Source organism: beta proteobacterium MWH-UniP1 (assembly GCA_036362785.1).
GTDB lineage: Bacteria > Pseudomonadota > Gammaproteobacteria > Burkholderiales > Burkholderiaceae_A > Lacustribacter.
The window spans coordinates 2004715-2049113 of sequence record CP143625.1; the positions used below are offsets into that span (position 1 = coordinate 2004715).

Here is a 44399-nt window from a genome sequence, read left to right on the forward strand (position 1 = left end):
CCGTGCTTTCCACGCGGCCATCAGAGTAAAGCGATGACTCCAGGTAATAACGATCAAAGGCCACGCCAAAGGCACGCAGATCTAAATCTTGCTCATGGCGCAGATAACTCACGGCAAATCTTCGAATCGCTTCCAGATCATTCACGTCACCATTGGATGTGACTGGATCGCCATCGACTGCCTTAGTAGTGGCCTTCTCGACATAGGCTGCTGCAATTTCAGCAATATAGTCCCCACGATAACCATCAGCGGGAAAGGCAGGATCGTCGGGATTCAATCCCTTGGCGCGAGCCTGCACAGAAATGGCCAGGTTATTAATCTGGGCGCCAGCGTCGTTGTAATAGAACTCTCGCGAAACATTTACGCCAGTGGCTGCGATCATGGCGGCCAGCGTGTCGCCCAATGCGGCCTGTCGGCCATGGCCCACATGCAGGGGGCCAGTGGGATTGGCGGACACAAACTCAATCACCACCCGCGGTGCATTCGGCGCCAATGGGGTGATGCCGAACTGATCAGGCGCCTGGGCGATCTGGGCCAGCACCTGAGCGCGGGCCGCCGCCGTCAAACGGAAATTAATAAAGCCTGGCCCGGCAACCTCGATGTCTTGAATCAAGTCGGCGACTTCAGGCATGGCTTTGAGCGCTGCCGCTAAGGCCTGGCCGATCTTGGCGGGCGGCATGCCCAGGGGCTTAGCAAGGCGCAGTGCAAGATTGCTGGCAATGTCGCCATGTTCGGGCTGGCGGGGCTTTTCAAGGCTTGAAGTGCAGGCCGCAATGTCGGCCGCGGACAGGGTCTTGTCGGCCTGTTGGGCCACGGACTGCAGGGCCGCGGCAAGGAAATGGGCAAGTTGGGAGCGTTGGGAGGCAAGCATTTGGTCCGGATTTTACCGCGGAAACTTTTTACCTTGTAATTTGAATATTTAATGTTCAAAATACGATGATGATTAACCGAAAATCTTTGCCATTGGTTGAGCGTGCGTTACAGCAGCAGCCCGCTGTCGCACTACTTGGGCCTCGCCAATCCGGCAAGACCACCCTTGCCCGGGAAATCGCTCGTCACCGAAAAAACGCCCTGGTTCTTGATTTGGAAAAAAACTCCGATCGAGCCCAGCTCACGAATCCAGAACTCTTTTTTGCCAGGCATCGCAATGAGTTAATTATTCTGGACGAAGTACAGACGATGCCGGACCTATTTCGTCATCTGCGCCCCGAGATTGATGCGCACCGGGTGCCGGGAAGATTCCTGTTGCTAGGCTCAGCTTCCGGTCAGCTGCTTCAACAATCTTCAGAATCCTTAGCGGGGCGAATTCGTTACTTGGAGCTCGCCCCTTTCTCCATATATGAAATGCTAAGACCAGATGAAAAAGCGCCAGAAACGACAGCAAAGCTTTGGCTGCGGGGCGGTTTTCCACCGAGTTTCTTGGCGGACGACGATACGGCGTCTTTTGCTTGGCGGGAAGATTTTATTCAGACATTTTTAGCACGCGATTTACCAAGCTTAGGCATTACAACACCGCAAGAAACCATCCGACGACTTTGGCAGATGTGTGCCCACTTACATGGTCAAATGCTCAATGCTTCTCAGATGGCGCTCGCCCATGGTGGCATATCTCATACATCGATTCGACGTTACATCGACTGGTTGGTAGACGCTTTCATGCTTCGGCGGCTGCCACCTTATCTCACCAACGCTGGTAAACGGCTGGTCAAGTCACCCAAGATTTATATTCGCGATAGCGGTTTGCTACACGCTCTATTGGGTATCAAGAACTTAGACGGTTTAAGCGGCCATCCAATTGCCGGATTCTCGTGGGAAGGCTTTGTGATAGAGCAGCTTCTTGGGCAACGCTCCCCATCTGCCGTGGCCGGTTTCTATCGCACATCGGCAGGTGCGGAACTTGATCTCGTGATTGAAGAGTCTGGCAAAAAAACAGCCTACGAAATAAAGCTCTCGACATCGCCCAAGCCAACGAAAGGGTTTTGGAATGCCTGTGAAGATCTGGGTGTGCATCAGGCGTTTGTAGTTGCGCCTGTTCAGGCCGCCTACCCGATAGCGGCTAATGTAGACGTGGTTCCACCGTTCGAGATTTTCAAGTAGCCTTTTGTTCGCGCAAAAAACTAAGAGCGATCCCCTAATACTCTGGGGCAGTTTACGGGGAATCCTGATTTTTATTGGGGTGGTGGTCTCATCCCGCGGGATAGCGAATTGGGGTTTGGCGCGTCTGGCAGACGCCAAAAACCACGTCGAATCGCAGCATTATAAATCGTGTAAACCTATCTATTAACCTCTCAACCCCTAGAAACACCCTCGAAAGAAATGGCGAGTCAGCTCAAGAGAAGAATTGCCCGGGCTCGTTTGGTTATTGTTAAGGCGAAACAGCATGCATTTTAGGGCCGCATCCAATCGCTATCGTGATTAAATGTAAAAACTCGCCTGGCTAAATAGCTTTCTACAGAAATGGAAATTTGCGGCTCAAAGACTATGGAACTTGATATCTCTAACCTTAAAGACTGGGCTTATTTAATTGGTCTTTTTATATCCGTTTACTTCTTTGCACACAGACTTAAGATCGACACAAAATTTGCAAGTTACCGCGAAACTGTCTCTTACCTTGAAAAGAGAAACGAAAAGCTGGAGAACGCTTGGGAAGCAATCTATAAAAATCTAAATGATGATAAAAAGTTAAAAACCTTTTTCAATGAACTTGATCTAATCGCGCTTTTAGTGCTTAGAAAAGGTTTTGATGAAGAGCTCGTCTATAACTACTGGTGGAAATTTTTTTATCAGCCAATTTACGTACCAGAGATAAAAGTCTTCATCGAAGATCAGCAAGCCAAAGACAAAGCAGCCTATGAAAATTACTTAAAGTTAGTAAAAAAGTGGGAAAAACAGATCAAGAGGGAGCTAGGCTATCGTTAACTAACGTGAGTTCAAATTGGTTCGCCTTACTTCGCCTGGGATTATCCGCAGTAAAAAAGTCTAAATGTGCTGCGTACGTATATTGACTTTTGGCTAAGCATCTGACATCGTGGTGTTCGCAGGAAGCCAGCTAAGGGCTCCTATTCCGAGAAGCCGCAAGGGCTTCTTACTAGCAAACCAGGAAGAGCTGTATCGGTTCTTCGCACCGATCAAAACACGAAACGCCAGTCAACCTTTGGGTTCTGACTGGCCCCTTTGTTTAGCTCTTTCATAGGTGCACGATGAACACTAATAAGTTCGGCCATATTCAAAATGGCGATATTTTGCTTTCCGCAGATGAAGTTCGGTCTGTCCTCGGGATTGGTAAAACGACCTATTTCAAGTGGGTCAAAGAGAAAAGATTTTCTGTAGTTCGCCTTAGCAGAAGATCTGTAAAAGTTTGGGCATCTGAGCTCGAAGCATTTCTAAATAGCATTCAGCATGGGGGTGAAAATTGAGCTCTCCCAGCCTAATTGCCGCCATCGCATACGCCGAGCGCAGCTACTTTGTACTGCCTGTCTGGTCATGCCTGTCCTCCGGAATTTGCCGCTGCCCGGAGGGCAGTTCCTGCGGAAGTCCAGGTAAGCACCCCCAAGGAACATTAGTGCCTCGGGGACACAAGCAAGCCATCACAAATGTCGAAACGATTAAGCGGTGGTACGCGGCCGACCCAGAGGCCGGGGTAGCAATCTACCCCGCCGGCTCGGGGCTTGTGGTGATTGACGTTGACCCGCGAAACGGCGGGGACGAGACCCTGCAAGCTCTGCGCGCCGCAAATCAAAGTTTTAGCCAAGCACTCGATTCCACTGTCCAAGCTCGTACCCAGAGCGGCGGTTCGCACTATTTTTTCAAAGCGCCAACCGGGGCTAGCTATCCAGCAACACTCGGCAAAGGCGTCGATATTAAGTACAACGGGTATGTCTGCGTTGAGCCCACTATCGGCCCCTCGGGGCCGTACAAGTGGGTTGAGGGCAAATCTCCACTAGAACTAGGCCCGGTTTCAATCGGGGATCTAATTCCGCAAAGGGCCGAATCTCAGCCGGCGGTGTCAGAAAATCTTACTGACGAACCTGATGCCGCGGCTCTCACTGATCTAAGAGATGCGCTTTATCTGCTCGACCATGACGACTATCGCATTTGGATTAATGTCGGTCACGCGCTGAGGACTGCTGGTGAAGCGGGGTATCACCTTTGGACAGAGTGGTCAAAACGCAGTCTCAAATACGATCAAAAGTCGGCAGATGAGGCGTGGCGATCATTTCGCCCCATCCGCACCCATTGGAAGGCGGTTTTCACCTACAAAACGCAGGCAGTTGAATCCCGGCTGTCCGGCTTCAAGGTCGGCGGAAAACAGGTTATCGGTTCTGCGGCGCTCAAGGCCTACAGATCCGAGAAATCAGTGAATGTTTTGGATTCCCCAATCAGAAAACTGACTGCTGAGGAGGTCGCTGCTGCAAAACCTCATCCGCGAATGCTTATTGAAAAGTATCTTTACGCCGACCTACGGAATCTGATTGCGCCAGGGGGTGTCGGCAAAACAACCCTACTGCTTTACGAGGCCGTAATGGCGGCATTGGGGAAACCTATTTGGGGTCGGGCAGTATCAGAACCTTTCACCACGATCATCGTAACCAAGGAAGATTCTCGGGAGCTTTTAGCGAACCGCATCGGTAAGATTTGCGAGGCGGAAAGTCTTGTCGATACAGAAAAAGACTTGGTCTTTGATCGCGTTTATGTGATTGATCTGTGCGGGGAACCTTTCCGGTTGGCAGAACAGGTTGACCGAACAATTAGACCCGACCGCGAGAATATCGAAAAACTCGTGAATCGTTGCATTCCTCTGAATCCAGGCAGGTTGATTTTTGACCCGCTAGTGTCCTTTGGAGCGGGAGAAGCTCAAGTAAACGATTCCGAACAAGCAATTGTCGAAGCTGCACGACTCATGATGCTGCATCTGCCGGGCTGTGCGATTGATGTTGTTCATCACACCGGAAAACAGAATGCTCGCGCTAACTCAGTAGATCAATACGCTGGTAGAAACGGTACCGCTCTTCCGGATGGGTCGCGCATGGTGGCGGTTCTTAACGAACTTGGGGCTGACACCTTTCGAGATGAGACCGGAGTCATGCTTGCAGAGGATGAACGCGGCTTTCGATTGGTGTTGCCAAAACTGAGTTTTTGCGAACGGCAGGGTGAAATATTCATTATTCGATGCGGCTATTTGTTTCGCTCAGTGGCGCCGTTGAACGCTTCAGAACGGGCAAAAAACGCCGAACTAACCAAGCAAGCAAAAACGGAGGCTAAGGATCAACGTATAGCAGAGTCCCTGATTGCAGCCCTGAAAGCCTGCCAATCCGATACCGACCCTCTTATTAAGTATCCAAGTCGAAAAACTCTACTTGATAGGCCAGAAATAGCAGGTAAGACTGCATCCGTAACGAAAATTCTTAAAGAATTGCTTGAATACGGCGTGATCGAGGAACGACCACTCTCTGCTGATCAGATTGCTGAATTCGGGTCTAAAAGTCTGCTCGGCGGGCGAACGACATGCCTCGCTTTAGCTGAGGACCAAGAGTAACTGGTTGGGGCCGCCTTCTTGTTTTCTTAGAGAGATATCAGCGGCCCCAACCACCATAACCAACTGCGGTAGGTGGCAATGGTTTTTATTTATCAAGATGCCACCGAAAATTTTAGTTACCGGCATGACCGCAAGAACTCCGCCGGATAACTAATAACTCTGAGGTACGCATGCTTACAGAAACTCTGCTCCGTCAAATAAAACCTGGCCCCACTCCGAAAAAACTCTTCGATGGAAATGGGACTGGCCTACACGTCATTCTTCACCCCTCGGGCCGTAAGACATTTGCGCTCAAGTACTACCACCCGATTACAAAGAAAGAGCTGACTTACACGATAGGCTCATTTCCGTTGGTTAGCCTAAGAGAGGCCCGGAACCGTGTACATGAACTACGAAAGCAAATCGCGACCGGACTAGATCCTCGGGAGCAAGGTCAAAAACGTAAAAACCAGGCCTCTTTTGATGGTGATACGTTTCGTCTCGTTGCGACTGACTGGATGAATGTCCGTGGAGCAAGATGGTCGGTGGGCTATCGACACAAGGTCGAATCAATGCTTGGTAAGCACCTCTATCCCCGGATTGGCGATGCCCAAATTTCTGCTATCACCGCGAAAGAGCTTCTAGGCCTTTTGAGAGCGATTGAAACCAATCAACGGGGTTGCATAGCCCATACGCTGTTACAACATTGCTCTGCCGTTTTTCGCTATGCGATTGCCACTGAACGGGGCACCAATGACCCCGCTGCTGCTCTGCGTGGCGCGCTTACCCCCCATAAAACTAAGAATCATGCAGCAATTACGGATCCCTCAGGGTTTGGTGAATTGCTCTGGATGATAGATAGCTATCAAGGCGACTTTGTAACCCGGATGGGTCTAAGGTTTACAGCACTCACCTTCCAGCGGTCTAGAAACGTTCGATTCGCTAGGTGGGCCCATATCGACTGGGCATCGAAGTTATGGCGGATTCCCGCCGAGGAAATGAAGATGAGAGAGGCCCATCTTGTTCCCTTGTCTGCTCAGTCGCTTGAGATATTGAGAGAACTCCTTCCGCTGACAGGTCATAGCGAATTTATATTCCCAAGCGGAATTAGCTCTCGAAAACCACTTAGCGAAAATACAATGCTCTATGCTCTTAAACGACTTGGTTACGTAGGGCGTATGACTGTGCATGGGTTTAGAACATCAGCCTCAACCCTCCTAAATGAAAATGGCCGACATCCTGATGTTATTGAGGCAGCGCTGGCTCACACCAACGGCGATGTCAGAGCCGTTTATAACAAGGCAAAATACCTCTCTGAACGCATTGAGATGTGTCAATGGTGGGCTGACTATTGTGATTCGCTGAGGGCCAGAGCAGAGCGATCTCGTAATGCTTTAGACCAATTTACGGGGAATCAATACCAAGAAAGCGATCAAGCACTGGCCCAACATAGTCTTTCCCAAGCATATGCCCCGCCTCAGGAACTATTTTTACAGGAATATCAAGTAGGGCGCCAAAACGAAGAGCGCAGTGTGGAGGGCTTTGCCAATCATCGCTTCCTACATGAACAGAGCACCGTCTAGGCCGATTAAGTTTTGACGACTGAGCTAAATCAAAGAGCCGGTTAGCAAACGGTGGCGCAAAGTGAATACTCTGCTCTAAGTTCTCGAAAGCCCCCAAGATTGGCGATAGCAATAAGACCTCTCCGGGATACGGCGGCATCAAACTTTGAGCATGTAGAAACAAGTATGCCCCGTATGAATTCGCGATGACCTTGTCACTCTCGTCCCAGTGCCTTGTTTGCAGATCTAATGCGATTGTTTCAATCTGTTCTCGAAACGATAACTCTCTAAACTCGCCTATAGTCTCGCGACCGACTGGCATCAAACCGCGATCTATAAGGCCTTGCCCCAGCCCAGTAATTAATCTACCCCCTCTGCCCGGTAGGTAGTAGACGGTTCTGGTTGGTGTCATTAATTCACTGTTATTAAAGCAGGAATTGATACTTCAAATCTTTTGGAAAACAACAAGAGGTAGACGTAGTTGTTTATTCAGCGTTGTCATCAACCAAGATCAGCTCTTCAATAAATGCGGCATAAGACGCTTGCAAAGACTTCTCAATAGCGCTCTCGACAAATGTCTCGACATTTGGCGTTCGAAAATCCAAAAGAATCTTCTTGGCCCTAATTACAGTTGCATTAATTTGGTAGAAGTCTACGAGACCTAGGCATAGCGCTTGCGCATCCTGCTGTTCGCGAATTAAAACGCGCGGGACCGCACTCACCTTAGCTTTTGGGTACAAGGAACCTGGGTGGTTCACACGATTAACAGTTTCCGCAAAGGCAACAAGCTCTTTTTTGGTAATTCCTGTGTCTTTCGTGTGCTCGTTCAAAGGTGCAAAGCCCTCTTCTGCGTATGTCAAAACATGAAATTCATGTCGGTGCAGCCAGAGGTTTTTGTAATTAGATTTTTTGAAACGCACTGTTATTTAATCCTTGGCGCGGTTTTGTTTCGTCAGATGCGCCGCTTTTCTTATCGCTCGTCGTTCTTGCGCGTCTCTTTCTTGCTCTTGTTGGCGTTTTTGATGCTCTGCCAGTCGTACCTTTTCCCGGTCACAAAAATTCAGGTAATTTGAATAACTTCCTAGATCACCATACTTCCGCTCGCCAAATGGCAAATAAGAATCTTTTGGATTTTTATTTTTATAGATCCAATCTATTAGTTCACCGAAATTTTGGTAGTTGCGCCTCTCTAGCTCTCGCACAAATTCCGGGACCAATGTGCTGCTTCCTCGATTTTGGTAGGGCCGCACCTCAAGTTTCTGCAATTCCGTCATTACTTTTGACAAGTAGTCCAATAACTCCGAAGGTATCGTCTCCAATGCAAGACGCCTTAAATCTTTTTCTGCGCTATTAGATAAGATCGCGATCTTTTGGAGAGCATGTTTGAAGTAATTAGAATTTTCGAGGTTAATCGTGGGTTGCATGTTTGGTAGTTTCAGGTTTACAGATTTTCGAGTCGACGGTTCGTGTTTAAGTGAACTATAGCCCCTTGAACTTTTCGGCCTCAGCCATTTCATCACTCGTTTGGCGGTTTCCTGAGGAATCACGCCACCACGCTCTCGACCACGAACGATTTCAATATGTCCAGGGAACCCTTCTGTCACGCCCCAGAGTTGGTGTTTCCTAAGGAAAATTAGATACACATCATCTGATTGGCCAGTTTGCTGAGCGCGCGGAATGAGCACATCGCGCAGATAATTTTGTGCGGCCCAGGTGCTTGGCAATCCTGCCGCGTGCGCTACCTCCGGCCCGTTCATATTTTCGGAGGCATAGGCGCAGATATTAAAAATGGCAAACTTGCTCTTGAGTTCCTCCTCTCCCAGCCCCTCCTTTAGGAAGCTATTAAACGTCTTCTTGTAAAAAGGCATCCAATCGTCTGGGAGTGGAGATCGTCCGTCTCGCATACCCGCAATGATTCGATTTTTGTGCTCTTCGCTACCCGGCAGGTCTGAATACTTCGGATTGGCGAGGCAAAGAATTACTTTTGCACTCTCTAGAGGCCCATCAAATGGGCACGGGTGATAGCTGAAATCGAACTTTGCAGCGGTTCGATACTGCCCTCGTGGCCCTGTCTGATTAAAAAATGCCTCATCGCGCGGATGCTGACGCGACTGAGAGGGCTGGTTCCAGTATTGCTGCCAAAAATGTGCAAATGCGCTGAATCCCGAGGACATGAATTCATTCTGCCGCATATATACGGCAATTTCTAGCTGATTCTGATCGAACCTTATCCACGCAAAAAAGGTGTTTAGGTGGATATAGATCAGGCGCTTGGATTGACAGTTCGAAGCCTCCGAACCGAGAAGGGTTGGAGTCAGACTGAACTCGCACTCAGGGCGGATATAGACCGTAACTATCTATCACTTATCGAACTGGGTAAGAACAGTCCGAGCGTGCGGTTGCTTTCTCGTCTTTGCGCCGCCCTTGGCGTAAGCACCTCTACACTTCTGAGCGAGGTTGAAGCGCGCTTAGCAGTGCAACCCCGGCCGAAGCGCGCGACTCGCTAAAAAAGCCCTGCCCCTAGCGGATATAAACGCTTAACCCATCAGTACGCGCGCGCCCGCGCGCGAGCTGATCGATTCGTCGAGAGTGTCCGAGAATTTCTCTACAACCGTTCGAGGTGGGTTTAAACGGTTTGAGGCACCTCCTCAAACCCCCAAGCCTAACCAAACCCCCATTAAACCCCTAGAAACCCGGCGCTGAACCACGCAAGAAGGCGACTCCAAACGAACCAATCCCAGTAACCTCTGGGGCTAGAGTCTTGGTTTTTATGAGGGTGCCGGGCTCATCCGGCAGGTTGGCGAACTGGGGTTTGGCGCGTCTGGCAGGAATTGAACCTGCGACCCTTGCCTTCGGAGGGCAATACTCTATCCACTGAGCTACAGACGCCTGTGATGCGGCAGCGCAAAATCTAACGCCCGCACCGGGAAAGCCCGTGATTTTACTCTGTCAGGGGGCTTTGACCCGATTATCGCCGAGCTTTTCCCATAAAACCGAGAAATCCAGACCGTGGGATTGTTGCGGCGCAGTAAAATTGGGTTTTCTGTTTATCCCCCCACCAACCTTTGTGGCGACCGGCCCAAAGGGAATTACATTTCGCACTTATGAGCCGACTCGTCCAGCCCGCCGCCGTTATTTTGTCCGTCAACATCGGCTCGTCTTCTCTGAAGTTTTCGGCCCACCCGGTCGTGTCCTTGTCAGGGGAGCGGACTGCGCTTGCTTCGATCTTTAGTGGCACGGTCCAGGGGCTTGAGCCTGGGGGTACCCCAAGCGTGACCTGGACCAACCAGGGGCACCCACAGACCGAGGTCCTGCATGCCAACGGCCACGCCAGCATGATGGATGTGGCCCTGCATTTCTTAAAACGACTGATTCAAGAAGAACTCGCCGACGTGCAGCTGCTTGCGATTGCCCACCGGGTGGTGCACGGCGGGGATCAATTCACAAAAAGTGTGGTGGCAACACCGGAAATCGTGCAGGCCCTGCGGGCCTATGAGCCGCTTGCGCCGCTGCATCAGGCCCACAACTTAAACGGCATTGTGTCGTTTATGGAGGCCTTTCCATCGCTGCCGCATGTGGCCTGTTTTGATACAGCGTTTCATAGCGATCTGCCGATCACGGAAAAAATGTTTCCGTTGAATCAATCCATCTTTCAACAAGGCATGCATCGCTACGGCTTTCATGGCCTCTCTTACCAGTACATTGCAAGCCGACTTGCCCGAACCACGCCCGCTTCGACAGGAAAAATGTTGATGGCCCATCTGGGCAACGGCTCAAGCCTGTGCGCCTGTATTAACGGAAAAAGCGTGGCCACCACCATGGGCTTTTCCACGGTTGGCGGTCTGATGATGGGCACACGAAGCGGCGATCTCGATCCGGGGCTTATTTTGCATCTGGTCCAACACGGCATGGATGCCAAGGCGCTTGAGGCACTGCTCTATAAAGAGTCGGGGCTACTCGGCATTTCTGGACTCTCGGCCGATATGCGGCATCTGCGCAGCCAGGATTCTGAAAACGCCAAACTCGCCATTGATCTTTATACCCACCGCATCATTAAAGAGTCTGGTGCCCTGACTGCCGCCATGAACGGCATTGACCTGCTGGCATTTGCCGGCGGCATTGGTGAAAACGACCAGGTGTTACGCGAAGAGGTCTGCGCAGGCCTGGCATTTCTTGGCATCAAGATTGATACAGAGAAAAACCGTAGTCTTACTGGCCGCCAACCCGCCGCAATTCAGACGAGTGATAGCCGCGTCGAAGTCTGGGTAGTGCCCACAGGCGAAGGCCTGATTGCTGCAGAAGAGGCCCTGGGCCTGACCTCGAGCTAAATGGCGCTGATTGTTTTATCCAACGCTAGCCTTGCCTTTGGCCATGTGGACCTGTTGCATCACGCGGATTTTTCACTGCAGGCCAACGAACGGGTGGGGCTGATTGGCCGAAACGGAACAGGCAAGTCTTCTCTTTTAAAAATTCTGGCAGGTACCCAGGCGCCCGACGACGGCACGCTGCAATATCAGCAGGGCTTACGGATTGCCACCGTGGCCCAAGAGCCATTATTAGACCCAAAGAAAACCGTCTTCGAACAAGTTGCGCAAGGGGTGAGCAACGCCGTGGAGTTACGCCAAGCGTTTGAACGGCTCAGTCACCTTGACGACAGCAAAGAGCAAGATGCCAACCATGATGCGCTGGAAAAGATTCAATCACAGTTAGACGCCATATCTGGTTGGAATTGGGAACAACGGGTTGATGAGTTACTGCACCGGCTTGATCTTTTGCCAGAGGTGTTGGTCAGCACACTGTCTGGCGGCAACAAAAAGCGTGTGGCCTTGGCGCAGGCCTTGGTTGCAATGCCAGATGTGTTGCTGCTTGATGAGCCCACCAACCACTTGGATATTGACTCCATTCTGTGGTTAGAAGAACTGCTGAAAAACTTTCGCGGGGCCGTGGTGTTTGTCACCCATGATCGTGCGTTTCTGAATAATGTCTGCACCGCGATTGTGGAGCTTGACCGTGGTGTGTTGCGGCGTTATCCCGGTAATTTCTCGGCTTATCAAAAACAAAAAGAAGATGAGCTCTCAGCAGAGATGCTGGCCAATGCTCGGGCTGACAAACTCTTGGCCCAAGAAGAAGTGTGGATTCGTAAAGGGGTTGAGGCCCGCCGAACCCGCAGTGTGAGCCGAATCGCGCGGCTAGAAAAGTTACGCGAAACACGAGCCGCGCGCCGTGAAGTAGCCGGAAAAATTAAGCTTGCCGTCGCAGCAGGTGAGCGCAGCGGCAAGATCGTGGCTGAGCTTGACGGTGTGAGCAAGGCATTTGATCGGCCTGTGGTAAAGAATTTCTCTGCCACGATTCTGCGCGGTGACAAGGTGGGACTGATTGGCCCCAATGGAGCCGGTAAAAGCACCCTGCTGAAAATTATTCTTGGCGAGCTTGCGCCGGATAGCGGCACAGTAAAACTTGGCACCAAGATTGAGATTGCCTATTTTGATCAGATGCGTGAGCAGCTTAATCTGGATGCCAGCCTGGAAGACTTCATCAGCCCAGGTAGCGAGTGGATTGAAATCAATGGCGAACGCAAACATGTAAAAAGCTATTTGGGGGATTTTCTGTTTTCCCCACAGCGGGCCGCCTCGCCCGTGCGCAGCCTGTCGGGTGGTGAGCGCAACCGTCTGCTACTTGCGCGACTGTTTGCTCGGCCCGCCAATGTGCTGGTGTTGGATGAGCCCACCAATGATCTGGATGTAGAAACGCTCGATCTATTGGAAGAGTTACTGCAAGACTATTCCGGCACCGTGTTTCTGGTGAGCCACGATCGCTATTTCTTGGATCAAGTCGTGACCAGTGTGATCGCCTATGAGGGGGATGCGACTTGGCGGGAGTATGTAGGTGGTTATGAAGATTGGGTAAGGCAGCGCTCTCGCGCCCTTCCCACGCTGCCCGCAGCGACGGATACGCCAAAGCGTACGGATGGCCCTGCAAACAAATCGGCTTCTGACAAAAAGTTAGATGCTGCAGGCGGCGAAGTCGCTGCTGTGAAGCCAGCCAAAGTACTCAAGCTCAACTCAAAAGAAAAACAAGAGCTTGTTGCTATTCCTGATCAGATCTCAGCCCTTGAAAAAGAGCAGTCAGAGATCAGCGCCCAATTGTCTGACCCTGAGACTTATAAGTCCGACGGCGCCCGCGTGGCCCAGCTTCAGGCCCGGTTTGATGAAATTGATTCGCTTAATGAAAAGCTATTGGTGCGTTGGGAAGAATTGCTGGCGCGGGATGAAGCTGCTTCAAGCCAGTAGAAACACTTGCGCGCCGTGTGTTCTGCGGCCAATCAGTCCGAAGCAGCACTTCGGGCGTAGGGCTTAGTGCAGTGTTGTTGCAGCGGAGACCTCAGGGCCCTCGGCCCGCAATGAGAACGCCGGTATCTGGGTTTCAAAAAACGTGGTGTCATCCGCAATACAAAAGTAGGTGCCGTGCATGCTGCCCACCGGGCTCTCAATCTGAGTCCCGCTGTTATAGGTAAAGGTCTCACCGGGTTTCAATAAGGGCTGCTCCCCCACCACGCCCAGACCTTTTACCTCTTGGTGGTTGCCTTTCGCGTCTTCAATTACCCAATGCCGGCCGATCACTTGGGCTGGAATATCCCCAACATTTTTAATGGTGACAAAGTAGGCAAAGCTGTAGATGCCTGCTGCAGCGTCTGACTGCTCGGGCAAGAATTGAGGGGTGACAGATACTTTAAATTTGGGTGAGGGCATTTTTAATTAAGCAGAAAAACAAAGTCGAACGATAAACCATTGGCAGCACGCCCGGTCGCGCCAGGCAACAGGATTAGACTAGACTGCGGGAAGCGTCCAGATAGTGCGCGACACTCACCAACCCCTCTGCCCGAGGAATCAAATCGATCGGTCGACCATTGAGACCCCGGTTGTCACTTTTCAGCCATTTACGCGCTGTCTGCTCATCCCCCACGATCGAATCCAGAGACCGAGACACCCGCACAAAAAGCAACGCCAGTTCCCATTCCTTCTGATGCTCGTCCAGGGAGTAACCACCGCTTCGCATTCGGGTGACGGTAGCCGGGCTGACCCCTAGAACTTTGGCGAGCAAAGCCCTGGAGATAGCCAGCCGATCGGCCGCCCGGATTACTGCCTTGGCTAGAACCTGAGCTGAGTCTGTTTTTTCCATCAGATTTTTTGGGGCAGCTGAAATTTACCTTTTCCCAAGTAGCCCAACTTGGCAAAGCTTATCGCCGCTACATCTACAGCACACATGCTCAGAGGGTAATCACTATTGCCCAATTTTTAAAGCTCGTGATCAATATAAGTCGTTGATTTTTTTGAGAAATATTAGTTTATTACCGGCTGTCTATTGTCCACTTAAGAAGAATATCTCGAAAAATGTCCGATAGGCTCTTCATGTCACTGCCCGGTACCTTCGCCAACGTTTGTCACCATTAACTCCGAATCAAACCTCATGCCTTTGGCGAGCAACGCCCCGGAGATATCCAGCCGATCAGCCGCTCGGATTACTGCCTTGGCTAAAACCTGAGTTGCGTCTGGTCTTCCCATCAGATTTTTTGCAGCGCCACACATGGGAGATCCCCTCGTCTGAAGGAATTTTAAAACTTTTAAATTTCTATGGAAATATTTGATTCCCTATCCCTCTGAATTTTTCAAGCTGTGACAAGTTGTCACGGTTTGTTTTCCTAGGAGGTGGTTTGATCATGCATATGCGCTGCCTGATATCAAATGGAGGCTTCAGAATTATTCAACGACCGACAAAAACTCTGCGACAACTCTCACATCACCCTCCAGATCCGGGAGAAGAATTATTTCCTTGTGACTTGCGTCACTCGAATCGGGGCGAAGCACAATCTTAGTTTGTCGAAACCCAGCAAGACTCGATTCTGTGTTTGCTTTCTCACTGAAGTAACGCTTGACCGTATAACGCCCCCCAGTTTCAGGATCATCTATCGCCCGAGACTCCACCACAACAATCTTGCCATTTCTCGAACCCTGAGGGTTTATCCGAAACAAACACCATGCCCCGTCTGGAATCACACGATTCATTGAACTACCAAAAACTTGTGCAACAAAATAGCCTTCCCGGATTTTTAGATGGTCAGGTAGTGATACCCACTCTGCCTCTTGCGCATTTTGAGGTAACCCAAAGCCACCAGCTGCAAATTTAAGATCAAATATAGGTACTGCGTTTACATAGGGCCGAACTTGCTTAGCAGGGAGGAGTTCAAGATGTAACCCAGAAAAAGTTGTGGGCAAAATAATTGGACTGTCTTCCAAGGGCTTCGATAAACGTGACTGAAAATAATCTCTTGTTTCTTGGTCAGGAGAAAACACATAACACCCCTTCTGACCACGTGTCATCAACGTTCGATAGGTATTTTTTATGATCAAGCCGCCAAGAGCTTGAGCGCGTAACGAATCACTTCGTAACAATTTTTTATAACCCCGAACAGATTTGTCATAACGAGACCTCTTGTCTGGATTAGTGATAATCACGCCGTCTCTCACTAAGAGATCAGGGCCTATGATCACACCCACATAATCAAGCTCTAAACCCTGACAAGTATGAATACAACCAATTTCTTTCACTGAAGTTGGATCTATTAGCCAAGTCATTCCATATCGCTGGAGATTCCATTGAGCTTGAAAGTCATATTCTGGAAAAACAATATCCATCGCTTCTGGGTCGCGCTTACTTACCCAGTCCCAACAATAGCCGGCAACAAGTCGAGCCTTATTATTACCTCGATTTAGCCGCTCAATTTCCTGCCGTAAAACATTCGGATCCTCAAACACTCGAAAATCATACTCAGCGCTCTCAAGTGTTTGGTTCGCCGTCTCACGCACTCCAAGAACATCATCAATCCACGCGAGATAGCCATCAGACCCATTACAACGAAACTGGGAAGCCAATGACATCTCAGTGACTTCAGCTTTTTCCCCCAAGGCCCACTTGCGAATCTCTTCCTTATCACCAATGTCAAGAAAAGTAACACGCTGATCTTCATCAAGAAAGAACACGGAGAATCTGGCAGCTTTTATAAGCTCTTTAATTTGATTTTCACCGAGGTTTGCATAAAGCCCCGATTTCTCGTTAAGGCGATGTGCCTCATCAATGATCAGCGCCCCGAAAACATCAGCCTCAGAGTCTATAAATTGTCCAGAGCCTCGAAATAGATTTCGAATTCGACTCGATCGAAAGTGTCCTGATAACTTTGCAGCATAAACATCCCTCACCGCTTGATTCTTGGATACGTAGTGCGCAGCAATTTCCCGTGCTGTTAATTCCACTAGTAAATTTATAGCAACCACTGTCTTCCCGGTTCCCGGTCCGCCTTGAACAATGAGTACTTGCTTTTTCCCCTCCGATGCCCTGTGAGCCAAATCCAATGCAGCTTCATAAACAAGTTTTTGATCATCAATCATCAAAAACTCCTTATTTCCATTCAGCATACTGACTAAGACATCAGCCAGGGCTTTAGAGGGTTTTATTTTTCCGTGCTCGATGCGATACATCACATCTTTAGAGTCACCATATCGAATATGTTTTTTTATAAACCTCGCAAGCGCTCGGGCATCGTGGGAAATAAATACTGGGGCTCGTTGTACGTATGCAGCGTAAAAAGGATCATTGATCGCTTCACGCGAGTCTAGGTTGTGAAGATAGGCACAAGGGACCAGACGAATTGAGTCCTGTCGAACCTTCTCATTAAAATCCTCAATCAATGTGGCATAGCTCCAGGCCTGATAAGAGGGATGATTCGTCTCAACAGAGCTCCCGCCCAGGCGAGTTATCACAACACCATCTTTTTGAGTTACCGACACTTCACTCCACTGCTTGAGCTCTACAATTACAGCGGCGTCGAGTCGCTCTTCGGTCTGACCAGAAACGATAAAGTCAATGCGTTTGCTTGTTAAGGGAATTGCATACTCAATTGATACGCAAGAATCAAGTGGGATATCCTGGTCTAGAAGAATATTCCCCATGAACTGCATAGAGTTACGCCAGGAATTGATTTCACTTTCACTAACTCTTCTAGCGAGTTTTCGAATAACTTCTCTGTAGATGCAATCATGAATTCGATTTTCCCGAACATCTTCGAGAAAACGTTTTTTGGATTCTGAATAGACAATCACGCCGAGATGTTAGAACTAGAGCTCTGTATACTTTTTTGACGAACCGCGTGCTTTATCTGCTGGATATTTTTTGACATTGTCCGCCAACTTATTAAACGCTATTTCTTCGAGATCAAATCCTAGCTTTTTGCACAACAACAAAAGATACAAGTAAACATCTGCGATTTCATCTCCGGCTCGTTTTATTTGGTTTGCAGTCAAGTTCTCACTCTCGATAGGTGTGAGCCATTGGAACACCTCGAGTAGTTCTGCTGCCTCGATACTCACAGAAGTTGCCAAGTTTTTGGGCGTATGAAACTGCTCCCAGTCACGTTCTTTTACGAAGTTCGTAAGAGCCTTTTGAAGATTTGCAGTAGATCGAGATGCCATCGTTCTCTCAAAAAATTGTTGTTACAAAAACCCGGCGAATCTTAAAAAACTTGACTGACATCTTGCTTCCTAAGACTGGAGAAGCAACATCCATCGCGCCCCAAGAATACTCTTACACCTCATATGGATCCACATCCACATGGGCATCAATACTGCGGTGTTGCTGCATCCAATCTTCCGCATGGGCCAGCAGTTGGTGCAGCATTGGCCGGCTGCCCGATTCAATCAGAATTTGTCCGCGCCACTTGCCGGCCTGCATCTCAGGATAGCGAGCGACTGGCCCATAGACCGATACATTCCAGGAATGTTCTTGGGCAATTTGCTGCAGCAAATCCCGCAAACCGCGCAACGCCGACTGGGCGGTCTTTGGGTCTTTGTGCGCGCCGCGCACCGCCGCCATATGGGCATAGGGCGGTAGCCCCGCCGCCTCCCGGTCGGCCATCTCGGCGCGGGCAAAGCCTTCGGCGTCTTGCGCCATCAAGTATTGGTAAAGCCGATGCTGCGGGTAGCGGGTCTGTATCAACACCTGGGCAGGGGCGCCACTTTGCTCATGCCGGCCTGCGCGGCCGGCCACCTGCAGCAATGTTGCAAAAAGCCGCTCTGGTGCGCGGAAGTCTGGGTTGAGCAATTGAGTGTCGGCATCGGCCACCACCACCAAGCGCATGCGGGCAAAGTCATGGCCCTTGGCCAGCATCTGGGTGCCCACCACAATATCCACTTCCCCGCGCTGAATCCGCTCGAGCTCGCAAGCCAAGTGCTTTGCCTGCTTCACGCTGTCGCGATCAATTCGGGCGATTCTGGCCTGGGGAAATTCAGTGGCCAGAGTCTGCTCTAGCCGTTGTACTCCGCGGCCAATGGGCTGTAGATCAGTATCCCCGCAATCGGGGCACTGCCTTGGCACTGCCGCGGACAGTCCGCAGTGGTGGCACTGGAGCCGCCACAGGCCAGATGATTTTGCTGCAGCATTTTTTGGGTCTGTAATTTTGTGCAACACGGTTGCCACACTGCAATCTGCACAAACCGATGACCAACCACAGCTGCCACAACTCAAAACCGGGGCATAACCACGTCGATTTAGAAACACCAGCACCTGGCCACCGTCGGCCAGCACCTGAGCAATGGCCTCACGGCTTTGTGCACACAGGCCCTCTTTCGCGGGATCCTTCAGGGTGTCAACGATTCGAATGGGTGCATGCGGCTCGCCTGTGGCCCGCTTGGGCAGGCTGAGCCGTGAATATTTGTTGCGGTCAATCTGGGCCCAGGTCTCAACGGATGGCGTGGCGCTGCCCAGTACCAGGCCAATGCCAAGCTGCTGTGCGCGCCACACGGCCAAGTCGCGGGCGCTATAGCGCATGCCCTCTTGCTGCTTATATGAGTGGTCATGCTCTTCATCGATCATGATCAGGTTCAAATTCGGCATGGGGGTCATGATCGATAACCGTGTGCCAATCACCAAGCGCGCAACCCCCGTTGCTGCGCTAAGCCAGAGCCTGGCCCGCTCGCGTTCAGAGATCTCACTGTGCAGCACGGCGATCTCGGTGCCCGGTAGCGCGTTGCGAAAACGCTCGACCAGCTGGGGGGTTAGCCCAATTTCGGGCACCATCATTAAAACTTGTGCACTTGGGTTTTGCTGCAACAAATTCTTTGCGGCCTCGGTGTAGACGCGGGTCTTGCCAGAGCCAGTGACACCGTGGAGTACATGAACGCCCGGCGTTTGAATGGCCAAAAGCGCCTTGGCTTGGTCCTGGTTTAGGGGCGACTCGGCCCCTTTTGCTGCGGCACCCGCTTCTTCGGATGCAATTTGTTGCGCTGAATGTGCAGCATTTTTGACTGCAGCAATTTTTGGAGCGCTTGTGCTTAAGAGTTCAGCCATGAGCCGACCAAAGTTGGTCTTGCCGCCTTCTTTTTTGGCTGTGAAGTTTTTTAGGTCCCGAAGCCACTTGGGCAGCAGGCCCACCGCAACAGTGCCGAAAGGCCTGCGATAGTAACGCGCCGCAAACGCCATAAACGCGATCCAGCCAGGGTCAGCAGGCGGGAATTCGTTTAGGACCCCATCAATTGCCTTAATTTTTTCTGCCGGCAAATCCGGATCCGTCTCGCCAAGGCCCGCAGCATTTTTATCCAGCTGGGTCGCATCAATCACCAACCCCAGCATGGTTTTTTTTCCAAACGGCACACTTACCCAGGCGCCATGCCTAGGCTTTTCGGCAGAGCCCATGTAATCAAGGGTTCCCGGCATGGGGGCGTCAACAGCCACTGAAATCAAGGGTTTCAAGCCTGTGGATAACTCTGTGGGCAATTTGGCGTTCCGGCGATCAAAATAGATTTTCCCTGAGTCTACTGGAGTTCAGGAAACCTGATAAAACCTTAAAAATATTGAAAAATCAATGAGTTATAAGGTTATATTGAACCGTATATATAAAACAACACTGCAAGCCATGAGAAATTCTTGCTGTGCATAAGCAGGCACTCGCCTACCCCAAAAAACGAAAATACACCGGGGCTTAAGGCTGCCCCAGTATTCCGATTAGCGAAGCTTTTTTGAGTAGTTAGCGACCGCTTCCACCAAGCAGGCAACGTTATCGGGTGGAGTGAACTGCGAGATGCCGTGGCCCAGGTTAAAGACATGGCCAACCCCGGCGTTGACCCGGCCAAAGCTCTCCAGCGTTCGGGCAACTTCGGCCTGAATATGGGCGGGCGTACCCAGAAGTGATGCGGGGTCCAGGTTGCCCTGAAGGGCGCAACGATCACCAATCAGGTTGCGGGCCTGGCCAAGATTGGTCGCCCAATCCAGCCCAACAGCATCGGCACCAGTAGCCGCAATCGATTCCAACCATTGGCCGCCACCTTTGACGAACACAATAGTGGGCGTTGGCTGACCATCGGTCTCACCACGGGCCTTTCGAATGCCGACACTGGCGGCCTGCACCTTTTGAACGATCGACTTGATGTGCTTTTGTGAGAAACGCTCAAAGTGGGCTTCCGGCAAAAAGCCGCCCCAGCTATCAAACACCATGACGGCATCCGCACCCGCTTCAATCTGCATGATCAGATAGTCAGTGACCGCCTGAGAAATTTTTTCAAGCAATTGCTGCAGGGCATCTGGGCGGCTATACATCCATTTGCGGACATCCAGAAAATCATCGCCACTCGAGCCGCCATTGATCATGTAGCAGGCCAGCGTCCAGGGGCTACCCGAAAAACCAATCAGGGGCACACGCTGATTCAAAGACTTCTTGATGGTCGACACGGCGTCTGCAACATAACGCAACTCCACCGTGGGGTCGAGATGGCCAAGTGCAGCAATATCCGCATCATTTTCAATGCGTTTTTTAAACCGAGGGCCCTCACCCTGCACAAAATACAGGCCCAAGCCCATGGCATCAGGGATGGTCAAAATGTCTGAAAAGAGAATTGCCGCATCAAGCCCGTAACGATCGATCGGCTGCAGCGTGACTTCGCAGGCAAGCTCGGGGTTTTTGCACAAGGACATGAAGTCGCCAGCAACCTTACGCGTGGCGTTGTACTCGGGAAGATAGCGGCCGGCCTGGCGCATTAACCACACGGGGGTGCGTTCGGTGGGTTGGCGGCGCAATGCCCGCAGAAAAAGATCGTTTTGAAAGACTTCGGGCATAGGAATGAGGGAACGCTTAATGAAAGAGGTGTCAGGCACGTGCCTGACACCTTGGGGGTTTATTTGCGGCGGATCTTTTGAATGGCGCGCAGCTGGGCAATGGCTTCCATCAGCTCGGCCTGGGCCTTGGCATAGTCCACGTCGGCTGCTTTCTTCGCCAAGGCTTCTTCAGCAAGACGCTTGGCTTCCATGGCTTTGGCTTCATCCAGGTCTTTGCCGCGAATGGCCGTGTCGGCCAATACGGTCACAGCGCGAGGCTGCACCTCAAGGATGCCGCCAGCAACGAAGACCAACTCTTCTTCTTTGCCATCGTTCTGAATCCGCACGGCACCCGCGCGAATGCGTGAGATCAGCGGGGTGTGGCCCGGCAGAATACCCAACTCACCCGACTCGCCAGGAAGCGCAACAAAACTTGCCTCGCCGGAGTAAATGTTTTCCTCGGCGCTGACAACATCTACCTGAAACGTTTTTGACATAGCAATTCCTGGGTGATCAATCGAGTCTATCTGGGTCCGGCTTACTGCAGGGTCTTGGCTTTCTCAAACGCTTCGTCAATGCCGCCAACCATGTAGAAGGCCTGCTCGGGCAGTGCATCACACTCACCATCTACGATCATCTTGAAACCACGGATGGTTTCTTTCAGGGTCACGTATTTGCCAGGCGAACCGGTAAACACTTCAGCAACGTGGAAAGGCTGCGACAAGAAACGCTGGATCTTACGCGCACGGGCCACCATCTGCTTATCTTCAGGCGAGAGCTCGTCCATACCCAGAATCGCAATAATGTCGCGCAATTCTTTGTAACGCTGCAGCGTTGCCTGAACACGACGAGTCACCGAGTAATGCTCTTCACCCACCACGTTGGGGTCCACCTGACGCGAAGTTGAATCGAGCGGGTCCACAGCGGGGTAAATACCCAGCGATGCGATGTCACGCGACAACACCACGGTAGCGTCCAAGTGGGCGAAGGTGGTGGCAGGCGAGGGATCGGTCAAGTCGTCGGCAGGAACGTACACGGCCTGGATCGAGGTAATCGAGCCCACCTTGGTCGACACGATCCGCTCTTGCAAGCGGCCCATTTCTTCGGCCAGCGTTGGCTGATAACCCACAGCGGAAGGCATACGGCCAAGCAGCGCAGACACTTCGGTACCGGCCAGGGTGTAACGGTAAATGTTGTCAACGAAGAACAGAATGTCACGGCCGTCATCACGGAAACGCTCGGCCATGGTCAGACCAGTCAGGGCCACACGCAGACGGTTGCCAGGTGGCTCGTTCATCTGACCGAAGACCATGCCGACTTTATCCAACACGTTGGAGTCCTTCATCTCGTGATAGAAGTCGTTTCCTTCACGAGTACGCTCGCCCACGCCAGCAAACACAGAAAGACCCGAGTGCTGCTTGGCAATGTTGTTAATCAATTCCATCATGTTCACGGTCTTGCCCACACCGGCACCACCGAAGAGGCCCACCTTACCGCCCTTGGCAAACGGGCAGATCAGGTCGATCACCTTGATGCCGGTTTCCAGCAGTTCCACCGAGGGCGACAGGTCTGCAAACTTTGGCGCAGGCTGGTGAATTTCACGATATTCGTTGGTCTGCACAGGACCAGCTTCGTCAATGGGGCGGCCCAGCACGTCCATGATGCGACCCAAAGTGCCCTCACCCACGGGAACCGAAATGCCCTTGCCGGTGCCGTTAACCAGCATGCCGCGACGCAGGCCGTCAGAGGAACCCATGGCAATCGTGCGGACCACGCCGTCGCCGATCTGCTGCTGCACCTCGAAGGTCAGGCCTTTTTCAACGAGCGGATGCTCGGCGCTGGCATCGAGCACGAGTGCATCGTAAACCTTGGGCATGGCATTGGCGGGGAACTGAATGTCCACCACAGCGCCGATACACTGAACAATCTTGCCTTGTGCCGCATTTGCTTGTGCAGTACTCATGATTCTGTCCTTAAATTAATTCAATCAACTTAAACGTCACTGTCTGTTTCACATACGGCCCAGCGTTATACCGCTGCTGCGCCACCCACAATCTCTGAAAGCTCTTTGGTAATTGCTGCCTGACGTGCCTTGTTATAAGTCAGCTGCAAGTCATCGATCAGTTTCTTGGCGTTGTCCGATGCGGCCTTCATGGCCACCATGCGGGCGCTCTGCTCGCATGACATGTTTTCGGCAACGGCCTGGTAAATCACGGACTCGACATAACGCACCAACAAGTCATCGAGCACCGAGGGAGCATCTGGCTCATACAGATAATCCCAGTCGTGGGACGCATCGGTACGGTCAAGATGGTCATCTGCCAGGGGCAGCAACTGCAAGACTTTGGGGTCTTGCTTCATGGTGTTCACAAACTGGTTGTAGCAGATATAAACCGCATCAATCTTGCCCTCGACATAGGCATCCAGCTGAACCTTTAGCGGCCCGATCAAGGCCTCTAACTGTGCCTTGTCGCCCAGCTGTACCGCATGCGACACCACTTCGGCACCCATACGGCTAAAAAAGCCCAGGCCCTTGTTGCCAATGGCCGTGACCTGCATGCCAATTTTTTGAGACTCCCACTCACGCATCTGGTTGAGCACCAGTCGCAGCAAGTTGGTATTCAAGCCACCGCAAAGGCCCTTGTCGGTCGTGACCACCACCAAACCCAAACGCTTGATGCCGTTGCGCTTGACCATAAAAGGATGGCGATATTCTGGGTTCGCATGGCTAAGATTGGCGCAGATGGCACGAATCTTTTCGCTATAGGGACGGCCAGAACGCATGCGTTCTTGTGCTTTACGCATTTTCGACGCTGCAACCATCTCCATGGCCTTGGTGATCTTGCGCGTGTTTTGCACGCTCTTGATCTTGCTGCGAATTTCTTTTGAGCCGGGCATTGGATGTCCTTAATCGAGCAGCAGGTTCGCCTTAGAAAGAGCCGGTTTTCTTGAAGTCTGCGATTGCAGCACGCAAGGCAGCCTCGTCGTCTTTCGACAAATCTTTTGCTGCTTCAATGCGGGCCACCAGATCGGCGTACTTGGACTTCATGAAATCACGCAGCGCACGCTCAAAAGCACCTGCCTGGCGAACATCGACGTCTTCCATGTAATCATTGTTCACAGCAAACAGTGTCAGTGCCATTTCCCAAACGGCCATTGGCTGGTATTGGGCCTGCTTCATGAGCTCGGTCACCATACGGCCACGCTCCAGCTGTTTGCGGGTGGCTTCATCCAGGTCAGAAGCAAACTGGGCAAAGGCGGCCAGTTCACGATACTGGGCCAGGGCCAAACGCACACCAGCACCGGTGTCTTTACGTTTCATGATCTTGGTCTGTGCGGCACCGCCCACGCGTGACACTGACACACCGGCGTTAATCGCAGGGCGAATACCGGCGTTAAACAAGTCGGTTTCCAAGAAGATCTGGCCGTCGGTAATCGAAATCACGTTGGTCGGAACGAAGGCCGACACGTCACCAGCCTGGGTTTCAATAATTGGCAGTGCGGTCAGAGAACCCGTTTTACCCTTGACAGCGCCATTAGTGAATTTCTCAACCCACTCTTCACTCACGCGAGCAGCACGCTCCAACAAACGCGAGTGGAGATAGAACACGTCGCCAGGGAAGGCTTCACGGCCCGGGGGGCGGCGCAGCAGCAAGGAGACCTGACGATAAGCAACGGCCTGCTTTGACAAGTCGTCATAAATAATCAGCGCATCTTCACCACGGTCACGGAAGTACTCGCCCATGGTGCAGCCGGCATAAGCCGACAGGTACTGCATCGCGGCGGAGTCAGAGGCGGTTGCGGCCACAACAATCGTGTAGGCCATGGCACCAGTCTCTTCGAGCTTACGCACCACGTTGGCAATGGTGGAAGCCTTTTGGCCAATCGCAACGTAGACGCAATAAACGTTTTGGCCCTTTTGGTTGATGATGGTGTCAACGGCAACAGCGGTCTTACCCGTCTGACGGTCACCAATGATCAACTCACGCTGGCCACGGCCAACCGGCACCATGGCGTCAATGGCCTTCAGACCAGTCTGCACTGGCTGAGACACCGACTTACGCCAAATCACGCCTGGAGCAACTTTTTCAATCACGTCGGTCAGCTTGGCATTAATCGGGCCCTTGCCGTCAATGGGCTGACCCAGGGCGTTGACCACACGGCCAATCAGTTCGGGGCCAACGGGCACGTCCAGAATTCGGCCAGTGGCTTTCACCACGTCGCCCTCGGTGATCTCTTCGTATTCACCGAGAATCACCGCGCCAACAGAATCACGCTCAAGGTTGAGCGCCAGGCCAACGGTGTTGTTGGGAAACTCGAGCATCTCGCCCTGCATCACATTGGATAGGCCATGAATACGGCAAATACCGTCAGTCACGGTCACCACAGTTCCCTGATTGCGGGAGTCGGTGGAGAGGTCAAGACCCTGGATTTTGGTCTTCAGCAATTCGCTGATTTCGGAAGGGTTGAGTTGCATTCAATAAACTCCTAGTTCATCAGGGCAGTGGCCATGCGGGACAGTTTGCCGCGCACGGATGCATCAAAAACTTCATCGCCAATGGCAACGGACACGCCACCAATCAGCGCTGGATCAACAGTTACAGCGACCTTTACTTTTTTGCCATGCTTGGCTTCTAACAACTTGGTGATGTCTGCCACCTGGGCATCGGTCATTGGAAAGGCCGATGTCACATCTGCCGCAATCACACTCTCGGCGTCGTTGCGCAACGATTCAAACATCCGGCTGATTTCAGGCAAGACCTGCAGGCGGTCGTTATCGGCCAGCACCGACAGCATCTGCCGCTCGCTTTTCGATAGCGACGGTACCGCTGCAGCAATGACCTCGACCAGCTTTGCCGTTGGCAATGCAGGGTTGCCGATGAGCTCGACCAATTCCGGTGCGCTCACCGCCTGTGCCAAAGCCGCCAGAGACTCCGACCAGTGGGCCAAGGCCTTTTCAGACTGTGCCAGCCCAAACGCAGCTTCTGCATATGGCCGGGCGATCGTGCGCAATTCCGCCATGACTTAGAGCTCTTTCTTCAGGTTGGCCAGCAAATCAGCATGGACTTGCGGGTTGATTTCCCGAGACAGAATCTGCTGGGCACCTTTCACGGCAAGTGCTGCAACCTGATCCCGCAATTCGTCGCGGGCACGTTGCATGGCGGCACCAGCTTCGGCCTCAGCAGCCTCGCGGGCCTGGGCCACCAAGCGGGCAGCCTCAGCACGGGCCTGTTCAATCAGAGCAGCCGCCTGCTTTTCAGCAGAACCCCGAACATCAGAGGCAAGATTCTTGGCCTTGGACAGTTCATCTTGGACACGACGCTCAACAGCCACCAGGTCGGTCTTTGCCTTGTCTGCGGCAGCCAAGCCGTCAGCGATTTTCTTAGCCCGCTCGTCAAGCGCCTTCATCACGGGTGGCCACACAAACTTCATGGTGAACCAGCCCAAAATAAAGAACACCACCAGCTGGGCGATGAGTGTTGCATTCAGATTCACGTTGGAACCCTTTTTCTATGTTGGTCAAACGACCGGCGACGGTTTAATGCCGCCGGAACAAAACACGAATCGTTCGATCTGCCTTCGCGCTTAGCCGGCAAACGGGTTTGCAAACGCAAACATCATGGCAATACCAACACCGATCAGGAAGGCTGCGTCAATCAGACCTGCCAACAAGAACATTTTGGTTTGCAATGCATTCATCAACTCGGGCTGGCGGGCAGATGCCTCAATAAACTTGCCGCCCATGATGCCAATACCAATACAAGCACCAATAGCGCCAAGACCGATGATCAGACCACAAGCAAGAGCTACAAAAGCAACGTTCGTCATAACAACTCCTCAATGGGATAAATAAAAAACAAACTTCAAAAAAACCAGGCTCTGATTAAGTGTCAGTGCCCCTCATGAGCCTGGCCGATATACACCAAGGTCAACATCATGAAGATGAAGCCTTGCAGTAAAACGATCAGGATGTGGAAGATCGCCCAGATCGAACCGGCAAGCACGTGTCCAACAAAGCCAAACAACGTTGCTGTACCGCCCAACAAGGCAATCAAACAAAACACCAACTCACCGGCATACATGTTTCCAAACAGTCGCATGCCGAGCGAAACAGTCTTCGCAACAAATTCAATGATGTTGATCGCCAGGTTCGGGATCCAGAGTGCGGGGTGCGCGCCAAAGGGGGCACAGAAAAGCTCATGCACAAAGCCGCCAACACCTTTGATCTTGAAGTTGTAATAGAGCATGAGCGCCAACACGCCAAGGGACATCCCCATGGCGCCGTTTAAGTCGGCGGTTGGAACAATTCGGTGGTAGTGAATCACGCTATCAAGGCCAGTGAGCGCGAAGATAAAGTGGGGAAGGTCGACCGGTAATAAGTCCAGGGTGTTCATGAAAATCACCCACAGGAACACGGTCAGCGCGAGCGGCGCAATAAATTGACGGTTGCCATGCACGATGGATTTGGACTGCTCTTCCACCATTTCAACCACGATCTCTACTGCGGCCTGCAGTCGGCCGGGCACGCCCGAGGTGGCCTTTTTGGCCACCGACCACAAAATGAAAATCAGAAGCAGGCCCATCGACAAAGACCAGAACATGGTGTCGATGTTCAAGATTGAAAAATCAATGATGTCTTTCTGGGGCTTTCCAGTGGTCGTCAGATGCCCCAGGTGGTGAATGATGTATTCCGCAGAGGTGGGGGCAGTGTTTGAAGCCATGTCTTGTTTGCTCGCAGTTAGAACTTTTTATTTTTTCTAAATTTTTACTTACTTAACAACATCACTCTAAATGTTCGGCACGCGGCGGCGATCCAGTTGGCCCTGAACCCAGGGAGTGATCCAGACAATTTTTAGAGCAAGGATCACACCAACGATCAACGCGCCCCACGACAGATCAGAAATCCACCGGTAGGCCGACCACAACATCAACACCGACAAACCAATCTTTACAAACTCGCCAATCAGCAGCACCACGGGCGCAAAACGGGGCTGGCTCGTGGAAAGTCGAAGAGCCAACAAAGCATTTGGAACTGCTATGGAACCCCCCCCTGCAACCAGCGACACTGCATGCGCCGTGCCCCAGCCGAGCCACGTTGCCATTCCCGCCAACAGCGTTATCGCAACCTGAAGAAAAACAGCGATCCACACCTTTTTTATCGTTCCTTTTGTGGGTGGATTCGCCCGTTGCAGACGCACCTAGCGAAAACCCTGAAATGATATCGTCCGAATGGACGATGCGTCAATTCAGAAAACCGGCAAGACATCAGCGATCAGGCAGTCCCTGTGGCACCAGGCGGCCAATCACACCATCCAATTCATCAAGGCTTGAAAACCGGATCACCAACTCGCCTTTACTGCCCCGCCCTTGCTTTAGCACCACCGGCAAGCCGATCGCATCAGACAATTGCTCTTCTACCCGATCCCAATCCCGCTGGTGACTGGCGGCTGCTTTTTTCGCGCCGGCCTTTGGCTTAATTGAGGCCACCGTTGCGCCCGCGATTACCTTGGCCACAGCGCGCTCGGTATCACGAACCGAGAGCTGATCGTGGACGATCCGCTCTGCCAAAGCACGCTGCTGCGCCGGCGGCAAAGACAACATGGCCCGCGCATGGCCCGCATCAATTTTCTGATCGCGCAACATGTCCTGGACTGCAGCCGGTAGCTGCAACAGCCGCAACAAATTCGAAGTCGCACTTCTTGAGCGGCCAACCGCCTGGGCTGCTTGCTCGTGGGTCAGACCAAATTCACGAATCAACCGGTCAATGCCCTGCGCCTCTTCCAAAGCCGATAAGTCTTCCCGCTGCAGGTTTTCAATCAGGGCCATGGCCAAGGCGGCCTGGTCATCCACATCCCGAACAATGACAGGCACTTCTTTTAGGCCCGCCATCTGAGCCGCACGGAACCGGCGCTCGCCCGCAATAATTTCAAAGGCCGGCCCCGAAGCCCGCGAGATCGAACGGACCAGCAGTGGCTGCATGATGCCCTGCGACCGAATCGATTCGGCCAACTCCTCAAGGCTGGCCTGGTCCATACCCTGACGGGGTTGATACTTGCCCGCTTGTAGCTGGGAGATGGATAGCGTCTTTTGATTCGATCCCGACTCAATCGCTGGGGATACACCTCCCAATAATGCGTCTAGGCCCCGGCCGAGCCCTTTTTTCTTCACTGTGTTCATCTGGTCTCCGACACTTGGGACGCAAGCCTGCCAATGAGCTCTGCGCCAAAATCAATATAGGCCCGGGAACCCCGTGAGCCGGGGTCATAGACGATCCCTGGCTGTCCATAGCTGGGTGCCTCGGCAAGCCGCACGTTACGCGGAATAATGGATTCAAATACCTTGTCCCCGAAGTGGGTGACAAGCTGCTCAGAGACTTGCTGCGACAGGGTCATGCGCGGATCGAACATGACCCGCAGCAGGCCAATAATTTTGAGCTTGGGGTTTAAATTGGCGTGCACACGCTTGATCGAATTCACCAGGTCCGACAGACCCTCGAGCGCAAAGTATTCACACTGCATGGGAATAATCACGCCATGCGCGGAACACAAGCCATTAAGTGTCAACAGCGACAATGATGGTGGGCAATCCAGGAAAACGAAGTCGTATCGCTCCGATACCTCGGCCAAGGCGTTGGCCAGGCGATGCTCGCGATCTTTCATGTCGACCAACTCGATTTCAGCGCCAGCCAGGTCGCGATTGGCCGCTAACACGTCGTAACCGCCCGGGTCCGAATGAATAGTCGCTTCAGCAACAGGCATTTCACCCAAAAGCACCTGATAGACAGACTGCTCAAGCTCATGCTTGTTGATCCCGCTGCCCATCGTGGCGTTGCCCTGGGGGTCTAAGTCCACCAATAGAACCCGCTGGCCTAGCCGTGCCAGGGCTGCTGAGACATTCACCGACGTTGTGGTTTTACCAACGCCGCCCTTTTGATTGGCCACGGCAAAGATCTGCGCACTCATGCGGCACCCTTTGCCCAAATCAAATGCCGGTCTGCATCCAGCCCCGGTACCGTGATCGGAATAATCTGGTCGACCACAAACCCCCCGTTTTTATTGTTTATTTTAATAAGTTTTCGCTCACTAACTTCTGCTTTCAGCCTGCCTGTCATGGCCGCCCACTGGGTCGATGGCCCGGCAATTGACTGCGTTACCGTTAAAAAATCCGGTAGTGCTGCAAACGCACGTGACGTAATCAGATCATAACGGGGTTCTGCATGATGGGCCCGCACATCCTGGGCCACCACGCGAACGCGGGGGGAGAGCCCCAGCCGGCCTGCAACATGGCGCAAAAAAGCCGCCTTTTTCTGCTGCCGCTCAATGAGATCAAACCTGGATTTCGGCATGACAATGGCCCAGACCACCCCCGGCACGCCCATGCCAGAGCCCACATCGGCCACCCTGATTTCCGGGTCTTGGCCGAATTTTTTGATGATTTCAGGCCAGACACTTAAGCCATCAATCAAATGGCGCCGAATCTGCTGATCAACTTCTTCAATGGCAGTCAGGCTGTGCACCCGATTCCAGTGATTCAAAAGCAGCAAATAGTTCGCTAAATCCTGGCACTGGGCTTCGGTCAACGCGAATTCCGGCGACGGGGGCTGCCAGGCCCCATGGATTTTGGCGGCTAGGTCTTGCGTCGACAGTTCCACACTCGGCAAATCAAGCCGCCCTTTCTTGGCCCTCAAGGCCCTTACCGGCCCGAAGGCGTTTCAAATGAATCCATAACAGAGAAATTGCGGCAGGCGTCACCCCAGAAATACGGCTGGCCTGCCCCAGAGTCTTGGGCATCACGGCCTGAAGTTTTTGTCGGACTTCAATCGACAGGCCACGGACCTGGGCGTAATCAATATCTGCAGGTAGCTCAGCCTTTTCCTGGTTGGCATGCCGGGCGACTTCGTCCCGCTGGCGGGAGATGTAGCCTGCATATTTGGCCTGGATTTCCACCTGTTCTTGGACCTGTGGCGATAAAGGCTTTTCGGCGGCAAGCGAGTGCTGGCCCTCTCGGTCGACCAGAGAAATAAGGCCCGAGTAGTTGACCTGGGGCCGCTTTAACAAGTCGAGCGCCGGGGTCTCATGATCCAAGGGGCCCGCGATAACTCGATTGATCTCAGACTCTGGAAAGCGCTTCGGGCCAACCAGCGCCGCCGCAAGCCGGCTGGTCTCCCGCTCAATCGCCTCGCGTTTTTCGCAAAACGCCTGCCAACGGGTATCGTCCACCAGCCCCAGTCTTCGACCGGCCTCTGTCAACCGAAGGTCGGCATTGTCTTCACGCAGACTAAGGCGATACTCTGCGCGGCTTGTAAACATGCGGTAGGGCTCGGTCACCCCCCGGGTGACCAGGTCGTCGGCCAGTACGCCAAGATAGGCCTCGTCACGGGCAGGCACCCAAGGTTCTTTCCCCTGAACCTGCAAAGCAGCGTTCGCCCCGGCCAACAAGCCCTGAGCAGCCGCTTCTTCATAGCCCGTGGTGCCATTGATCTGGCCGGCAAAGAATAGACCAGCAATCGCCTTGGTCTCAAACCAGGGCGTCAAACCACGCGGATCGTAGTAGTCGTACTCGATCGCGTAGCCAGGGCGCAGAATATGGGCGTTCTCCAAGCCCCGCATGGAATGGACCAGGGCCAGCTGAATATCAAACGGCAGGCTTGTCGAAATACCGTTCGGATAGACCTCGTGGGTCGTTAAGCCCTCTGGCTCTAGATAAATCTGGTGGGCATCCTTATCGGCAAAGCGATGGACCTTGTCTTCAATCGACGGACAGTAACGGGGCCCAACGCCCTCGATCACCCCAGTAAACATGGGCGAGCGATCCAACCCACCACGAATAATCTCATGGGTCTTGGCATTGGTATGGGTCACCCAGCAAGGAATCTGTTGGGGGTGCATGGCCGCATCCCCAATAAAGGAAAAAACCGGTACCGGATCAAGATCACCAGGTTGTTCAGCCAGAACCGAATAATCGATGGTCCGGCCATCGATTCGGGGTGGGGTACCAGTTTTAAGCCGGCCCTGGGGCAGCTTTAACTCTTTTAGTCGAGCCGAGAGCCGGATTGATGGCGGATCCCCCGCCCTGCCCCCCGGATGGTTGTCCAGACCAATGTGAATCTTGCCGTCCAGAAAGGTGCCTGCCGTGAGCACCACGGTTTTGCCATGAAATACCAGGCCAGTGTTGGTCTGAACCCCGGTCACCCGGTCGCCCGACACCAACAAATCGTCCACGGCCTGCTGAAAAAGCCACAGATTTGGCTGGTTCTCCAGTCGAGTTCGAATCGCCTTGCGATATAAGACCCGATCTGCCTGGGCCCGGGTCGCACGGACCGCCGGGCCCTTGGAGCTATTCAGAATCCGAAATTGAATGCCCGCCTCGTCTGTTGCCAGGGCCATGGCTCCGCCCAGAGCGTCAATCTCTTTGACCAAGTGACCTTTTCCAATGCCCCCGATCGAGGGGTTACACGACATCTGGCCAAGGGTTTCCAAGCTATGAGTCAGCAAAAGCGTCTGGCAGCCCATTCGGGCCGAAGCTAAAGCTGCCTCGGTCCCTGCGTGGCCGCCACCAACAACGATGACATCAAAGGCCTTGGGATAGATCATTTTGTTTCACGTGAAACAATCAGAGGCCTGCCAGGGTGACAAACTTGATTTCCAAGTAGTCCTCAATGCCGTACTTAGAGCCCTCGCGACCCAGGCCAGACTGCTTCACACCGCCAAAGGGTGCTACCTCATTGGAAAACGCCCCAGTATTCACTGCAACCATGCCGGCCTCCAGGGCCTCGGCAACGCGGAAAATTCGGCCAACATCTCGGGAATAAAAATAGGCGGCGAGGCCAAAATCTGTGTCGTTGGCCATGGCAATCACGTCTTCCTCAGTTTTGAAACGGAACAGGGGCGCCACAGGACCAAAGGTCTCTTCACGGGAGATCAGCATGCCTGGGGTCACTTCCGTCATCACCGTTGGCTCGTAGAACAGGCCCCCAAGGGCGTGGGCCTTGCCGCCCACTACTACCTTTGCGCCCCCCTTTACCGCATCGTCCACATGAGACTGAACCTTGGCCAGAGCCGCAGGCTCAATCAGCGGCCCGATCTGAACCCCCGACTGAGTACCCGGGCCAACCCGCAGCAGGGCCACTTTTTCCGCCAATTTCTTCGCAAACTGATCGTAGACCCCATCTTGCACATAGATCCGATTGGCACAGACGCAAGTCTGGCCGGCGTTGCGATATTTCGAAACCATGGCGCCTTCGACCGCCTCATCCACATCCGCATCGTCAAAAACAATAAAGGGCGCATTGCCGCCAAGCTCAAGCGACAGCTTTTTCACCGTGTCCGCCGACTGGCGTAACAAAATCCGGCCAACTTCAGTCGACCCAGTAAACGAGACCTTCCGTACCCGCTTGTCTTCGCACAGCACCTTGCCAATCTCTGGGGCAGAGGCTGCGTCCCCCACCACCACGTTGAAAACCCCAGGAGAAATACCGGCCTGTTGGGCCAAATCGGCCAAAGCCAGGGCCGTTAATGGTGTGGCTTCAGCTGGCTTAACAACGACTGTACAGCCTGCTGCGATAGCTGGCGCACACTTACGTGTAATCATGGCCAGAGGAAAATTCCAGGGCGTGATGGCCGCCGCCACACCAATGGGCTCCTTCATGACCAGAAGTTTGCGGCCAGGAACTGGTGACGGGATGACATCGCCATAGACCCGCTTGGCTTCTTCCGCGAACCACTCAACAAAAGACGCACCGTAAATCACCTCGCCTTTTGCCTCGGCCAGGGGCTTGCCCTGCTCGGCCGTCATGAGTGCCGCTAAGGCATCTGAATTTTTCAAAATCAGATCGAACCAAGCCTTCAAACGCAGACTGCGCTCTTTGGCCGTCAAGGCCCGCCATTTCGGCAGGGCCTGATAGGCAGCACTCACCGCCGCCAGTGCGTCGTCTCGGCCCATATCCGAAACCATTGCAATGGTCTCGCCAGTTGCCGGATTGGTGACAGCAAAGGTGCGGCCAGACATCGCGTCTACCCACTGTCCGTTAATAAAGCCCTTGGTCTTTAATTCCACCTGATTTCCGATCGCCACTAAAAAACGTAAAGGATTCTTATTCGATTACTTCATGGTTGGCATGACAAATTCAGCGCCCGAGCGAATGCCCTGCGGCCAACGCTGTGTAATGGCCTTGTAGCGGGTATAAAAACGCACACCTTCGGGGCCATGGATGTGATGGTCACCAAACAGCGAGTCTTTCCAGCCGCCAAACGAATGAAAGGCCATCGGTACAGGAATCGGCACATTGATGCCCACCATGCCCACCTGAATACGAGAAGCAAATTCGCGTGCGCTATCGCCGTCACGGGTAAACAAAGCAACCCCGTTGGCAAAGCTATGGCCATGAATTAACGACAAGGCCTCTTCAAAATCTTTCACACGCACCACGCTTAATACCGGACCAAAGATTTCTTCTTGATAAATCTTCATGCTGGGTTTGACGTTGTCAAACAAGCAGGGGCCAATGTAAAAGCCTTTTTCAAATCCAGCGACTTGCAGGCCACGGCCATCGACCACCAGCTTGGCCCCCTCGGCAACGCCCTGGCCGACATAACCGCGGACCTTTTCCAAATGCGCCGCAGTCACCAATGGGCCCATCTCGGCACCCTTGGCATCCCCCGGCGCAACACGAATGGCTTTCGCTTTCTCAGCAATCTTGGCCACCAATGCATCGGCCACATTACCAACGGCCACCGCAACCGAAATGGCCATGCAACGTTCACCGGCCGAGCCGTAGGCGGCACCGATCAAGGCGTCAACGGCTTGATCCAGATCTGCATCGGGCATCACGACCAAATGATTCTTCGCGCCACCCAAAGCCTGAACCCGCTTGCCGTTTTTCGCGGCGGTCTCATGAATGTATTTCGCAATCGGAGTTGAACCCACAAAACTAATGGCGGCCACCTTGGGGTGAGACATCAGCGCATCAACGGCCTCTTTGTCCCCCTGAACCACGTTGAATACACCATCGGGCAGGCCACACTCTTTTAAGCCCTGGGCCATCATCAATGAGGCCGATGGATCACGCTCCGAAGGTTTCAACACAAACGTATTGCCGCAAGCAATGGCTACTGGATACATCCAGCAGGGCACCATCACCGGGAAGTTAAATGGCGTGATACCAACGCAAACGCCGATCGCTTGACGCATGCTCCATGCATCAATGCCGCCACCCACCTGCTCGGTGTACTCGCCTTTTAAAAGATGTGGAATGCCACAGGCAAACTCCACCACTTCCAATCCGCGCTGGACTTCCCCTTTGGCATCGTCAAAGGTCTTGCCATGCTCTTTGGTAATCGCCATGGCAAGCGCATCCATATTGCGCTCCATCCAGTCTTTGAATGCAAACAACACGCGAGCCCGTTTAACGGCAGGTGTGGCCGACCAAGCAGGAAAGGCCTTGGCAGCAGCGTCAACAGCCTGCGCCACCTCTGCGGCGGTCGATAGCGACACCTGTCGGGCAATCTCGCCGGTTGCAGGGTTAAACACTGGTGCTGTTCGACTCGACTGGCTCGCCGCTGTCCTACCTTGAATCCAATTGCCCACCAACGACTGGCCCAACTCAAACTGAGGTGCATTCATCACAACATCTCCAAAGTGGCATACCCCATCCGCAGAATAAGGACGACCAAAAGAATTAAGAAAAATTTTCGAACAAATTGACTGCCTTTTTTTACTGCGAGATGGGCCCCAATCCAGGCCCCCGCAATATTACAAATGGCCATCACCACCGCAGCAACCAACAGGTATTGGCCGGCAGGCAGAAAAAACGCCAGCGCTGCAAAATTGGTCATGAGATTCACGACTTTGCTTGAGGCAGACGCGTGCAGGAAATCATACCCAAAGAAGCGCACAAACACGAAGATTAAAAACGCGCCGGTACCTGGCCCAAAAAATCCATCATAAAAACCCAGCGCCGCACCCATCAAAAAACCGAAGATCCGCTGTTGAGGAAGGCTTAAACGGGGCGCATGAACGCTGCCCATCTCTTTTTTCCGAAAAGTGACAATCGCCACCACAATCAGCAGCACCAGCACCAGTGGCTGGGCCAGCGCCCGGGGTAAAAGGCTCACCGCTGCTGCGCCCAGCCAGCCGAAAATTCCCGCCCCCACCAATGCGGGCAATACCGCATTCCATGGCAGCTGAACGGCCTTCAGGTAACGGCTTGCCGCGAAAAACGTCCCGGCAATCGAGGAAATCTTGTTGGTGCCAAAGAGCGTGGCAGCTGAAGCGTTCGGCACAAAAGAGAACAGGGCTGGGACCGCCACCAGGCCACCCCCACCGACTACCGCATCGACAAATCCGGCCAACATCGCAAACATGGCCAGAAGCAACAACACGCCCATCTCGGGCCCACCCGGCTGGCCCAAGCTCAGAATCTCAGAAATCATGAATCGTCCAAATAGAGTTGCCGCTCACAGCAACAACCCTGGTTTGTTAGCATCGCGGCATGAAACCGCTCATTGTGACATCTGGCGATCCCGCAGGAATTGGCCCAGAAATCGTGCTCAAGGCCATCGCCCAGTGGCACGACTCTGGAACAGGCCAACGGCCCCTGCTGATTTCCGGAGACCCAGACTGGTTTAAGGAAGAGGGAAAAAGGCTTTCAATTCCCACCGAAAATATGGTTTTTGTTCCTAACAAATGGGAAAAAGACAAAATTAATGTTGGTCATGTGGGAAAAGAATCAGGTCAGGCGGCATTTGAATCAATTCGTGCTGCGGTCGCCCAGTGCACCCGTGGCGAGGCGGCCGGAATCGTGACCGCCCCAATTCACAAAGAAGCCCTCTCTCTTGCCGGCCACCCCTGGCCCGGCCACACAGAAATGCTCGCTGATCTTGCAAGTCCGTCGGCACCGCCCCCCGTTCGCATGATGCTGGTCAATCCAGATCTGCGCGTGGTTTTAAATAGCGTCCATGTCTCACTCAAAGACATGATTGATGCCATCAATGTCGAGGATCTCGTTCAGACCATTATGCTCACCGAACAAGGCTGCCAGCAGCTCGGGGTGACCAAACCACGGATCGCAGTCGCTGGCCTAAACCCCCACGCTGGCGAGTCGGGCCTTTTTGGCCGTGAAGAGATCGATGTGATCGGCCCGGCCATTGCCAAAGCAAAAGGCTTTGGTGTGAATGTGTCCGGGCCCTGGCCAGGCGACACGATTTTTATGCGGGCACGCCACCACCGAGATTTTGACGTTGTGATTGCCCAATATCACGACCAGGGGTTAATTCCGATCAAATACTTAGGTCTTGATCAAGGCGTCAACATTACACTCGGCCTGCCCTTTATTCGGACCAGTGTGGATCACGGCACGGCCTTTGATATTGCAGGGAAAAATTGTGCTGATCCTGGCTCCTTGCTTGCCGCAATCGCACTTGCTGATCGGTTGGCCAGTCAAAACGAACACCCCAATCAGCCCCGAATCAACCACTAAAACATCACAGGCTCAAGGCCACTGATGGCAATAAAAAACCCCAGGCAAGCGGCTGCTCACCCAGGGTTTTAAATCAACTCACCGCTCATTAAGCGGCAAGCCGCTCCTGTAGTTTTTGCTCCAAGGCCGCCTTGGTTTTCGGAAGGGTATCCGGCAACCCATGGGCAAGCTTTGTAAACAACTCTGCATGCAGTGTGAACTCTTGTTTCCAAGAATCACGATCAATCGATGTGATCTTGGCAAACTGCTCGGCAGAAAAATTCAATCCCGACCAATCCAGGTCTTCATAACGTGGAGTAACACCAAAGACATGCTCCACACCGCTGGCATTGCCCTCAATCCGCTGCAACATCCACTTCAACACGCGCGCGTTTTCGCCAAAGCCAGGCCAGACAAACTTGCCGTTTTCATCGGTTCTAAACCAATTCACACAAAAGATCTTTGGAAGTTTTGCACCGCTGGCCGATAACTTTTCGCCAAGGTCAAGCCAATGGCCAAAATATTCAGCCATGTTGTAGCCACAAAATGGCAGCATGGCGAATGGGTCACGCCGAACAACACCCTGCTGGCCAGCGGCCGCTGCGGTGGTTTCCGAACCCATGGTCGCCGCCATGTAAACACCCTCTTCCCAGTTGCGCGCCTCGGTGACCAAGGGCACCGTGGTGGATCGCCGGCCACCGAAAATAAAGGCATCAATGGCCACACCATCGGGGTTGTCCCACTCAGAGTCGATCACAGGGTTTTGAACCGATGCCACCGTGAAGCGTGCGTTGGGGTGGGCGGCCTTTCGGCCCTCGGCTTTGCCGATCTCCGGTGTCCAATCTTTGCCTTGCCAATCAATGCAATGGGCCGGTGGTGTGTCGGTCATGCCCTCCCACCAGACATCGCCATCATCCGTTAAGGCCACGTTAGTAAAGATCACGTTTTCTTTAAGCGAGGCCATGCAGTTGTAATTGGTCTTCTCGTTAGTTCCCGGGGCTACGCCAAAGTAACCATTTTCAGGGTTAATGGCCCGCAGCCTGCCGTGGGCATCGGGCTTAATCCAGGCAATATCATCGCCAATGGTCGTGATCTTCCAGCCGCCGTTATCCAGCCCTTTGGGTGGAATCAACATCGCGAAATTGGTCTTGCCACAGGCCGAAGGAAACGCTGCCGCCACGTGATATTTCTTGCCCCAGGGTGCCTGCACCCCCAGGATCAACATGTGCTCGGCAAACCAGCCAGGGTTGGCGCCGTGGGCCTGTTTTTTACCCATGGCCGAAGCAATCCTGAGCGCAAAGCACTTCTTACCCAAGAGCGCATTGCCGCCGTAGCCCGAGCCATACGACCAGATTTCCTGGGTCTCGGGGAAATGAACAATGTATTTGGTGTCATTGCAGGGCCAGGCCACATCTTTTTGGCCAGCCAGCAATGGCATGCCCACCGTATGCACACAGGGCACGAAAGACCCGTGATGCCCCAATACATTAAAGACTGCCTTACCCATACGGGTCATCAGGCGCATGTTGACCACCACATAGGGGGAGTCAGAAATTTCAACGCCAATGTGGGCAATCGGCGACCCGATCGGGCCCATTGAAAATGGGATGACATACATGGTGCGGCCCTGCATACAGCCATCAAACAGACCATCCAGGGTCTTGCGCATCTCTGCGGGATCAATCCAGTTATTGGTGGGGCCGGCATCTTCTTTGCGGTCGCTACAAATAAAGGTGCGGTCTTCCACGCGGGCCACATCCGACGGCGACGAACAGGCAAGATAGGAATTGGGCCGCTTGGCGGGGTTTAATTTTTTCAGTGTGCCACTGGCCACCATTTCAGCAAGCAGCCGATTGGCCTCTTCCTCTGACCCATCACACCAGACCACATTGGCTGGCTTTGTTTTTTGTGCGATCGAGGTTACCCAGTCGATCAGGCCCTGGTGTTGGACATAGCTTGGAGTGTTGATATTCATGGTCTGCTGGTCGTAAGAATTAAAGTTTGATGCTTCTTGTTCTTGTCTAAAAAGACATACGCGCCTAGACGGCATGCCGACGGCGCGTTTGTGACAAACTCATGTCATCTTAACATTTGACCCATGCTCATGAACCCGACAACTCCACTGCTCTTTCTAAGCTGCGGCGGCACAATTGAAAAAATCTACCTGGCAGATAGCGGACAAATGGGGTTTGGCCAGTCCCACATTTCAGATTGGGCAAAGACAAGTCGCATTGCGCAAAATTATCGGGTTGAAACCCTGATGCTGATCGATAGTCTCGACATGACCGAGCAAGACCGTGACATCTTGGCCAACCGCATCGCCGAAGTGCCAGAGCCCCAGATTGTTGTGCTTCACGGGACAGACACCATGGTGGAAAGCGCAAAACGGGTTATGTTGCAGCGCAAAGAAAATCAGGTGGTGGTCTTTACCGGGGCCATGGTACCGGCCAGTCAAAAAGATTCAGACGCGCTATTTAATCTTGGCATGGCGACTGCTGCCGTTCAGACCCTTACCCCCGGTGTCTATATCGCCATGAGTGGGCAAATTTTTGCAGCCGATCAGGTGCGCAAAAACAAAACGTTGGGGGTTTTCGAGTCCACCGAGAAAAGCACCGACTCAGATGGATCCGAGCCTGAAAATGGCACGCTCAGAATTACCAAGCGCAAAATGACTGGATTTTTCAGATAACCCAGAGATATCCAAGCAAGGTCATTTACCGATACAGAAACGACCAAAGATTTCGCCCAGTAAATCATCTGGGGAAAACTCACCGGTAATTTCAGACAAGGCTGTTTGCGCCTGGCGCAAACACTCCGCCAAGAGTTCAAGTTCTTGGCCACGAAGATGATCTGTCGCCGCAGACATCTGGGCCTGGGCCCTGGTAAGTGCATCTAAGTGCCGCGCGCGGGCCGAAAACACGCCCGATGCGCCGTCACCACTCCACCCCGCAAGCGACAACAACAATTGCCGCAGGCTATCTAAGCCCAGGCCCGTCTTGGCGGATATCCAGACCTGATGCTCAAGCTGCCCGGATGGCAATCCTTGGGGTGACGGTGTTGATAACAAATCTGCCTTGTTAAAAACCCGTATCACCGAGCGGCGTGATGCTGCTTTGGCCAGGACCAATCTTTCCAAATCGCCCTGGGCAGAAATTTTTCCGCTGGCATCTTGTAACAACAGCACCACCTGTGCCTGCTCAATCTCTTGCCAGGTTCTCTCAATACCGAGTCGCTCCACCACATCCTGGGTTTCCCGAAGGCCTGCGGTATCAATGATGTGGATTGGCACGCCATCAATCACAATCTCTTGAACAATACGATCACGGGTAGTCCCCGCGATATCGGTCACCAGGGCAACATCTTGTTCAGCAAGTGCATTCAATAAAGACGACTTTCCAACATTGGGAGCGCCGACCAAGACCACGCGCAGGCCTTCACGAAGAACCGCACCCCGATGGGCACTGGTCTGAATATTGGAAAGCAGTTGACTGATGTCAGATAACTTTTGAGCCACACCCTCACGCGCAATGAACTCAATATCCTCTTCCGGAAAATCAAGACAGGCCTCGACCCGCATACGCAAGTCAATCAGTCGGCCTTCCAGCTCACGGATTAGCTGACTGAAGCGGCCTTGTAGTGATGCCAGCGCACTTTTCGCAGCACGCTCGGATCCTGCATCGATCAAATCCGCAACGGCCTCGGCCTGGGCCAAATCAAGTTTGTCATTTAAAAATGCCCGCTGCGTGAACTCCCCCGGCGCGGCGAGCCGAATCCGGGATGCCTGGCCGTGAATCGTAGAAGTCCCGTCGATAGCAAGACAGCGCTGTAACACCAAAGACAAAACACCGGGGCCCCCGTGGCCCTGAAGCTCTAAAACATCTTCGCCAGTGTAGGAGTGCGGCCCAGGAAAAAAGATGGCAAGGCCATCGTCGATGGCCTGCTGCTGTTGATCTAAAAAACTAAGATGCGTGGCAACCCGTGGCGCCAAGGCCTTGCCACAGACCGCCAGCATGACCGCCCGGACAGCCGGCCCGGAAACACGAATGACCCCAATGGCGCCGCGCCCTGGGGCCGTAGCAATCGCAACAATGGTGTCCGATGTCATGCGGCGCCATTATTTAACGATGGGCAGCCGAAGCCTTTTCAATCTGTTTCATCACGTAATACTGCTGCGCAATCGACAAGATATTGTTCACCAACCAGTACAGCACCAGGCCGGCCGGGAAGAAGAAGAAAAAGATTGAAAAAATGATGGGCATGAACATCATGACCTTGGCCTGAATCGGGTCCGGTGGGGGGGGATTCAGCTTGGTCTGAATGAACATGGTGATCGCCATGATCACGGGCAAGATGTAATACGGATCCGGCACTGACAAGTCCGTCACCCAGCCCAGCCATGGCGCATTACGCATCTCCACACTGGCCAACAAGACCCAATAAAGTGCAATGAACACAGGGATTTGAATCAAGATAGGTAGACAGCCACCGAGCGGATTGATTTTCTCTGTCTTATAGAGTTCCATCATGGCCTGATTGAGCTTGGCCTTGTCGTTGGCATAGAGCTCACGAAGCTTCATCAGACGCGGCGTAACAGCCTTCATCTTGGCCATCGACTTATAGCTTGCGGCCGACAGCGGATAGAAAATCAGCTTAATGATGATGGTCAACAGAACAATCGCCCAACCCCAGTTCGCCACCACACCATAGAGTTGATCCAACAACCAATAGATGGGTTTAGCCAAGAAAGTTAACCAGCCGTAGTCCACTACCAGATCAAGACCAGGGGCAAGCTTTTCCAAAACATCTTGCAGTTGTGGGCCAGAAAAAAGAACGGCCTCGTGGGTCTGTTGTGCACCGGGTGCCAGGGCTGGCAGTGCCTGAATCAAACCGACGCTATAAAGATTGTTTTCTACACGGCGTGTGTAGAACTCGCGTGCGGCTTCATTTTGGGGAATCCACGCGCTAACAAAGTAATGCTGCACGATACCGAACCAGCCATCGCTTGCCGATTTCACATGGGAAGCTTTGTTCTTTTCAATGTCGCCAAAATCGATTTTTTGGAATTTACCCTCTTGGGTAAACACGGCAGGACCAATAAAGGTTTGATAAAACTGACTCTCCCCAGGTGGACGATCCCCGTTGCGCATTAATTGCAGATAGATCATTGGCGTTGCCGTATCTGCACCCGTATTTTGAACAGTGTGGGAGACCTTCACAGCAAAACCTTTCTCATCTAGAGAATAGGTTTTGGTTAATTTCATGCCGCCAGACTCGGCCATCAAAGCAACATGGCGATTGGGGTCCAGACCTTCGCGCACCGGAACCCGCTTAAACACGGAGGTGTGATTAGGATAAGAGGCCTGAGCAGCAGATTGCCCAATCAGACCAGAATGGGCTTCGTATCGGCGGGCAGGGTTTTGATCAAAAAGAATGACACGTTTACCCTCATAAGCGTCAGAAAACTGGTTTAACAAGACAGCCCGAGTGATCCGGCTACCTTGGGTATCAATCTCTAATTCAATTTCACCGTTTTTTAATGTGATTTTCTCGCCCACAGCCGCTGTTGCGGCAATGGGTGTTGCAGCGGCTTTTGCAGCCTCTTTATTGACCTGAGTGGGGGTGGGAATGGCAGCACTATCGGGCTTTGCGGCCGCTGGAACGGCAGATGGGCCAGAGCTTGTTCCTGTTGCCCCGTCAGCGCCAACCACCTTTTCAACCTTGGGGGTGGGTGATCCAAACATCGATCCTTGGCCCGTGTGACGCATGTACGCATCCCAGAGCATCAACAAAGACATCGAGAAAATTACCCACAAAATGGCACGACGAGTATCCATAGGATTCAATCAGTAATAGATGGTTGAGATGAAATACGTTGTGTGTTGAATGACTTGGCAGGAACGGGGTCAAGGCCACCCGTGGCCCAGGGATGACAGCGGCAAAGCCGCTTGGTGGTCAGCCAGCCGCCCGAAAACAAACCATGCTCTTGAAACGACTCAATAGCATAGTCTGAACAGTGGGGAAGATAACGGCATCTGGGGCCAATGATTGGCCGAATGGTCCACTGGTAAAGCCGAACCAGTAAAACGGCAATAGCGCGGGGAACCACACCAAGGCGCACAAGAGTTTGTTTCATTGTTGCGTCTCTATTGCCTTTTCCATTGCCTGTAATAGGTGTTGCCTTGTGTCGTTTCGGCCAACTAAGTTCCAGTGAAGCTTTGGTATCAGGGCCCGAACCCGAACCACCAAGGCAAAGCCCGAGGGAACAGGAGCATCTGGCTTTCGAAACCAATCCCGCGCCCAGCGCTTGATTTGATTTCTTTGAACTGCTGTCCGAACGAGCTTTTTTGGAAGAACAAACCCAAGCCGAGGACCATCTTGAGAAGGGATCCGATACACCAAAAATGACCCACTTCGCCCTAACGGACGGGTCATTAGCGCTTGCTGAAACGCTTTTGGATCATGCAAGCGATCATCACGCTTGCCCATGTTCAAACGTTACAGCTCAGACAGCAAGACGCTTACGACCCTTGGCACGGCGGGCACGAATAACGGCGCGGCCACTACGGGTCTTCATGCGAACCCGGAAACCGTGAGTTCTTTTGCGTCGAACAACCGACGGCTGAAAAGTGCGTTTCATAATAAATGTCCTAAAACTTAAGGGTTAGACTTTGAGGAACCCGACAGTATACGGTTTTTTAGCCCATTAGCGCCTAATCAGGGCAAACCAGGC

Annotated in this window: 40 protein-coding genes and 1 tRNA gene (1 of these 41 running past the window's edge); 9 read left to right on the forward strand and 32 right to left on the reverse strand. The window is 52.7% G+C overall.

The genetic code is table 11. The features are described from left to right. Window positions 1–871 carry the 5' end (the start) of an arginine--tRNA ligase gene (argS, locus tag AOB54_09935; GenBank protein ID WVN41771.1) on the reverse strand. 917 nt of this gene lie to the left of the window's left edge, so 871 of the gene's 1788 nt are visible here — the first part of the coding sequence; it begins with the start codon at window positions 869–871; the stop codon falls past the left edge of the window. Window positions 872–936: 65 nt separating this feature from the next. Here argS and AOB54_09940 point away from each other — a divergent pair, with 65 nt between their 5' ends. The 4 genes from AOB54_09940 (at window position 937) to AOB54_09955 (ending at window position 7098) form a co-directional block, all read left to right on the forward strand. Next, complete coding sequence (locus tag AOB54_09940) at window positions 937–2097, forward strand: ATP-binding protein (protein ID WVN41772.1); 1161 nt, start codon at window positions 937–939, stop codon at window positions 2095–2097. 384 nt (window positions 2098–2481) lie between these two features. Next, a complete protein-coding gene (locus tag AOB54_09945) occupies window positions 2482–2919 on the forward strand; it encodes a hypothetical protein (protein WVN41773.1) in 438 nt (145 codons plus the stop codon). Window positions 2920–3412: 493 nt separating this feature from the next. Next, entirely contained in the window at window positions 3413–5536 is a 2124-nt protein-coding gene (locus AOB54_09950) for a bifunctional DNA primase/polymerase (protein WVN41774.1), read from the forward strand. 170 nt (window positions 5537–5706) lie between these two features. Further along, window positions 5707–7098 carry a tyrosine-type recombinase/integrase gene (locus AOB54_09955; GenBank protein ID WVN41775.1) on the forward strand — a complete coding sequence of 464 codons (1392 nt, stop codon included), beginning with the start codon at window positions 5707–5709 and terminating at the stop codon, window positions 7096–7098. A gap of 464 nt (window positions 7099–7562) precedes the next feature. Here AOB54_09955 and AOB54_09960 read toward each other — a convergent pair whose 3' ends face one another. Both AOB54_09960 and AOB54_09965 read right to left on the reverse strand, forming a co-directional pair. Next, window positions 7563–7997, reverse strand: a complete 435-nt coding sequence (locus AOB54_09960) for a hypothetical protein (protein ID WVN41776.1) — start codon at window positions 7995–7997, stop codon at window positions 7563–7565. 6 nt (window positions 7998–8003) lie between these two features. Continuing rightward, on the reverse strand, window positions 8004–9251 hold the full coding sequence (locus AOB54_09965) for a hypothetical protein (protein ID WVN41777.1): 1248 nt from the start codon (window positions 9249–9251) through the stop codon (window positions 8004–8006). A gap of 78 nt (window positions 9252–9329) precedes the next feature. Between AOB54_09965 and AOB54_09970 the strand changes: the two genes are divergently transcribed. Further along, the gene (locus AOB54_09970; GenBank protein WVN41778.1) at window positions 9330–9584 is read left to right on the forward strand and encodes a helix-turn-helix transcriptional regulator; all 255 of its coding nucleotides are present in this window, start codon (window positions 9330–9332) and stop codon (window positions 9582–9584) included. Window positions 9585–9890: 306 nt separating this feature from the next. Here the strand turns inward: AOB54_09970 and AOB54_09975 are convergent. Beyond that, window positions 9891–9966: transfer RNA gene (locus tag AOB54_09975), tRNA-Arg, on the reverse strand. 215 nt (window positions 9967–10181) lie between these two features. Here AOB54_09975 and AOB54_09980 point away from each other — a divergent pair. Beyond that, window positions 10182–11405 (forward strand): acetate/propionate family kinase, encoded by a 1224-nt coding sequence (locus AOB54_09980; GenBank protein ID WVN41779.1) that lies wholly within the window; start codon window positions 10182–10184, stop codon window positions 11403–11405. After that, the gene (locus tag AOB54_09985) at window positions 11406–13367 is read left to right on the forward strand and encodes an ATP-binding cassette domain-containing protein (GenBank protein ID WVN41780.1); all 1962 of its coding nucleotides are present in this window, start codon (window positions 11406–11408) and stop codon (window positions 13365–13367) included. It begins immediately after the preceding gene. A 63-nt stretch (window positions 13368–13430) separates the two neighbouring features. Here AOB54_09985 and apaG read toward each other — a convergent pair whose 3' ends face one another. The 22 genes from apaG to AOB54_10095 all read right to left on the reverse strand — a co-directional run bounded on the left by apaG (window position 13431) and on the right by AOB54_10095 (window position 36644). After that, the gene (gene apaG, locus AOB54_09990) at window positions 13431–13826 is read right to left on the reverse strand and encodes a Co2+/Mg2+ efflux protein ApaG (protein ID WVN41781.1); all 396 of its coding nucleotides are present in this window, start codon (window positions 13824–13826) and stop codon (window positions 13431–13433) included. A 73-nt stretch (window positions 13827–13899) separates the two neighbouring features. Further along, window positions 13900–14256, reverse strand: coding sequence for an antitoxin Xre-like helix-turn-helix domain-containing protein (locus AOB54_09995; protein ID WVN41782.1), 357 nt, complete (start codon window positions 14254–14256; stop codon window positions 13900–13902). 578 nt (window positions 14257–14834) lie between these two features. Then, entirely contained in the window at window positions 14835–17231 is a 2397-nt protein-coding gene (locus AOB54_10000) for a DNA/RNA helicase domain-containing protein (protein WVN41783.1), read from the reverse strand. A gap of 15 nt (window positions 17232–17246) precedes the next feature. Further along, window positions 17247–17600, reverse strand: coding sequence for a nucleotide pyrophosphohydrolase (locus tag AOB54_10005; protein ID WVN41784.1), 354 nt, complete (start codon window positions 17598–17600; stop codon window positions 17247–17249). Between the two features lie 112 nt (window positions 17601–17712). Next, on the reverse strand, window positions 17713–19875 hold the full coding sequence (gene priA, locus AOB54_10010) for a primosomal protein N' (GenBank protein WVN41785.1): 2163 nt from the start codon (window positions 19873–19875) through the stop codon (window positions 17713–17715). Window positions 19876–20127: 252 nt separating this feature from the next. Beyond that, window positions 20128–21234: a uroporphyrinogen decarboxylase gene (gene hemE / locus AOB54_10015; GenBank protein WVN42830.1), complete on the reverse strand. Its 1107-nt coding sequence runs from the start codon at window positions 21232–21234 to the stop codon at window positions 20128–20130. 59 nt (window positions 21235–21293) lie between these two features. Next, window positions 21294–21710: a F0F1 ATP synthase subunit epsilon gene (locus AOB54_10020; GenBank protein ID WVN41786.1), complete on the reverse strand. Its 417-nt coding sequence runs from the start codon at window positions 21708–21710 to the stop codon at window positions 21294–21296. A gap of 41 nt (window positions 21711–21751) precedes the next feature. Beyond that, entirely contained in the window at window positions 21752–23176 is a 1425-nt protein-coding gene (gene atpD / locus AOB54_10025) for a F0F1 ATP synthase subunit beta (protein ID WVN41787.1), read from the reverse strand. Window positions 23177–23241: 65 nt separating this feature from the next. Continuing rightward, complete coding sequence (atpG, locus tag AOB54_10030) at window positions 23242–24111, reverse strand: F0F1 ATP synthase subunit gamma (GenBank protein ID WVN41788.1); 870 nt, start codon at window positions 24109–24111, stop codon at window positions 23242–23244. 31 nt (window positions 24112–24142) lie between these two features. After that, window positions 24143–25690 carry a F0F1 ATP synthase subunit alpha gene (gene atpA / locus AOB54_10035; protein ID WVN41789.1) on the reverse strand — a complete coding sequence of 516 codons (1548 nt, stop codon included), beginning with the start codon at window positions 25688–25690 and terminating at the stop codon, window positions 24143–24145. An 11-nt stretch (window positions 25691–25701) separates the two neighbouring features. After that, a complete protein-coding gene (locus tag AOB54_10040; GenBank protein ID WVN41790.1) occupies window positions 25702–26235 on the reverse strand; it encodes a F0F1 ATP synthase subunit delta in 534 nt (177 codons plus the stop codon). 3 nt (window positions 26236–26238) lie between these two features. Beyond that, window positions 26239–26709, reverse strand: a complete 471-nt coding sequence (locus AOB54_10045) for a F0F1 ATP synthase subunit B (GenBank protein ID WVN41791.1) — start codon at window positions 26707–26709, stop codon at window positions 26239–26241. A 90-nt stretch (window positions 26710–26799) separates the two neighbouring features. Further along, window positions 26800–27042, reverse strand: a complete 243-nt coding sequence (atpE, locus tag AOB54_10050) for a F0F1 ATP synthase subunit C (protein ID WVN41792.1) — start codon at window positions 27040–27042, stop codon at window positions 26800–26802. Window positions 27043–27104: 62 nt separating this feature from the next. Further along, window positions 27105–27935 carry a F0F1 ATP synthase subunit A gene (gene atpB, locus AOB54_10055; protein WVN41793.1) on the reverse strand — a complete coding sequence of 277 codons (831 nt, stop codon included), beginning with the start codon at window positions 27933–27935 and terminating at the stop codon, window positions 27105–27107. Between the two features lie 66 nt (window positions 27936–28001). Further along, on the reverse strand, window positions 28002–28412 hold the full coding sequence (locus tag AOB54_10060; GenBank protein ID WVN41794.1) for an ATP synthase subunit I: 411 nt from the start codon (window positions 28410–28412) through the stop codon (window positions 28002–28004). A gap of 67 nt (window positions 28413–28479) precedes the next feature. Next, on the reverse strand, window positions 28480–29391 hold the full coding sequence (locus AOB54_10065; GenBank protein ID WVN41795.1) for a ParB/RepB/Spo0J family partition protein: 912 nt from the start codon (window positions 29389–29391) through the stop codon (window positions 28480–28482). Further along, window positions 29388–30176, reverse strand: coding sequence for an AAA family ATPase (locus AOB54_10070; protein ID WVN41796.1), 789 nt, complete (start codon window positions 30174–30176; stop codon window positions 29388–29390). The genes AOB54_10065 and AOB54_10070 overlap by 4 nt, the downstream gene beginning before the upstream one ends. After that, window positions 30173–30865 (reverse strand): 16S rRNA (guanine(527)-N(7))-methyltransferase RsmG, encoded by a 693-nt coding sequence (rsmG, locus tag AOB54_10075; GenBank protein WVN42831.1) that lies wholly within the window; start codon window positions 30863–30865, stop codon window positions 30173–30175. The genes AOB54_10070 and rsmG overlap by 4 nt, the downstream gene beginning before the upstream one ends. Before the next feature lie 10 nt (window positions 30866–30875). Then, complete coding sequence (mnmG, locus tag AOB54_10080) at window positions 30876–32807, reverse strand: tRNA uridine-5-carboxymethylaminomethyl(34) synthesis enzyme MnmG (protein ID WVN41797.1); 1932 nt, start codon at window positions 32805–32807, stop codon at window positions 30876–30878. A gap of 19 nt (window positions 32808–32826) precedes the next feature. Beyond that, window positions 32827–34221, reverse strand: a complete 1395-nt coding sequence (locus AOB54_10085; GenBank protein ID WVN42832.1) for an NAD-dependent succinate-semialdehyde dehydrogenase — start codon at window positions 34219–34221, stop codon at window positions 32827–32829. 93 nt (window positions 34222–34314) lie between these two features. Then, a complete protein-coding gene (locus AOB54_10090) occupies window positions 34315–35835 on the reverse strand; it encodes a CoA-acylating methylmalonate-semialdehyde dehydrogenase (protein ID WVN41798.1) in 1521 nt (506 codons plus the stop codon). After that, entirely contained in the window at window positions 35835–36644 is an 810-nt protein-coding gene (locus tag AOB54_10095) for a sulfite exporter TauE/SafE family protein (GenBank protein WVN41799.1), read from the reverse strand. Before AOB54_10095 ends, AOB54_10090 begins: the two co-directional genes overlap by 1 nt. Window positions 36645–36703: 59 nt before the next feature. Here AOB54_10095 and pdxA point away from each other — a divergent pair, with 59 nt between their 5' ends. Beyond that, complete coding sequence (pdxA, locus tag AOB54_10100) at window positions 36704–37690, forward strand: 4-hydroxythreonine-4-phosphate dehydrogenase PdxA (GenBank protein WVN41800.1); 987 nt, start codon at window positions 36704–36706, stop codon at window positions 37688–37690. An 88-nt stretch (window positions 37691–37778) separates the two neighbouring features. On the opposite strand, the gene AOB54_10105 is transcribed toward pdxA, so the two are convergent. Further along, complete coding sequence (locus tag AOB54_10105; GenBank protein ID WVN41801.1) at window positions 37779–39644, reverse strand: phosphoenolpyruvate carboxykinase (GTP); 1866 nt, start codon at window positions 39642–39644, stop codon at window positions 37779–37781. Between the two features lie 129 nt (window positions 39645–39773). Between AOB54_10105 and AOB54_10110 the strand changes: the two genes are divergently transcribed. Further along, window positions 39774–40358, forward strand: coding sequence for an asparaginase domain-containing protein (locus tag AOB54_10110; GenBank protein WVN41802.1), 585 nt, complete (start codon window positions 39774–39776; stop codon window positions 40356–40358). A 21-nt stretch (window positions 40359–40379) separates the two neighbouring features. Here AOB54_10110 and mnmE read toward each other — a convergent pair whose 3' ends face one another. Genes mnmE through rpmH form a run of 5 tightly spaced genes read right to left on the reverse strand, consistent with a single transcriptional unit; the run spans window position 40380 to window position 44306 of the window. Further along, entirely contained in the window at window positions 40380–41774 is a 1395-nt protein-coding gene (mnmE, locus tag AOB54_10115; protein ID WVN41803.1) for a tRNA uridine-5-carboxymethylaminomethyl(34) synthesis GTPase MnmE, read from the reverse strand. 13 nt (window positions 41775–41787) lie between these two features. Beyond that, window positions 41788–43503, reverse strand: a complete 1716-nt coding sequence (gene yidC / locus AOB54_10120) for a membrane protein insertase YidC (GenBank protein WVN41804.1) — start codon at window positions 43501–43503, stop codon at window positions 41788–41790. Between the two features lie 5 nt (window positions 43504–43508). After that, window positions 43509–43802: a membrane protein insertion efficiency factor YidD gene (gene yidD, locus AOB54_10125; protein ID WVN41805.1), complete on the reverse strand. Its 294-nt coding sequence runs from the start codon at window positions 43800–43802 to the stop codon at window positions 43509–43511. Beyond that, on the reverse strand, window positions 43799–44155 hold the full coding sequence (locus AOB54_10130) for a ribonuclease P protein component (GenBank protein WVN41806.1): 357 nt from the start codon (window positions 44153–44155) through the stop codon (window positions 43799–43801). Before AOB54_10130 ends, yidD begins: the two co-directional genes overlap by 4 nt. A gap of 16 nt (window positions 44156–44171) precedes the next feature. Continuing rightward, window positions 44172–44306, reverse strand: a complete 135-nt coding sequence (gene rpmH / locus AOB54_10135) for a 50S ribosomal protein L34 (GenBank protein ID WVN41807.1) — start codon at window positions 44304–44306, stop codon at window positions 44172–44174. Between the last annotated feature and the right edge of the window lie 93 nt (window positions 44307–44399).

What these genes read in the sequence shown, in the direction of transcription:
- AOB54_09940 (WVN41772.1), top strand. Translation starts at nt 937, where the DNA reads ATGATGATTAACCGAAAATCTTTGCCATTGGTTGAGCGTGCGTTACAG.
- AOB54_09945 (WVN41773.1), top strand. Translation starts at nt 2,482, where the DNA reads ATGGAACTTGATATCTCTAACCTTAAAGACTGGGCTTATTTAATTGGT.
- AOB54_09955 (WVN41775.1), top strand. Translation starts at nt 5,707, where the DNA reads ATGCTTACAGAAACTCTGCTCCGTCAAATAAAACCTGGCCCCACTCCG.
- AOB54_09965 (WVN41777.1), bottom strand. Translation starts at nt 9,251, where the DNA reads ATGTCCTCGGGATTCAGCGCATTTGCACATTTTTGGCAGCAATACTGG.
- AOB54_09980 (WVN41779.1), top strand. Translation starts at nt 10,182, where the DNA reads ATGAGCCGACTCGTCCAGCCCGCCGCCGTTATTTTGTCCGTCAACATC.
- AOB54_09985 (WVN41780.1), top strand. Translation starts at nt 11,406, where the DNA reads ATGGCGCTGATTGTTTTATCCAACGCTAGCCTTGCCTTTGGCCATGTG.
- apaG (WVN41781.1), bottom strand. Translation starts at nt 13,826, where the DNA reads ATGCCCTCACCCAAATTTAAAGTATCTGTCACCCCTCAATTCTTGCCC.
- AOB54_09995 (WVN41782.1), bottom strand. Translation starts at nt 14,256, where the DNA reads ATGGAAAAAACAGACTCAGCTCAGGTTCTAGCCAAGGCAGTAATCCGG.
- AOB54_10005 (WVN41784.1), bottom strand. Translation starts at nt 17,600, where the DNA reads ATGGCATCTCGATCTACTGCAAATCTTCAAAAGGCTCTTACGAACTTC.
- hemE (WVN42830.1), bottom strand. Translation starts at nt 21,234, where the DNA reads ATGCCCGAAGTCTTTCAAAACGATCTTTTTCTGCGGGCATTGCGCCGC.
- AOB54_10020 (WVN41786.1), bottom strand. Translation starts at nt 21,710, where the DNA reads ATGTCAAAAACGTTTCAGGTAGATGTTGTCAGCGCCGAGGAAAACATT.
- atpD (WVN41787.1), bottom strand. Translation starts at nt 23,176, where the DNA reads ATGAGTACTGCACAAGCAAATGCGGCACAAGGCAAGATTGTTCAGTGT.
- atpG (WVN41788.1), bottom strand. Translation starts at nt 24,111, where the DNA reads ATGCCCGGCTCAAAAGAAATTCGCAGCAAGATCAAGAGCGTGCAAAAC.
- atpA (WVN41789.1), bottom strand. Translation starts at nt 25,690, where the DNA reads ATGCAACTCAACCCTTCCGAAATCAGCGAATTGCTGAAGACCAAAATC.
- AOB54_10040 (WVN41790.1), bottom strand. Translation starts at nt 26,235, where the DNA reads ATGGCGGAATTGCGCACGATCGCCCGGCCATATGCAGAAGCTGCGTTT.
- atpE (WVN41792.1), bottom strand. Translation starts at nt 27,042, where the DNA reads ATGACGAACGTTGCTTTTGTAGCTCTTGCTTGTGGTCTGATCATCGGT.
- atpB (WVN41793.1), bottom strand. Translation starts at nt 27,935, where the DNA reads ATGGCTTCAAACACTGCCCCCACCTCTGCGGAATACATCATTCACCAC.
- AOB54_10065 (WVN41795.1), bottom strand. Translation starts at nt 29,391, where the DNA reads ATGAACACAGTGAAGAAAAAAGGGCTCGGCCGGGGCCTAGACGCATTA.
- AOB54_10070 (WVN41796.1), bottom strand. Translation starts at nt 30,176, where the DNA reads ATGAGTGCGCAGATCTTTGCCGTGGCCAATCAAAAGGGCGGCGTTGGT.
- mnmG (WVN41797.1), bottom strand. Translation starts at nt 32,807, where the DNA reads ATGATCTATCCCAAGGCCTTTGATGTCATCGTTGTTGGTGGCGGCCAC.
- AOB54_10085 (WVN42832.1), bottom strand. Translation starts at nt 34,221, where the DNA reads ATGTCTGGCCGCACCTTTGCTGTCACCAATCCGGCAACTGGCGAGACC.
- AOB54_10090 (WVN41798.1), bottom strand. Translation starts at nt 35,835, where the DNA reads ATGAATGCACCTCAGTTTGAGTTGGGCCAGTCGTTGGTGGGCAATTGG.
- AOB54_10095 (WVN41799.1), bottom strand. Translation starts at nt 36,644, where the DNA reads ATGATTTCTGAGATTCTGAGCTTGGGCCAGCCGGGTGGGCCCGAGATG.
- pdxA (WVN41800.1), top strand. Translation starts at nt 36,704, where the DNA reads ATGAAACCGCTCATTGTGACATCTGGCGATCCCGCAGGAATTGGCCCA.
- AOB54_10105 (WVN41801.1), bottom strand. Translation starts at nt 39,644, where the DNA reads ATGAATATCAACACTCCAAGCTATGTCCAACACCAGGGCCTGATCGAC.
- AOB54_10110 (WVN41802.1), top strand. Translation starts at nt 39,774, where the DNA reads ATGAACCCGACAACTCCACTGCTCTTTCTAAGCTGCGGCGGCACAATT.
- mnmE (WVN41803.1), bottom strand. Translation starts at nt 41,774, where the DNA reads ATGACATCGGACACCATTGTTGCGATTGCTACGGCCCCAGGGCGCGGC.
- yidC (WVN41804.1), bottom strand. Translation starts at nt 43,503, where the DNA reads ATGGATACTCGTCGTGCCATTTTGTGGGTAATTTTCTCGATGTCTTTG.
- yidD (WVN41805.1), bottom strand. Translation starts at nt 43,802, where the DNA reads ATGAAACAAACTCTTGTGCGCCTTGGTGTGGTTCCCCGCGCTATTGCC.
- AOB54_10130 (WVN41806.1), bottom strand. Translation starts at nt 44,155, where the DNA reads ATGGGCAAGCGTGATGATCGCTTGCATGATCCAAAAGCGTTTCAGCAA.
- rpmH (WVN41807.1), bottom strand. Translation starts at nt 44,306, where the DNA reads ATGAAACGCACTTTTCAGCCGTCGGTTGTTCGACGCAAAAGAACTCAC.